The sequence below is a fragment of the Shewanella sairae genome (genome assembly GCF_023283535.1).
GTDB classification, from domain to species: domain Bacteria; phylum Pseudomonadota; class Gammaproteobacteria; order Enterobacterales; family Shewanellaceae; genus Shewanella; species Shewanella sairae.
In genome coordinates this window covers 1-56849 of sequence record NZ_JAKILT010000026.1, presented here as the reverse complement: position 1 = coordinate 56849, position 56849 = coordinate 1, and the positions used below count along the sequence as shown (strand labels likewise).

The 56849-nt window shown below is 42.8% G+C and carries 68 protein-coding genes (1 of these 68 running past the window's edge); 62 read left to right on the top strand and 6 right to left on the bottom strand.

The window, feature by feature from the left end:
• From L2748_RS12445 to L2748_RS12195, 51 genes are all read left to right on the top strand, one after another.
• Nucleotides 1-183, top strand: partial view of a hypothetical protein gene (locus tag L2748_RS12445; protein ID WP_220780161.1) — the 3' end only. Its footprint begins 222 nt before the window's first position; 183 of the gene's 405 nt are visible here — the last part of the coding sequence; the start codon falls outside the window, past its left edge; it ends in the stop codon at nt 181-183.
• A gap of 49 nt (nt 184-232) precedes the next feature.
• Nucleotides 233-751, top strand: a complete 519-nt coding sequence (gene ssb / locus L2748_RS12440; RefSeq protein WP_220780160.1) for a single-stranded DNA-binding protein — start codon at nt 233-235, stop codon at nt 749-751.
• A 48-nt stretch (nt 752-799) separates the two neighbouring features.
• A complete protein-coding gene (locus tag L2748_RS12435; RefSeq protein WP_220780159.1) occupies nt 800-1012 on the top strand; it encodes a hypothetical protein in 213 nt (70 codons plus the stop codon).
• The gene (locus L2748_RS12430; RefSeq protein WP_220780158.1) at nt 999-1484 is read left to right on the top strand and encodes a hypothetical protein; all 486 of its coding nucleotides are present in this window, start codon (nt 999-1001) and stop codon (nt 1482-1484) included. Before L2748_RS12435 ends, L2748_RS12430 begins: the two co-directional genes overlap by 14 nt.
• Entirely contained in the window at nt 1485-3608 is a 2124-nt protein-coding gene (locus tag L2748_RS12425; RefSeq protein WP_220780157.1) for a DNA topoisomerase III, read from the top strand.
• 16 nt (nt 3609-3624) lie between these two features.
• A complete protein-coding gene (locus tag L2748_RS12420) occupies nt 3625-4359 on the top strand; it encodes a hypothetical protein (protein WP_220780156.1) in 735 nt (244 codons plus the stop codon).
• The gene (locus tag L2748_RS12415; RefSeq protein ID WP_220780155.1) at nt 4359-5018 is read left to right on the top strand and encodes a hypothetical protein; all 660 of its coding nucleotides are present in this window, start codon (nt 4359-4361) and stop codon (nt 5016-5018) included. Before L2748_RS12420 ends, L2748_RS12415 begins: the two co-directional genes overlap by 1 nt.
• A gap of 138 nt (nt 5019-5156) precedes the next feature.
• Nucleotides 5157-5816, top strand: coding sequence for a hypothetical protein (locus L2748_RS12410; protein WP_220780154.1), 660 nt, complete (start codon nt 5157-5159; stop codon nt 5814-5816).
• A gap of 75 nt (nt 5817-5891) precedes the next feature.
• Entirely contained in the window at nt 5892-6149 is a 258-nt protein-coding gene (locus L2748_RS12405) for an AbrB/MazE/SpoVT family DNA-binding domain-containing protein (protein WP_220780153.1), read from the top strand.
• Nucleotides 6149-6478, top strand: coding sequence for a type II toxin-antitoxin system PemK/MazF family toxin (locus tag L2748_RS12400; RefSeq protein ID WP_220780152.1), 330 nt, complete (start codon nt 6149-6151; stop codon nt 6476-6478). The genes L2748_RS12405 and L2748_RS12400 overlap by 1 nt, the downstream gene beginning before the upstream one ends.
• 318 nt (nt 6479-6796) lie before the next feature.
• On the top strand, nt 6797-7228 hold the full coding sequence (locus L2748_RS12395) for a DUF3577 domain-containing protein (protein ID WP_220780151.1): 432 nt from the start codon (nt 6797-6799) through the stop codon (nt 7226-7228).
• Nucleotides 7229-7328: 100 nt separating this feature from the next.
• A complete protein-coding gene (locus tag L2748_RS12390) occupies nt 7329-7655 on the top strand; it encodes a hypothetical protein (RefSeq protein ID WP_220780150.1) in 327 nt (108 codons plus the stop codon).
• A gap of 89 nt (nt 7656-7744) precedes the next feature.
• On the top strand, nt 7745-8149 hold the full coding sequence (locus L2748_RS12385) for a hypothetical protein (RefSeq protein WP_220780149.1): 405 nt from the start codon (nt 7745-7747) through the stop codon (nt 8147-8149).
• A 136-nt stretch (nt 8150-8285) separates the two neighbouring features.
• A complete protein-coding gene (locus L2748_RS12380; protein WP_220780148.1) occupies nt 8286-9212 on the top strand; it encodes a DUF1281 domain-containing protein in 927 nt (308 codons plus the stop codon).
• Nucleotides 9213-9289: 77 nt separating this feature from the next.
• Entirely contained in the window at nt 9290-9583 is a 294-nt protein-coding gene (locus L2748_RS12375) for a hypothetical protein (protein ID WP_220780147.1), read from the top strand.
• Nucleotides 9584-9662: 79 nt separating this feature from the next.
• Nucleotides 9663-10223, top strand: a complete 561-nt coding sequence (locus tag L2748_RS12370; protein ID WP_220780146.1) for a hypothetical protein — start codon at nt 9663-9665, stop codon at nt 10221-10223.
• 210 nt (nt 10224-10433) lie between these two features.
• Nucleotides 10434-11612 (top strand): PFGI-1 class ICE element type IV pilus protein PilL2, encoded by a 1179-nt coding sequence (gene pilL2 / locus L2748_RS12365; protein ID WP_220780145.1) that lies wholly within the window; start codon nt 10434-10436, stop codon nt 11610-11612.
• Nucleotides 11612-13084, top strand: coding sequence for a type II secretion system protein GspD (locus tag L2748_RS12360; protein WP_220780144.1), 1473 nt, complete (start codon nt 11612-11614; stop codon nt 13082-13084). Before pilL2 ends, L2748_RS12360 begins: the two co-directional genes overlap by 1 nt.
• Entirely contained in the window at nt 13081-14259 is a 1179-nt protein-coding gene (locus L2748_RS12355) for a hypothetical protein (protein WP_220780143.1), read from the top strand. The genes L2748_RS12360 and L2748_RS12355 overlap by 4 nt, the downstream gene beginning before the upstream one ends.
• Nucleotide 14260: 1 nt before the next feature.
• Nucleotides 14261-14950, top strand: coding sequence for a hypothetical protein (locus tag L2748_RS12350; RefSeq protein WP_246616106.1), 690 nt, complete (start codon nt 14261-14263; stop codon nt 14948-14950).
• Nucleotides 14943-16577, top strand: a complete 1635-nt coding sequence (locus L2748_RS12345; RefSeq protein WP_220780142.1) for a GspE/PulE family protein — start codon at nt 14943-14945, stop codon at nt 16575-16577. The genes L2748_RS12350 and L2748_RS12345 overlap by 8 nt, the downstream gene beginning before the upstream one ends.
• The gene (locus L2748_RS12340) at nt 16574-17575 is read left to right on the top strand and encodes a hypothetical protein (RefSeq protein ID WP_220780141.1); all 1002 of its coding nucleotides are present in this window, start codon (nt 16574-16576) and stop codon (nt 17573-17575) included. The genes L2748_RS12345 and L2748_RS12340 overlap by 4 nt, the downstream gene beginning before the upstream one ends.
• 61 nt (nt 17576-17636) lie before the next feature.
• The gene (locus L2748_RS12335) at nt 17637-18224 is read left to right on the top strand and encodes a hypothetical protein (protein WP_220780140.1); all 588 of its coding nucleotides are present in this window, start codon (nt 17637-17639) and stop codon (nt 18222-18224) included.
• The gene (locus L2748_RS12330; protein ID WP_220780139.1) at nt 18224-18718 is read left to right on the top strand and encodes a PulJ/GspJ family protein; all 495 of its coding nucleotides are present in this window, start codon (nt 18224-18226) and stop codon (nt 18716-18718) included. Before L2748_RS12335 ends, L2748_RS12330 begins: the two co-directional genes overlap by 1 nt.
• A gap of 5 nt (nt 18719-18723) precedes the next feature.
• Nucleotides 18724-19644 (top strand): type II secretion system protein, encoded by a 921-nt coding sequence (locus tag L2748_RS12325; RefSeq protein WP_220780138.1) that lies wholly within the window; start codon nt 18724-18726, stop codon nt 19642-19644.
• A 102-nt stretch (nt 19645-19746) separates the two neighbouring features.
• Nucleotides 19747-20370, top strand: coding sequence for a hypothetical protein (locus tag L2748_RS12320; RefSeq protein WP_220780137.1), 624 nt, complete (start codon nt 19747-19749; stop codon nt 20368-20370).
• Nucleotides 20371-20661: 291 nt separating this feature from the next.
• Complete coding sequence (locus L2748_RS12315) at nt 20662-21654, top strand: trypsin-like serine protease (protein ID WP_220780136.1); 993 nt, start codon at nt 20662-20664, stop codon at nt 21652-21654.
• Between the two features lie 347 nt (nt 21655-22001).
• Nucleotides 22002-22691, top strand: a complete 690-nt coding sequence (locus L2748_RS12310; protein ID WP_220780135.1) for a hypothetical protein — start codon at nt 22002-22004, stop codon at nt 22689-22691.
• Nucleotides 22688-23425: a TIGR03759 family integrating conjugative element protein gene (locus tag L2748_RS12305; protein WP_246616105.1), complete on the top strand. Its 738-nt coding sequence runs from the start codon at nt 22688-22690 to the stop codon at nt 23423-23425. Before L2748_RS12310 ends, L2748_RS12305 begins: the two co-directional genes overlap by 4 nt.
• 23 nt (nt 23426-23448) lie before the next feature.
• Nucleotides 23449-23970 (top strand): hypothetical protein, encoded by a 522-nt coding sequence (locus L2748_RS12300; protein ID WP_220780134.1) that lies wholly within the window; start codon nt 23449-23451, stop codon nt 23968-23970.
• A complete protein-coding gene (locus L2748_RS12295) occupies nt 23963-24373 on the top strand; it encodes an integrating conjugative element protein (protein ID WP_220780133.1) in 411 nt (136 codons plus the stop codon). Before L2748_RS12300 ends, L2748_RS12295 begins: the two co-directional genes overlap by 8 nt.
• A gap of 437 nt (nt 24374-24810) precedes the next feature.
• On the top strand, nt 24811-24993 hold the full coding sequence (locus tag L2748_RS12290; RefSeq protein ID WP_220780132.1) for a hypothetical protein: 183 nt from the start codon (nt 24811-24813) through the stop codon (nt 24991-24993).
• A 43-nt stretch (nt 24994-25036) separates the two neighbouring features.
• Complete coding sequence (locus L2748_RS12285) at nt 25037-27424, top strand: ATP-binding protein (RefSeq protein WP_220780131.1); 2388 nt, start codon at nt 25037-25039, stop codon at nt 27422-27424.
• Nucleotides 27421-27942 (top strand): restriction endonuclease, encoded by a 522-nt coding sequence (locus tag L2748_RS12280; protein WP_220780130.1) that lies wholly within the window; start codon nt 27421-27423, stop codon nt 27940-27942. The genes L2748_RS12285 and L2748_RS12280 overlap by 4 nt, the downstream gene beginning before the upstream one ends.
• Nucleotides 27939-30083, top strand: coding sequence for a type IV conjugative transfer system coupling protein TraD (gene traD, locus L2748_RS12275; RefSeq protein ID WP_220780129.1), 2145 nt, complete (start codon nt 27939-27941; stop codon nt 30081-30083). The genes L2748_RS12280 and traD overlap by 4 nt, the downstream gene beginning before the upstream one ends.
• Nucleotides 30073-30732, top strand: coding sequence for an IncC plasmid conjugative DNA transfer DtrJ family protein (locus tag L2748_RS12270; RefSeq protein ID WP_220780128.1), 660 nt, complete (start codon nt 30073-30075; stop codon nt 30730-30732). Before traD ends, L2748_RS12270 begins: the two co-directional genes overlap by 11 nt.
• A 148-nt stretch (nt 30733-30880) precedes the next feature.
• Nucleotides 30881-31189, top strand: a complete 309-nt coding sequence (locus tag L2748_RS12265; RefSeq protein WP_220780127.1) for an integrative conjugative element protein, RAQPRD family — start codon at nt 30881-30883, stop codon at nt 31187-31189.
• An 8-nt stretch (nt 31190-31197) separates the two neighbouring features.
• The gene (locus tag L2748_RS12260; protein WP_246616104.1) at nt 31198-31425 is read left to right on the top strand and encodes a TIGR03758 family integrating conjugative element protein; all 228 of its coding nucleotides are present in this window, start codon (nt 31198-31200) and stop codon (nt 31423-31425) included.
• Between the two features lies 1 nt (nt 31426).
• On the top strand, nt 31427-31816 hold the full coding sequence (locus L2748_RS12255; RefSeq protein ID WP_220780125.1) for a TIGR03745 family integrating conjugative element membrane protein: 390 nt from the start codon (nt 31427-31429) through the stop codon (nt 31814-31816).
• The gene (locus L2748_RS12250) at nt 31816-32157 is read left to right on the top strand and encodes a DUF3487 family protein (protein ID WP_220780124.1); all 342 of its coding nucleotides are present in this window, start codon (nt 31816-31818) and stop codon (nt 32155-32157) included. Before L2748_RS12255 ends, L2748_RS12250 begins: the two co-directional genes overlap by 1 nt.
• Complete coding sequence (locus L2748_RS12245) at nt 32150-32569, top strand: hypothetical protein (protein ID WP_220780123.1); 420 nt, start codon at nt 32150-32152, stop codon at nt 32567-32569. Before L2748_RS12250 ends, L2748_RS12245 begins: the two co-directional genes overlap by 8 nt.
• Nucleotides 32569-32895, top strand: a complete 327-nt coding sequence (locus L2748_RS12240; protein ID WP_220780122.1) for a hypothetical protein — start codon at nt 32569-32571, stop codon at nt 32893-32895. The genes L2748_RS12245 and L2748_RS12240 overlap by 1 nt, the downstream gene beginning before the upstream one ends.
• Nucleotides 32892-33530, top strand: a complete 639-nt coding sequence (locus tag L2748_RS12235) for a PFL_4703 family integrating conjugative element protein (RefSeq protein ID WP_220780121.1) — start codon at nt 32892-32894, stop codon at nt 33528-33530. The genes L2748_RS12240 and L2748_RS12235 overlap by 4 nt, the downstream gene beginning before the upstream one ends.
• Nucleotides 33527-34378, top strand: coding sequence for a TIGR03749 family integrating conjugative element protein (locus tag L2748_RS12230; protein WP_220780120.1), 852 nt, complete (start codon nt 33527-33529; stop codon nt 34376-34378). The genes L2748_RS12235 and L2748_RS12230 overlap by 4 nt, the downstream gene beginning before the upstream one ends.
• The gene (locus L2748_RS12225) at nt 34368-35777 is read left to right on the top strand and encodes a TIGR03752 family integrating conjugative element protein (protein ID WP_220780119.1); all 1410 of its coding nucleotides are present in this window, start codon (nt 34368-34370) and stop codon (nt 35775-35777) included. Before L2748_RS12230 ends, L2748_RS12225 begins: the two co-directional genes overlap by 11 nt.
• The gene (locus L2748_RS12220; RefSeq protein WP_220780118.1) at nt 35764-36177 is read left to right on the top strand and encodes a TIGR03751 family conjugal transfer lipoprotein; all 414 of its coding nucleotides are present in this window, start codon (nt 35764-35766) and stop codon (nt 36175-36177) included. Before L2748_RS12225 ends, L2748_RS12220 begins: the two co-directional genes overlap by 14 nt.
• Complete coding sequence (locus tag L2748_RS12215; RefSeq protein ID WP_220780117.1) at nt 36177-38915, top strand: conjugative transfer ATPase; 2739 nt, start codon at nt 36177-36179, stop codon at nt 38913-38915. Before L2748_RS12220 ends, L2748_RS12215 begins: the two co-directional genes overlap by 1 nt.
• Nucleotides 38915-39880: a TIGR03756 family integrating conjugative element protein gene (locus tag L2748_RS12210; RefSeq protein ID WP_220780116.1), complete on the top strand. Its 966-nt coding sequence runs from the start codon at nt 38915-38917 to the stop codon at nt 39878-39880. The genes L2748_RS12215 and L2748_RS12210 overlap by 1 nt, the downstream gene beginning before the upstream one ends.
• A 13-nt stretch (nt 39881-39893) precedes the next feature.
• Entirely contained in the window at nt 39894-41150 is a 1257-nt protein-coding gene (locus tag L2748_RS12205; RefSeq protein WP_246616102.1) for an integrating conjugative element protein, read from the top strand.
• The gene (locus tag L2748_RS12200; protein ID WP_246616101.1) at nt 41143-41445 is read left to right on the top strand and encodes a hypothetical protein; all 303 of its coding nucleotides are present in this window, start codon (nt 41143-41145) and stop codon (nt 41443-41445) included. The genes L2748_RS12205 and L2748_RS12200 overlap by 8 nt, the downstream gene beginning before the upstream one ends.
• The gene (locus L2748_RS12195) at nt 41439-43103 is read left to right on the top strand and encodes a conjugal transfer protein TraG N-terminal domain-containing protein (RefSeq protein ID WP_220780115.1); all 1665 of its coding nucleotides are present in this window, start codon (nt 41439-41441) and stop codon (nt 43101-43103) included. The genes L2748_RS12200 and L2748_RS12195 overlap by 7 nt, the downstream gene beginning before the upstream one ends.
• Nucleotides 43104-43168: 65 nt before the next feature.
• Here L2748_RS12195 and L2748_RS12190 read toward each other — a convergent pair whose 3' ends face one another.
• The 3 genes from L2748_RS12190 to parM form a co-directional block, all read right to left on the bottom strand.
• The gene (locus tag L2748_RS12190) at nt 43169-43330 is read right to left on the bottom strand and encodes a hypothetical protein (protein WP_220780114.1); all 162 of its coding nucleotides are present in this window, start codon (nt 43328-43330) and stop codon (nt 43169-43171) included.
• A 110-nt stretch (nt 43331-43440) separates the two neighbouring features.
• Nucleotides 43441-43671, bottom strand: a complete 231-nt coding sequence (locus L2748_RS12185; protein WP_220780113.1) for a hypothetical protein — start codon at nt 43669-43671, stop codon at nt 43441-43443.
• Entirely contained in the window at nt 43668-44615 is a 948-nt protein-coding gene (parM, locus tag L2748_RS12180; RefSeq protein ID WP_220780112.1) for a ParM/StbA family protein, read from the bottom strand. The genes L2748_RS12185 and parM overlap by 4 nt, the downstream gene beginning before the upstream one ends.
• Nucleotides 44616-45122: 507 nt before the next feature.
• Here parM and L2748_RS12175 point away from each other — a divergent pair.
• The 9 genes from L2748_RS12175 to L2748_RS12135 all read left to right on the top strand — a co-directional run bounded on the left by L2748_RS12175 (nt 45123) and on the right by L2748_RS12135 (nt 51784).
• Nucleotides 45123-45692: a DUF3275 family protein gene (locus L2748_RS12175; protein WP_220780111.1), complete on the top strand. Its 570-nt coding sequence runs from the start codon at nt 45123-45125 to the stop codon at nt 45690-45692.
• 54 nt (nt 45693-45746) lie between these two features.
• The gene (locus L2748_RS12170) at nt 45747-46835 is read left to right on the top strand and encodes a DUF6094 domain-containing protein (RefSeq protein ID WP_220780110.1); all 1089 of its coding nucleotides are present in this window, start codon (nt 45747-45749) and stop codon (nt 46833-46835) included.
• Between the two features lie 69 nt (nt 46836-46904).
• Nucleotides 46905-47525, top strand: a complete 621-nt coding sequence (locus L2748_RS12165; protein WP_220780109.1) for a hypothetical protein — start codon at nt 46905-46907, stop codon at nt 47523-47525.
• The gene (locus tag L2748_RS12160) at nt 47522-49825 is read left to right on the top strand and encodes an SNF2-related protein (RefSeq protein ID WP_220780108.1); all 2304 of its coding nucleotides are present in this window, start codon (nt 47522-47524) and stop codon (nt 49823-49825) included. Before L2748_RS12165 ends, L2748_RS12160 begins: the two co-directional genes overlap by 4 nt.
• A gap of 71 nt (nt 49826-49896) precedes the next feature.
• Nucleotides 49897-50370, top strand: coding sequence for a hypothetical protein (locus tag L2748_RS12155; RefSeq protein ID WP_220780107.1), 474 nt, complete (start codon nt 49897-49899; stop codon nt 50368-50370).
• The gene (locus tag L2748_RS12150; RefSeq protein ID WP_220780106.1) at nt 50367-50711 is read left to right on the top strand and encodes a hypothetical protein; all 345 of its coding nucleotides are present in this window, start codon (nt 50367-50369) and stop codon (nt 50709-50711) included. Before L2748_RS12155 ends, L2748_RS12150 begins: the two co-directional genes overlap by 4 nt.
• 75 nt (nt 50712-50786) lie before the next feature.
• The gene (locus L2748_RS12145; protein WP_220780105.1) at nt 50787-51170 is read left to right on the top strand and encodes a hypothetical protein; all 384 of its coding nucleotides are present in this window, start codon (nt 50787-50789) and stop codon (nt 51168-51170) included.
• A gap of 72 nt (nt 51171-51242) precedes the next feature.
• A complete protein-coding gene (locus tag L2748_RS12140; RefSeq protein WP_220780104.1) occupies nt 51243-51566 on the top strand; it encodes a hypothetical protein in 324 nt (107 codons plus the stop codon).
• 14 nt (nt 51567-51580) lie between these two features.
• Entirely contained in the window at nt 51581-51784 is a 204-nt protein-coding gene (locus L2748_RS12135; protein WP_220780103.1) for a hypothetical protein, read from the top strand.
• Nucleotides 51785-51857: 73 nt separating this feature from the next.
• On the opposite strand, the gene L2748_RS12130 is transcribed toward L2748_RS12135, so the two are convergent.
• The 3 genes from L2748_RS12130 to L2748_RS12120 all read right to left on the bottom strand — a co-directional run bounded on the left by L2748_RS12130 (nt 51858) and on the right by L2748_RS12120 (nt 54503).
• A complete protein-coding gene (locus L2748_RS12130) occupies nt 51858-52859 on the bottom strand; it encodes a replication initiation protein (RefSeq protein ID WP_220780102.1) in 1002 nt (333 codons plus the stop codon).
• A gap of 553 nt (nt 52860-53412) precedes the next feature.
• Entirely contained in the window at nt 53413-53712 is a 300-nt protein-coding gene (locus L2748_RS12125; protein WP_220780101.1) for a helix-turn-helix domain-containing protein, read from the bottom strand.
• A gap of 467 nt (nt 53713-54179) precedes the next feature.
• The gene (locus L2748_RS12120) at nt 54180-54503 is read right to left on the bottom strand and encodes a helix-turn-helix domain-containing protein (RefSeq protein ID WP_220780100.1); all 324 of its coding nucleotides are present in this window, start codon (nt 54501-54503) and stop codon (nt 54180-54182) included.
• Between the two features lie 102 nt (nt 54504-54605).
• Here L2748_RS12120 and L2748_RS12115 point away from each other — a divergent pair, with 102 nt between their 5' ends.
• Nucleotides 54606-54803, top strand: coding sequence for a helix-turn-helix domain-containing protein (locus L2748_RS12115; protein ID WP_220780099.1), 198 nt, complete (start codon nt 54606-54608; stop codon nt 54801-54803).
• Between the two features lie 106 nt (nt 54804-54909).
• Nucleotides 54910-56712 (top strand): MobH family relaxase, encoded by a 1803-nt coding sequence (gene mobH / locus L2748_RS12110; RefSeq protein ID WP_220780098.1) that lies wholly within the window; start codon nt 54910-54912, stop codon nt 56710-56712.
• Nucleotides 56713-56849: the final 137 nt, after the last annotated feature.

Sequence of the window (56849 nt, the reverse complement as noted above, 5' to 3'; positions counted from 1 at the left end):
GTGGCGCTACTCGTTGACCACTTCAATACCAATCCATGTGATGACTCTTTGCTGAATGATTTCATTTGTGTGTGGCACGAACTCGATGCGGCCTATCGTGAGCGATTAGCGGTAGATGGGGCGCCGCTTATTGAAGAGTTACTGGACTTTCGCCGCGCTGAAGACATCGAGCAGGTGCATTAATCAAACTTAATTTGTAAACCCAATTTACTCACATAAAAAGGAGCCTTTCATGGCCAAATCTAGCTTCACATTTACGGGCAATATCGGTCAGCAACCAAAATTAACGTTTCAGCCGGCTAATGAACGCAGTAACGGTCAACAACGTCCGTTGTTGTCATTTAATGTCAAATACGATCGCCTAGTTAAAAGTAATGAACCAGGTAAAAACTACGAAGATAAAGGTGGTTTTTGGGTGCGTGTTGATTACTGGCGCAATAATGCAGAGTTGTTGAACAAGCTGTTATGTAAAGGGATGCAAGTTCAAATTACAGGCGAACTACGAATGGACTCGTGGCCAGATGCAGAAAACCCAGGACAAACACTAACAGGAATGGCGATTACTGCAGACAATATTGCCATCATGCCGACAAGGTTGCAGTCCATCACTATGGCTCCGCGTCAGGGCGGACAAGCACAGCAGCATCAATCGTCTCAACAGTCAGGGCAGCAGTATCAACCTCAGCAGCAAAATGCTCAGTCAGCGCCAGCTGATGAGTTTGATAATTGGGATGAAGATTTTCCTTGTTAACGGGGTGATTCTCAGTGCCGTTTACAGCGGCTAAGGCAGGTGGTCATTGTGAGTACACGAAAATGGTTGGCGAATATTAAGCAACTCTTACGTCAAGAGGGGATTTGTAATCCTACTATTTCGTTAACCGGTAAGGGACACCGAAAAATCAGCGCAGACAATTTGGCTTGCGATGTGTTTACGGCCTCTACTCCCAGTGACTACCGCGCTATTCGTAATTTAAGGCGGCAATTAAGGTTGTCTAAAAATGATGTTATTTGAGCAAACACCTTCCTTGAGTGTATCAGCATCTTCGTTGGTGAGTGCTGAACTGGAAATTCCTGTTTTTGTGCTCGTTCATGCAAGTGAAAGTGCCTCGTCCAGAGTTGGATTATTGCCGAGAGAAGGTGGTTCGCAGTTCGAGCGTGGTGATATTTCGCCGGAACAAGCGGCGTTGTATTGCTTGCTCTTTGCTGAAACGCATTTCAGCTTGCCGCTTTCTATGCATGAGCTCACCGAGCTGTTAATCCGCTTTTATGATTACGAGCCGGTGGTATTGGATGAGTATGAGGCTTGCCTTGATAAATCACTCAATGTCAGTGATGGAAAGCGCTTAATCGAAGTGGATATGTACCAGGCGAGGGAAGAGGGTTGCGCGCATTTACAAGCCTTATTGAATACCCCTTTTTTATATCGTGAGTCTTTATATAGCGCGGTGTTCGCGTTATCAAATACAAGGCTGGAGATAATATAAATGCAAGTCTATCTGTGTGAAAAACCGTCACAGGCGAAAGATATCGCAACCGTATTAGGTTGCACCCGAAAGGATGGTGTTTTTTCCAAAGAAGGGGTGATGGTCGTGAATGCGATTGGGCACCTTCTGCAGCAAGCTGACCCACAGGATTATAATCCTGACTTTGAAAAGTGGAATATGGCAGATTTGCCGATTATTCCTGGAACTTGGAAAATGGTCGTCACCCCTAAAACTAAGGCGCAGTTTGCAGTCGTAAAAAAGGCGCTCGCTAAAGCAACGGAAGTGATTATTGCTACTGATGCGGACCGTGAAGGTGAGGTGATTGCGCGAGAAATACTCGAATTTGTTAATTATAAGGGTGCTATTCGCCGGTTGTGGCTCAGTGCGCTTGATGAGGCGAGTATCAGAAAGGCGTTAGGCGCCTTACGTGCAAATGCTGAAACCGAGAAGTTGTATGACGCAGGGCTTGGCCGTAGTCGCGGTGACTGGCTTATCGGTATGAACATGACGCGACTATGTACATTGCTGAGTCGTGCGGACGGTTACAGTGGTGCGCTGTCAGTTGGTCGAGTTCAGACGCCAACATTACGGTTAGTTGTTGATAGAGACCGTCAGATTGAACAATTCTCGCCAGCGGCCTATTACGACGTGACCGGCTTATTTAGTGCAGCAATCCCGTTTAAAGCTAAATGGCAAGCACCTGAAAATGTTTGTGATGAACATGGACGATGTTTGCAAACGCAAATTGCGGACGGGGTTATCGCTCAATGCCAAGGGCAGAGCGGTATCGTGACAACATTTGATACCAAGCGGCAAAAGGCGAAACACCCCGCACTTTATTTTCTAGGTTCATTACAAAAGACGATGTCTGCCAAATACGGTTATGGCGCGAAAGACGTGCTGGATATTGCGCAGTCACTATATGAAAAGCACAAGGTGACGACCTATCCAAGAACAGACTGTCCTTACTTGCCGTTATCTCAACATGGTGAAGTGGCTGCAATTATCGGTAAGTTAAGTGCCGTTCCTGCTTTTGCTGGGTGGTGTTCAGGCGCCAATCCTCAAGAAAAAAGCGCGTGTTGGAATGATAAGAAAATTACGGCGCACCACGGCATCATCCCTTTGCCTATTACCCCTAATCTCGAAGCAATGAGCGAGAAAGAGCGCAATCTGTATTTAGCGATTGTGCAGCGATACCTTGCACAGTTTTATCCGGTAGCGGAAGACGATGCGACCACTGTTGAGTTAACCGTAGGCGCACATCGGTTTAAGGCAAACGGAAAAGTCGAGCGAGTAAAAGGTTGGCGAATCGTTACGGGGAAAGAAGAGGACGACACAGTAGAGAGTAATAGTTTGCCTCAACTGTCTATTGGCCAGTCTTTACCAGGGCAATATCAGCGCGACGACAAGAAGACAAAGCCACCCTCAAGGTTCACCGAAGGTACGCTTATTGATGCGATGTCTAATATTGCCAAGTTTGAAACTGACCCAAAGCTCAAATCGATTTTGAAAGAGACGGCGGGTATAGGTACAGAAGCCACGCGAGCAAACATCATTGATACGTTAAAAGCGCGAGGCTTTCTTACTGTTAGCGGTAAACAATTGATAAGCGATGCTACCGGTCGTTCACTCATCGATGCGTTACCTGATGTGTTAACGAGACCGTCAATGACAGCCCTTTGGGAGCAAGCCCTTGATGATATCGCGCTAGGGAATGGCTCACTTACTGATTTTATGGCGAAACAGCAAGGGTTTGTGACGCAATTAGTGGCGCTGTTCAAACAAGGTCAGTACTCGCTCAAACTCCCTAAAATCGAACAAGTCACAGCACCTTGTCCTGCATGTAAAAAGCCAATGAAATTATTAGACGGTAAGAAAGGTAAATTCTGGGCTTGTGAAGATAAAGACCATTGCGGCTTATTGCTTAATGATGACCGTGGAAAGTTACCTAAAACGGCGCCATGCACTTGTACTAAGGGCGTGTTAGTGCGCAAAAAAGCGAAAACCAAAGGGAAGTTTTGGTGGGGTTGCTCTGCCTTTAAATCGGGTTGTCAGCGCCGGCTATTTGATAATGAAGGTAAGCCTGGCAAAGAGATGGACCGCAGTAACGAACTGGTCCAGTAGGGGCCTGTTCTTAACAATGAGTAATTTAACTGGAGTCATCGATATGGAACAAAATACGTCAGAAGCTAAATGTAGATCAAAAACACCTGATGTTATTGGTATTCAGATGCATTTCTCATGCGAAAGGCTTAAATCTTTAAGAGAAATGATTGATTCGAATCGGTACTGTTATAAAGAAGCAAAGATTAATCGTTTGGAAATGGAGGCGGCAGAACTTGAGTTTATGCTTTCATCAACCGCAACAGATGTCTTCCTGAAAAATTGCCCAGATCCTTTTTTCGATATGGGGATATCTGTGGTTTCCAAGGAAGCGTTACCTTACAGAGATGATGAATACCATTCCTATAGTAACCCGCGCTATTGCACCAATGAACAAAACTATGAAGTCATTGACCAGCTAAAAAAATCGGCGAGTCCTGAGCTTGAAGCCTTGCTTGAGTGGATGATTAAGCATGAAGAAGACGGATGGATCATTGTAGGGGTGTTTGATCTCGAAATTGCGGGACTTCCTATCACTGGTAAAGGGTTTTGTTTGTCATTTTCAGAATATATTTTTGCTCGTCAAGAGAGTGATCCAACATATATCCCACGTGAAGAAGGAAAAGTAGCGTTTGATGACAATAAGTTGAAAACTGATAATCCGTATGAGCCTTCAACAGTTTCTTTTGATGCTTGGTTAGAAGGCTGGCAACAAGGTCACCAAAATAAACAATGGGGAGACTTTCATGCTGCTCGATTGGAGGGCGAATAATGTTGAAACCACGTAAGCAATGTAAGCGCGTTCCAATAACACTTGAAGCTGGTCTATTGAAAGTGCTTAAAGGAAGAGTGCTGCTCTATGACTGTATAGGTGAAAACAGTGCCGATATGTATTACACCGATGCTGGTGAATTGATAAATCAATACCACCTTAAATTTTTAGTTTTCGAAGCACTTTTACAGCGTCTTGTTGATAGGGGAGTACTTGAGTATGGCTGTTCTGCATGGGTGATTACAGGTGATAAAGCGGCAAAGATAAAGGAGATGAAACTACCTCGTGCGATTGGCCAATCTCGACTAAAGCGAGCTAATAAGGAACATAGACTCTGCACAGAAGATGAGCGCCGTTCTTTAACCGGTTGGATGGCTGGATTGGAAGCATTTTATTGTGGTGTATCAACTACTGACAACCCTTATGAGTCGAACTCTATTGAATATCAAGGTTGGCTTGGAGGGTGGCAGGGTTCCTATGAGTTGGATGATGAGATGAGAGCCTGGCACGAAGGGCTTGAAGCGTTCAATAATGGCTGTTTAGACAAAACGAACCCCTATTTTGACACACCAGTTAAATCAAGACTCTGGCGTGATGGATGGTTTACAGGTGAGGGGGTATGTGGTGGGAATGGTAAAGTTAAAACTCAACTTTTTTGAATGGTGCCAATGTGTTACCATCAAATTATAGACAAGAAAAAGCCCAACAAATTGCTGGGCTATTCTTACTTTCGTATGTCTACAAGTGGAGGCTTACGCCCACGATTCTCGTAGCTAGTTTTTCAAGGATAAAACAATATGACGGATACGTCAATAAGCATTGATTCTGTCGTTAGGACGTTAACTGAATCGAGGGTAAGCACCTATGTTAATGCAATCGAGGGCGAGTGTGTTGAAAAAGCAATTGTTCTTTATGGTTGGAATGGGCAAATATCTGCTGCACTTCTATGGCCTTTGCATGTTTGTGAAGTAGTTACTCGAAATGCTGTTCATGAGGTGTTTACTATTGAATATGGTGATTGCTGGCCATGGAATCGAAACTTTGAGTTGAGCCTTCCAAACCCTAGTCGAGGGTATAATCCCAGAGCTGACTTGATTAATTCACGAAGAGGCAAAACGAGTGCTGGTAAAGTAATCCCTGAGCTTAAATTTGTTTTCTGGCAAAAAACTTTTACTCGAAGAAATGATGTGCGTTTGTGGGATCCTCATATTTTGGCATTATTTCCTTATCACCCTAAAGGGATTGGTGTTTCAGAGTTTAGACTTAATATTTATGACACTCTGGAGTCAATCAGGCTTCTTCGTAACCGTATAGCTCATCATGAACCTATATTTTCTCGTGACTTAGAAAGTGATTTCAAAAAAATCCAATCATTGCTTTCTTATCGTTGTGTTGATTCTAATAAATGGATGATGACGGTAGAGTCAGTGACTCAAATTCTTTCTAGACGGCCTTAACCCTGCTCACTATGAGTTATACTTTTGTAAAATCCTTTTCGGTGTTATACTTTTGTAGAACATTAAGGAGGGGTTATGACTGCTGTATCAATTCGTCAGTCGGGAGGAGCTAATATTATTAGTCTTCCGAAAACTATCGTGAAGTTATTGGGGTTACACACTGGGTCTCAGTTAGATCTAACCATTCAAGATAACAAGATTTTACTTACACCAATTGAGGAGAGTATTACGCTTGAATCCTTGTTGGCTGCAAGCCCGAAAGAATGCTTTGCTGTTACTGCAGAAGACAGAGAGTGGATTGAAGCTAGGCCAGTAGGAAAGGAAGATAATTAATGTATGTACCTGATAAGGGAGATATTGTTTCTTTAAATTTTGATCCCAGTGCGGGAAAAGAAATTATGAAGAGACGTCCGGCATTGGTTATTTCAAGATTAATGTTTAATGAACATACAGGGTTTGTCATTGTCGCGCCGATCACCAGTACGGTGCGAGGGATGGCATTGGAAGTGATACTTCCTGATGACGTTTCGACTGTCGGGGCAGTATTGATTTATCAATTAAAGTCATTAGATTTTGTTGACCGTAAGATTAAGTTCATCGAGAAAGCGCCTCAATCTATCATTGAACATGTGACAAAATTAACAAAGGCGATCATTGAATAGGTGAACAAATCTCAGTTTTTGATTAATAGTTGCTCTAAATATCTTTATTTCGTGATATCGCTCTGTTAACATAATTACGTTCAATAGTTGCTCACTGACTTATAGTGTGAAGCACACGGCAATAGCCTTAAATGGCCCCACGAAATGTGTCGCGTTCGGTGTTAACTCGCTGATTGGGGTGTCCTTAACTTAGCTTCTTTCTTAAGAATTGAAGCACCGGTGTGTATTCATCGGCCTTAACTTTTGTTATCTACCTTATGGGAAAATCATACCCCATAAGGGTTGTGATCTTTCTCGCCTATTATTTGGAGAATTATCATGACTCAGACTACACAAAATAAACATTTTGACTTACACACTAGCGGTTTCGGTTTTTTTAACCGAATTCGTGAAATCAAGCCAGCAAAAGGCAAGCCTTATTGGGCTGTTACAGTTGCGGCTTGTCGTGGTGATGAAGGTCAAAAGACTTACTTCGAATGTTCTGTGGTTGGCTCTGCTGCTAAAGCACTGTTTGATGAGCATCTTTCCTCTGTGAGTAAAGATGACACAATAACAGCTAGCTTCAAGTTAGGAGACCTGTACCCCGAAACATTTGTATACGGCCCAGGTAAAAAACAAGGGCAGACTGGTGTGATATTGCGAGCGAGATTACTTAAAATCACTTACTTAAAAGTAAATGATAAAGTACTTGTTCATTCACAACAGCAAGCAGAATCTGCACCGGCTCAAACACCGGCGCAAGCTGCTTAATACACTTAAACCTATCACTTTCGAGTGATAGGTTTTTACTTTACCCACAGGGGATACGTCCCCTAGTGGCGTTCCTCTATCTTTTTTTAGAGGAATGAGTATGAAAACGTCAACCGAGATGATGATTGCATTTACTGAAGTTGAATTGGCCCTTATCGTGGCGTTAGCGCAATATTCTTTAATATCTGATGGTTCTGAATTAGATGAAGATATTGCAAGTTTCGCCTGGATGGATTCATTCGAAGCAGGAATAAAATTTGAAGAAACCTTAAGAGATTTGCCAGGCGGCCTTACGTGCAAGCATGTAAGGCTATCAAATATGGTAGGAGACATAAAATGTCAGCTATCTAAAATGGATAAATTCTTAAGAGGTGCGTTTGAGTTTGGTATAGACGATGTTCGTTTTGCTGAGCTTGATCTAGGTTAACGATATATCAGTGGCAGGAGCTATCCTGCCATTTGGTTTGGTACTCCTATTTTGTTATACTAAATATATGGAGTAAAAAGGAAATGCCAATGAGTGATAGCGAAGCGTTAACTCAAAAAGAAGTTATGCAGCTTTTGCTGAACGTGGCTCAACATTCGGTCACGCGAGAAGAGCTTACTTCTGCTAGGCTTGAGCTTAAACAAGATATAATTGAGCTTAAAACTGAGTTAAAGCAGGATATGTCTGAGCTTAAGGCTGAATTGAAGCAAGATATTTCTGAATTAAAGCAGAGTGTTGTCGAGCTTCGAGCTGAACTTAAGCAAGATAATGTGGAACTTCGAGCTGAACTTAAGCAAGATAATGCGGAGCTTCGAGCTGAACACAAATCAGTGGTTAAAATGCTTTATAGCATACAGTGGCTAATTGTCGCTGCTGTTGTTAGCTTTTATCTAAAAGATAGTGTGTTTGAGTGGATGTCTGCTTTAACTAACTAATCCAAACCAATACTCAAAATAACGAAAGCCTTTGCCATTGCGGTAAAGGCTTTTTTTATACCTAAAATTTCAATTCTATTATCCCAAGGGGCACATTTCCCCTCGGGAGTAGTGTGTCCTTTACTAAGGAGGCACTATGCCAAACTGGTGTGCAAACCGATTAGCTATCTCAGGAACGGTTGAAAATATATCGAAGTTAAATGGAATCTTTTCAGGCGAGCAACGTTTGTTGCATGTTCAAGCGATTGCTGCAAGCCGCAAGATGTTTTTTGCGGGTGTTGGAGGTCTGTTAATGCCTACAAGCGCATGCGTGTACACGCCTTTTCCTGATTTAATCCAGGGAACAGGTGAACGAACAATCGCGAATACCGCTTTTACTCGATGGCTGGATTTGCTTAGTCATAATGTGGAATTAACGGACGACATCTCACTAGAGATTATCGAATTGTTTAGGTTGACAGGGCTGAGCAATATCGTTTGGGGAAGTATCAACAGAACTAAACGATGCAAGATGAAAGTTCTATTTAATCAGAAGCGATTCGATTGGACCGGCTTTTTCACTCAAGTGAACATTAGTGACTTTTGGACGGCTCTCGATGTTGAAGCGAGTAAATCTGACTATAGTCTATCTTCATATTTTGACATGTCATTAATTATTCCGCCGAGATTAGCGGTGGAGATTAATGGGTTTAATGGTGGCTTATTAAGTGGTGTGTCGTCGGGCTACGACGATTCTTGCTTACGTTACGATACCAAGTGGAGAGGGGCTGATATTGACTTAGTTAGCTCCTCTGCAGAGGGCATAACGATTGATTATGATACCGCATGGTCTCCAAATCTTGCGGTGTCTGAGCAAATCTCAATGCTTTTTAACTGTAGTGTTACGCATTATTTTGCTGAGTCGGGTTGTGCGTTTTGCGGGTGTTCTATTTTTAACAATGGCGTTCTAAGTAACGCTACTTGCGACGAATTAGAATACAGCGATGAAGAAAATCATGACGGTTACCACGATATAGTGGGGCCTTCCTACATACTTAATAATATGAGTCATTTCGGTGGCTAATAATTAACTCTGCGTAAGGCAAGCCATTGCCTTACGCAATCGCTTGCCTTTGCTCGAATATAAAAAAGGCAAATTAAATGAGCTTAAACACAATATCGGCGCCGCTATTCCCTTTGGGGCAAGTGGTGATGACTCAAGGCATAAATAGTAAGTTGGATGCATCTAATCATGGTGTATTCAGTACATTGTTGATCTTACATTCCCGAGGCGACTGGGGGAATGTTTGCGATGAAGATAAAGCTGCAAACGATGAAGCTGTAAATAGTGGTCGGAGATTAATGTCGGCATATATGTTTGACGGCATTATCATTTGGATCATTACCGAAGCAGACAGAAGGGTAACGACTATCTTGTTGCCATCTGAATATTAACTAATCAATTTAACTCCCCCTAGGGCAACTCATTGCCTTAGGGGAGTGGTTTGCTCTTTTAATAAAAGGTAAGTCACTTATGAACACGTATATTGTCAGATTAGTAATTCAAGCTGGAGAATATGAAAAATCAAGCATGGTACTCGTTAAAGCTGCTGATGAAGATGAAGCAAAGGGAACCGCATTGATTGAAGAGTGCCATGGTGCTATTGACAATGAAACTGCTGAATGGACCAGTACAGGAATATTGGATCTAGGTGGTGAATTTCATCATAGAGTGAGTTTTTGCTGTTTGGTTAGGCCTGAACATGTTGACATGCTAAAGGCTTATTTAAACGGCGATAACTGTTACGGTTTTGTCTGTGTAGACGATTCAGAAATTCATGAGGTTGCTAGACAGGAATTAACCATTATTGTTGACGCTACCAAAATGATGTTTCACTTCTGCCGGGGAGATTTATCTGGCTTTGGTCATGAGGCCTGGTATCCCTATGTCGAAGGCATGTTGTTTCAATATGTCGAACGTTTTTTAATTGCGGCTCAAGTTGCGGAGAACGTTGTGAAGGTTGAAGAGTTACGTCAGTGCGGCAATACCGTTGATTACCTTGTTACTTACAACCAGCGGGTGTCGAACTGTTGATGGCCTAGCGAATTTAGTTCTAGTTTGAGATATAACGCCAGTAATATGCTGGCGTTTATTTTTCTAAACCTCTAACGATAGCATAAAAAAATTATTATTTCGCCCTTTAGAAATGTTTATTTTCTGCAATTCTAATCAGTATTTTTCTGTTTTTTTTCTGTACCGTTCCTTCACGTTAAATTATTTATAGAAAACGGAAGGTTATAGTATATGAGAACCCCTCTTAAAGCGGTGTTTGTTGCTTTAGTGGCATCAGGTTGTGCAAGTGCGCCTCCTGAACCAGCTCCTGCTCCAACACCACCCCCGCTTAATATTAGGGTTGCTCCTGATATTGTCGAAACAGGTGCGACACATCGAACATCGCGGTATGTCACAGAATCCGCTGTGCCGGCTCGTCAAGTTCGTGATGTTCTTTCTAGTGAAATGAATGTCAACATTCCTCAGATGCCTAATGCTACGGTAGGACAAGGTTTGGGGTTTTTACTCAAGCAAACGGGTTATACGGTTCGTCCAGCAACGACCTACGCTGAGGAACAACTTTACCAACAAGCCTTACCGATTATGCACATGAACATGGGGTACATGTCAGTTCGTCAAGCGCTACAAGTTATTGGGGGCGATCCTTGGTCTCTCCAAGAAGACGTTGTTAAGCGCGAAGTGGGCTTTAGCCTTCGTGATGGATTCGAATGGAGTAACCCAGCAGTAAGACCTACACACACAGTTAACAATAACAGTGTTGATTATGCTGGTCGAAGTCACGCAGATTCAGAAATAGATAATTTATTTGTAAAGAATAGCGCTATCGCAACAAGTGAAGCTAAAGCGACTGCGGGTTCAACAATTATCCCTTCGAAAGATACTGATCTAAAACAAAGCGTTCGTTATTACGTTGTCCCAATGGGGCAGAGCTATTTATCTGCGTTACGTCAATGGGCACAAAATGATGGTTTAGAAAACGTTGCTTGGCATTTAGCACCGAAGACTCAACAAGCGTTAGAAAAAACATCAGAGAACGGTGAAACGCTGGTTGCCGACTCATTTCACCAGCTTGTATTCAAGTTGAGTAATCAAATCGGTGAGCCTCTTTATTTCACAAAGCATAACCAGCTTAACGCTTTGCACTCTTACCCTGGGCTTGTTGATATTACTTGGGTTTCAGGTGACTCGTTAAAGTCTGCAGTGTCGAGTGTCGTTACTCATTTCGGTTGGACCTGGACTGATGATGCTAACTGGTTAGCGCTAGATGATTATCAATTCTTAACACCTTATCCAGTTGTGACACCTAGAGGTGATATCGCCCACGCGCTAGAGCAAGTTCTGGATGGTTTTCCTGTACAGGCCCAATTGCTCTATGGCTCAAAACAAGCCTTCATTTCGGAGAAGCAATAATGCCAAAAATGAAATTTACCGCTAAGTATATCGTTGGCTCATTGCTTCTCGCTGCGAGTGTGTCCGGTTGTGTTTCTCAAGACTATACGGATACCAAAGCGGAAGTTGCTGAAACCCAGTCGAAAATTGCGGCATTAACGCCAGCACTTGAGTTAAATCATGTCAGTGTTATCACCAAGCCTCCTGTCATTGTTACGCCATTGATTAAGAAAAATGAGATTAAATGGCTTAATAAATCGGTAAAAATCCACGTTAATCGACTACCTCTATCACAAGTGTTAAGTGATGTTATGCGTGGTGTTGATGCTGATATCTGGTACGACAATGATGTTAACTCAAACCAGTTTGTATCGTTGAGTGCTAACTCGTCTCGTCAGAACGTGTTGAATTTATTAGGTAGCCAAACAGGATATGGTTTTGTCGCAACTCAAGATAAGGTTGAGGTGCGTCGCTACCTGTCTGAAACGTTCAAAATCCACATTCCAGTTGGCGTAGTGTCTGCTCAGCAAGGTTCCAAAGGGGCCGCATCGAGCGGCAATGACGCAACAAAAGTGGAAGGACAATTTATTAGTACAACGCTAAGTAATGTCGATGTTGTTGGTGAGGTGACCAAAGCTATTGAGGCAGTACTTAAGTCTAATGAAGAAGATGGAGAGTTAGTTGGCGGGGTAGAGTCTGTTTCGTCTCTATCTTCATTTATCGTGCGAACGACACCAGACCGTATGCGCCAGGTGCGTCAAATTGTTAAGCAATATCAAGCTGAGCTTGAAAAGCAGGTTGTTCTTAATATTCAAATTCTTGAGTTCCGTTCAAATCTTGGCAAAGACCGTGGTATTGACTGGAATATTCTAAAAGATATCGGCGATGGCACTCTTCAGTTTGTTATTCCTGGAACAACTACAGCTGCTGCTACAAATGGCTTTGGTATGGCGTTTCAAGGCTCTGGTAAATGGGACGGTACGACCGCTTTCATTAAAGCGCTTGAGCAACAAGGTTCAGTATCTACCGAAACGCCGATAAACATTCAAACGCTAAGTAATCAGCCTGGACGTTTATCTCAAACGCTAACAACCCCCTTCTTGTCAGATATTAAGGTGAATACCACTGATAACTCATCGGATACTGAAACCACTCGTGGCAGTGTATCGGAAGGAGTAGATGTATTTGTATCAGCCAATATTCAACAAGACCATGTATGGCTCCGCATTGCCGGCTCGCTGACTAAAATTGCCGCTGATACAACAGAGGAAGTCAAAGATACGAAGCTTCGATTTATCTCTACCCGTAATGTGGATTTAAGTTTTACAAACAAACTGCGTTATGGGCAAACCGTTGTTATTGGCTCCATTAAGCAACAAACAACCGGCGCCAATAAGAGTGCAAGCTTCGGAATTGACGGGTTAGGTTCACAAGCCACTAACAATGAAACGGTAGAAACGCTTATTTTGCTGACTCCGAGGCGAGTACGATGAGCAGCTTAACTGTACCTACATTCTATACCGGTGCATCAAAAAGCATTTCTCGGCGAGAACTGTGTAAGCGCTACCCTGCGCCGTTTAATTATACCGTTGAACGCAATGGCTGGATTTGTCATTACACGAGTGAAGTCCCAGCTTTTGCTGTTGCAGAAGCATGGGTGGCGCGGGTAGATAAAAAAGTAGAGTCAATTCTGTCTCAACCCCAATCTTGGAGCGTGCTTTCTTTGGTTGATGAGCAGATTTTGTTTGTGTCTGTTTATCAAGGTGTTGTTCAAAAGGCATATCTTTGCAGTGGGGCAGATTTACAAGCTGAAAACATCACATTGTTGCGTAGTGAGCAGGTATTTATCACTGACGACAGCTTGATGGAACTATTGCCAAGTGATTGCTCATATCAACTTGTTACACCTCTGAGTGATGATGAGTTGGCTCTATTTGCATTAAAAAAACAGGGTTCTCCTTGGCCTCTTGTTATTGCCGGAGGGGTTATTGCAAGCGCGATAGGCGGTTGGTTTTTGTATGCCCCAACACCTCCTCCACCGCCGCCACCTCAAGTAGTGGAAGTGGTGATTGACCCATATGATGCCTATCGGGATGCACTCAGTAATGCAATTGAAGCTTCTTCTGTGTTGAACAATGCTAAGCAATTGGGGGCGTATGCTGCGCTGTTACCAAGTGAGTGGCCATTAAATAACATCGAGTTTTTGCATAATAAGTTATCCCTAAATATTGCACGTAGTACAACGGCCAAGAGGAGTTTGCTCACGACATGGCTTAATTTACAGCCGCAATTGACGCAACCAGGAATGCATCAACGACTACAGGACGACCTCTTTGTCCTGTCAGCTGACTCTCCCGTTACGCTTTCGCGGTGGCAGGGAAGTATGGCTTCCACTCAATCGATTAGGACTCCGTTACAGGATGCGCTTATCGCATTGGGTTGGGAATACCAATCTAACTCGTCTTATGCACAAACAATGACTTCTGTCTTTTCTTCTACGTTATCGATGCGAAAAACAGAAGCTACGTTAACAGAGCTAGGCTATGTCGCTGAGTTAGTTGCAGAAGTTCCTGTAAGTATTGATTCGCTATCAATGAAACCTACATCAAATGGTCGGTACGCAATTGATTTATCAATCCGTGTATTTGGCACCACAAAGGATGAATGAGATGAAAGAAATGTTCAAAAAGAATGCTCGGTGGTTTGGGCTTGCCGCGGTTGCGGTGCCAGTTATTGCATTAACGGTGCCACCACTATTGCCTAGTGCTGATGTTAACTACGGTTCAAGCGGTACAAGTTCGGTTATGGAACCTGTTCAGAATGCCTCAGTTGACCCAGTACCAGATAATGCGACTGGACCGATTACTGAACCGGCTCTTAGTATTCAAGCAACGGTAAAGGCAAAACCTACAACTGTGATTGTCGCGCCGCCAGTTCAAATGCAAATTGCGTTGAACAAAGACGCACAGGCCATTATTAACAAAACTGCAGAGATCAGTTTGAAGCAACTTGATGCCGCTTTGGAGGAAGCAAAAGCGAAAGAACGCCAGGCAAAATCCACATACGTGGAGAAAAAGGATCTAGACCCATTGGGACTTGGTGATGCAGGACTAACCTACTTATCGCAACCCTCTAATGCAAATACCGCTCCTGACACATTATCTCGGGTTGTTTTGAACTCATTGATCACGACTGACGGTAAAACAAGTGCCTACTTATCTGTCGATGATTTGATGCCAGTTCGTGTAACGAAGGGGAGCGAACTAGGTGACATTAGAGTTGAAAAAATCACAGAGAAAGGCGTAACCGTTTCGTTAAATGACAAAACGCGATTTTTGTCTGGAGCGAGCTATGAGTAACGCCGTTCTTAGCAGTGAATTATTGCTCGACGCTGAAGAGTTATCCAATAAAGACATTTTAATGGACCCTCAGTTAATTCAATTGTGCCTAGATGATGGTTCAAGTTACGTCACCATTGAGGGGGAAGTTAAAACATCTGACCCAAAAATGGCGCCAAAGCTCGATGAGATTGTTCAATTTGTGAAAGCAATGCCGAACATGACCGGTAAAGAAGTCAGGATCTCAAAAACGACTCAAGAGCAGGTCGATATCGTCATTGAAATCATGACCAAATCAACGCCCCAGGAACGTGATGAAAGCGCAAACTCTGAGCTAGCTGTATTTTTTGCTGCGATTTGTCAAACCGCAGTGAATGAATCCGCTAGTGATGTGCACATCGAAGTTTATAAAGAGCAAACTCGTTTTTTAATGCGCGTAGATGGCCGACGTGAAGTAATGAAGCGCTTATGTAACGAACATAGCGTATTACATCAACCCCGTTCAGTTGGTGTGTCGTTAGCAAGTTATATGTTTTCAACGCTGGGTGGACAAGACATTAAGCTTCGCGACCCCGCAAATGATCGCTTTTCTATTTTACTTAAGCACCCCACGAAAGGAGAAAGTTTATTTGAGTGGCGTGTTGCGCTTATTCCGTTGAACCATGGTGTGAAACTGACTCTACGTTGTGTTACGTCTGACGAATTGTCACTTGAACAAATGGATTTGCCGTCAAGTTATGTCGCCATTCTAAAAGAAATCGTGGCAAAGCGCGGTGGTGCAATAGTAGTTTGCGGACCGATGGGAAGTGGTAAATCTTCACTAGTGACGGCTTTGATAGCCACTATTGACCGTATTGCGCGTAGTGTTCATTCCCTTGAAGATCCCGTTGAATTTGAACAAGAGGGAGTCTGTAAAACTACCGTAGAACCTAACAAAGAGATCAAGGTTGGAGAAGGGCGTTATCGCGATTACGCATTCTACGCAAAGGAAACTCTTCGCCATGATGTTGATGTATCCGTGTTAGGTGAAGTGCGAGATCACGCTGCTGCAAAAGAGTTTTGCCGAAAGGCAGAAACAGGCGGACTCGCTATCACAACGTTGCATACCAACTCCGCATTAGGTGTTCCTCAGACGTTTACTGAACATTTAGGGATCCCCGCGGCAGTTGTTGCAGCACCAGGATTGATGCTGATGTTTGTGCATCAGAAGCTGGTTCGCAAGTTGTGCCAGTGTGCGTTGCCATTAAATGGTGCTCAATCAGTTTACGAGGAATGTGGCTTAACACTTGAGTTTGCGTCAAAGCAACAAGCGTTAACGACATTGCTTAAAGAAGGGGCATCCCATTCAAAAGTCAGAAACCCAAAAGGTTGTGATTGCTGTAAAGGGAAAGGGGAGAAAGGGCGCCTAGTCGTCATGGAAATTATTGTGATTGATGATGCTGACCGCCAATTTATCGCGTCGAATAAACCGCTGGACTGGAAAGAGTACTTAAACACGCTTAATTGGCCTGACATACGAGTTCATACCTTATCGCGCATTAAAAATGGTCAAGTTGATATTGCCTCTGCTTCTGAACAAGTCGATGGGTTGTTGCCAAAAGACGCCAAAACGATTTACCGATCGATGAGAGGAGAATTAGCACAATGACAATCCTTGGAAAGACACTGGCTCAATGGGCTTTTTCAACCGCAGATCAGATTGCGCTATTAGAGCAATGGCAAAGTTGTGACGAATACGGATTAACAACACGTCAGTTCTGTGAATCGTTAATAGAAAACGGCACGAGTGCCACTAAACAAATTGGCTTATTAGGTTTAGACGCACCGGCTCGGGGAGAGGTATTTACGGACGTATTGATGGGATGGCTTCCAGAGTTAATCGTATCAGCTATCGCTGTAGCTACTGAAGCTGGCGACCGTCAACAGGGCATTCAAGCTGCAATTAGGCAACTTGAAGGTGGTCAAAACGTAGTAATGAAAATTGCTGGGGCACTCGCGATGCCTTTTGTTATTACCTTATCAGTAGGGGGGTTAGGCACATATATCTCAAGTGAAGTGCTTAAGGGGTTGCCGCTCAATCCTAACGGGGTGGGGCAACAAGTGTTAGACGTCACGATTAAATGGGGACCAGGTACTGCCATTTCCTGTGTTCTCTTTTTGGTTGTACTTGCAATTGCTCTACCGAGGGTAACTGGCGGTTTACGTGCTCTATTGGATGGGCTTCCAATTTTTTCATTATACAAAACGGCTACAGCTGCTTCGTTAATGGAAAGTATTTCGAACCTCTTATCGTGTGGGATGAAGCTTGATGACGCATTAGCCTCAATAGAAAAGCATAGTCCACCGTTCATAAAGTCTCATGTTACTCAAATGCGCAACCAAGGCGTAGGACAAGACAACTTAGGAGAGATTGTTAATACCGGCTTATTAATGCCATTCGAGCTATCGGCTTTAAAAGTGTTAGGTGCTCATGCAGACAACAGTATTTTACTGGCGAAGAGTGCAAAGGCACACCAAAAGGTTGTGAAGAAACGATTCGCTCTGATGACAGCTGTCTTACCAAAGATTGGCCTTGTCGTAGCGATTATCGTTCTAGCTGCATTAGTTGGTACATCTGTATCTCAGCTACTCGAAGCAACAATGTAATCAATATTCAACGTAATTATAAATTAACCATTAGCTCAACTGTGTAAAAAAGGACAATTCTATGAAAAACATCAACTTAGTTAAATTAAATCAGGAAACAGAAATGAATAAAGCATCAACGACTCAAACTGAAATCTTGAATGAAGCCACTCCTACGTCAGAAAAGCATTTGATGCGAAAAGGGCAAGGTGGCTTCACTCTATATGACTTCATTTTCTGGCTTGGTATTGCATCGTTAGCATTGCTTGCCCTTATTAGCCTATATAACACCGCAACCGGTATGTATAAGACCAATGCCGTAACGACCGATGTCACTCAAATTAAAGCAGCTGTTAGCGACTGGAAAGGAGCGCGAACAAACGTATCAGGCGTCAGCATCAATGAATTATGTAAAGACGGCAACGGTAATAACGGTGCTTCTTGGTGTGGTGAGAATAAGGACGGACGCAATGCCAACCCGTATGGTGGTGACTACAGCGTTACTGTAGCGGCGAACGTATCTAACATCGATGTAACTATCACTCAAGTTGATACCGATAACGTCAATCGTCAAGCAACTAAATTGGCGCCAATGAGTGTAGAGCGCTGCGCATCAATGCCTTGTTCTTCTGTTACTGCCGCTGGTGAAACAATTAAGGTAACCATGTAATGAAACAGCAGGGATTTTCATTGGTTGACGCATTACTGGCATTAACTATTGGTGCATTTGCTCTTGCTTTGATTATCCCTACTGCCATGCGTTGGGGTGAGCAAATAGAGGCTAAAAACCGATTGATTTACGCTGTTGATAGCGCGATGTATAGCATGGAAATTGCATTGCGTGAGGAGTGGTCCATCAGCGGATGTAAGAACACATTACCCTCCATCTCGCTGACTAAACTGATCCAGCAGTATGAACTCACCCCTGATGTGGTTGAGTTGCCCTGGCAAGTCATTCCTAGTTATCGCAGCAACCGTCAAATGGTGGTCAGTATTAATGTAACAGCAGCTGACAGCTCAAAAATTGTTAATTGGTTCTCTATGAGTCGGTATATCACAGAGGTAAGAGGAAACACGGTTGACCTTATATTGAGACTCCCACTTATTGAATCTCAGTACCAGAATGTCAATTTCAATCCTCAATCTGAATGTTTCGAAGGATAAATAAGATGTACAAAAAACAACAAGGTATGAGCTTGATAGGAGTTCTACTCTCCCTATCTCTCATTGGCGTCGCAATGATCCCAATTACTCAAGCGATAGGAAAATGGTCAGAGCAGCGTATTGCTAGACATTTTTCTGAGCAAGTCGAAAACGTGATTGATGCCGTTCAGCAATACCATTATCACAAGGCCTCAAATCGGCTATCAGTTGATCCTATAGGGATGTGGCCAGCATCTTTAGATGCGTTGATCTCAGATTTCGGTGGTCAGTTTTGGGCGCAGTGTTCAATGGCAGAAGCCAACGCGGGGCGATGTAAGCGACCGAATCATACACCTTTCAATGGTCAACTCAGTTATCAAGTCGTTGATGGATTAAGTTCACTACTAACCGTCCCTACCGGGATGACCGGTGATGATAAAAGGGTATGGTCTACAGCGCTGTTAAAGATCCCTTTCTCAAAAGTTAAGGCTAATGGTGATGTTGAAATCAAAATTGCACCGCCATTACAAAGCCACGCTTATGCGGAGTTTCTTAGAAAAGACGGTTCTACGCCATTAACAGGTGATTGGGATGTTGGGGGGGAGAACGCTATTTTAAATACCAAAGGCTTGACGGTCCGTAATGCCGATGGAACTCAAATGAGTATGGGGGGGACGGTATTTACAAAAGTCTATGAACATAACAGTCGAGTCGATAAACCAATCTGTCCTTCACATCTATCGCCTCAAATTTCGGCAGTTCCAATGGGGATGTTTCACCCAACAAAGCCACTACCTCTTATCGGGAACGGTGGGGTATTTGTTGAAGATAAAGGTGCTTATTGGTTAGTAACTCTTAGTTATGCCGCTCAAATAGATGGCGGGACCAATTGGGAACGCCGTCATGATGGAAATATCAATGTTACTGTTCACTGCTTAGCGCAGTAGGGGAATAAAATGAAACAAATCGCAATGGCTAGCCTTTGTCTATTGATGTTAGGGATTAACTCTTCCGCCCATGCGGAGGAAAAATGGACATTTGAACGAGCAATGGAATCACATAAACAAAATGTCGGCAGTAGCTATATTGATCACAACGCATATCTTGCTGAGTGGAACAGTGTAAACCGAATTCCTATTGGCAATGAAGGCCTTGGCGGTGCTGAATCAAATTGGGAGTTGATCAGCACATTAAACAACAGTTGCAATTCAGCTACGGGCTGTACATTGGCAAAGCCTATTACTGATTATGATGAAGTCCTGGTGTTTGGCCGAAATAACGGGGAACGTAGTCGCGGCAGTGTTCTAATACCTGTAAATGAGATCGATTTCGGAACTCGTGATAACGCCGACCGTTACCACATTTCTCTATCAAGACGTAGTGATGGTAACGACTATGTGAACTTTTACTTTGAAAACCCGAAAAAGCTATTTCACTACACTTCAATGGATTTCTATCAATTCGCTGAAGTTTATGGCCGTGGTAAAAGTAAGCGTCCGAAAGAATGTGATGCTGGAGTTGTTGAAGATCTCGTTACCTATTGTACTGAAATCGGGCAACGCACTTGCGAAGCTGGGTTAGTGAAGAGAACGTGTGCAAGTTATGGCGATTGGCTTCCATGGGAAACAATCCGACTACCGAGTTGTGTATGGGGTAGTCAGGATTGTAAATAAATTGATTTAAATCAATCAAAAATCAATTAGCGTTACAAAAGTCAACGAGGCGATCCAAACGGATCGCCTTTTTTACGAGAGAAATTTGCAATGCGAAGTTAATGTCCTCAATGATGGACTTTCTAGTCATACAATTGATTTAAGAGTGCTACATTGCAGCTAGAAACGGTTACCCCCTTTGTCGAATCAGGCTTAATATTTCAATTTAAAACATACTCTTATAATTGTTGACGAATAAAAAGAAGGGGATCACTATATAGCTAATTCCTTTGCTATTTGGTACTTACCATCATGAAAAAATCAATTATCGCTTTGAGCTTGCTGTCCGTTTCGCAAACAGGCTATGCCGTTGAAAATGGAAAACCAGAATTAGCAAGTGAATTTCCTTCCTTAGTCACAATGAATTGTACAGGCACTATTATTGCTGGTAAATGGGTCATGACTGCGGCCCACTGTAACGAAAACTTCGTAGATTTGGTTGGTTCTGAAAGTCACAATGGTTCAAAATCGATTAGCGTAAAAAGGCGAATTAAGCATGACGAAGCCGATTTCGCTCTTTGGGAATTAACTGAGCCATCATTATTTAATAAAGCCTTATTCTTATCTCGAATTCACGTATCAAATGATAAATATCAACGATTCAATCTTTATGGATTTGGGCAAACAGGCATTCAGCTTAATAGCGCTGAATACAAAGTATTCGGTGATTTTACTTCCCCTGAAATATTAGATCTTGAAGCTACGTCGTTGAGCAATAGTATTCCTGGTGATTCCGGCTCCCCAATTATCAACAGTAATGGTAAAATTATTGCCACTCATAAGGGCGCAAATGCTGAAAATATCTCTACATCTCGCATTTCCTACGTAGCTGACTTCATTCTTTCTACGATTGACGGCTGGCATCACCAAACTATCGGCACTGTAGCTGCTGGCAAAAGCACAACGATTGAAGTGCAATCATTACATGTCAACCCAGTGATAGATTCTGCATCGCGTACTGGCGATATCGACATCGATGTCGCTAACAGTTCGTGCATCGCAAACGGTGAGCAAATCCAGCCATTCCAGACCTGTACTTATACCGTAACGAGTACCAACGGGTACGAAGGCACGCTACTTTTAGGTGAGGGGCACACAGTTATCTTTAACAAGGGAAAATCAGAGCCAGTCATTCCACCGACTCCAACACCAGACGAGGGCGGAAGTAGCGGTGGCTCATTAGGCTTCTTGAGCTTACTAGGTTTGGGGATTTTCTCTTTCGTCAGAAGAAGAACGACTGTCTAATGTCAAGGTTATAACCTAACGCGCTAACGCTTGTTGGCTTGATTACTCAATCGCAGCAAGCAGCTCAATCATAACCAAGCATAATTTTATTGATTTATATTTGGTTAGTTTTGCCAAAGGAATTTCAAAGCACAAAAGAATGGTTAAACCATTAAACCCAACCTTTTGGAGCCATTTGGCTCCATTTTTTTATGGATTCACACCGCCGCGCGGAAAACCTTTAAGTATAACAGTATTAGAGATTTATTTCGCCATTTAGAAATGTTTATTTTCTGCAATTCTAATCAGTATTTTTCCGACTTTTTTGTGTACCGTCATTTTCATTTGCCAAAATAAAGACGGACACCATGGAAGTAAAACACCGACTCGTTCAAATCGTTAAAGTTATTGGGAAACTGACAGTTATTATTGTCATATCCGGCACTATTTGTGCCGCTGCGCTATACACAACAATTATCCCTCTGCAAAACGAATTATCAGCTATAAAGCAAGAAAATCTCCAATTTAAAACAAAGCTTAGCCAACATGATGTTGATATAGGTAATTTGCAAACCAGCGTTAATTCATTAACTGGCGCCGCAGAGAGGCTTCAGTCTGCCGTTGATTTATTAAAAGAAAGCAGAACAAATACTCAACTCAAACTAGACACTCTTGACAAGCAAAATCAGTCGTCGAATGAAATGGCTTTGTTTTATAAAAAGCAAATTGCTGATTTAAACGCAAAAATCGTTCGTTTGTCAGAGCGAGCAAAACAAGTTAAACGCCTTGCTACAACCCAACCTAAACAACTCTCAAAAAAAAATAAGTCATTAAGCCCGACGGTGCCTGTTAAAACCCCATTTACGCTGCATAGCATTCAAATGAGAGGGGCTGCTTTGGTCGCAGTAGTTTCACCTCTTAATGCTAATTCATTAGCCGATGTGACCTTAATAAAGACAAATGACAACTACCTCGGTTGGCATGTCACATCCATCAGCAATAACACTGTTAAATTCCATAAAGCAAACCAGACTATTGCATTGCAGGTGAGCGCATGAATTATCTGAAATTGACTACGCAAATCCTTCCTAACCTAAAAACCAGTAGCTTTTTTTTATTGGTTATGTGCTCAGGGATCAACTTCTCAGTAGCCTGTGGAACGTTGACCACGAAGACAGTGCAACAACCGGCTACAGAGGTGTCCGCAGAATCAATTAAACGCAACCAAGAAGAACAAGCTAAGCGCTTTGGCCTGTCGCATTCTGAGTGGCAGCGTTATGAAACTATCATGAAGAGTAGCCTTGGTTGGGAAATGCAAAAGAGTCACCCAATCGCAGTTCTTGGGCGCACAGCAACCACCGCAGAGGAACGGGCTAAATACGCGCAGTTATTAGTGAAGCATGAATATCAGTTAGCAGAGGGGTTGTTGGCATTTAATAATGCTCGTACTCAAGCGTGGAAACAACTCTACCCAACACTTCCTATTATCAAAAGCAGCACCCCTGAACGTGTAGCATTGTATGCATCGCCAAGCTGCAAGGACTGCGGTTCTGTCATACAAAAATGGCGTAGTAAAGGCAGTAAAGTAGATGTTTATTTTGTTGGTAACAATAGTGATGCGGCTCTACGTGAATGGGCTATGCGCATGGGTATACGTAAGCGCGATGTTGATGAAAAACACATCACATTAAATCATGACAATGGTTCCTGGCTAACAGTTGCTCAAGCAAAACAACCACCGGTATCGATGGCTAAAAATAAGGGTGGCGTATGGTCATTTGTCACCCCTTAAATCAGTTAAATATAGGTTTTTTAATGCGCCACGCTTGCAAAATGTTAGCTGCGATCTGGTTGTCTATTCTTCCCTATACCGCAAGCGCTATTCCTTCACTCTATGTCGATATAGCGAATGAACATAACATTCCTGCAAAAGTGCTTTATGGATTGGCTTTAACCGAAAGTCAAAAAAAACTCACCAATGGCAGTGTTAGACCTTGGCCTTGGACGCTAAACGTCAAAGGGAAAGCCTATTTTTACCCCAATAGTCATCAGGCTTGCCAAGCGCTCACTGGTTTCTTACGACAAACACAGATAGTCGATATTGGATTAACCCAGCAAAACTGGCGGTATCAGGGGGGTCACTTTGACAGCCCTTGCGAGGTGCTCGAACCAAAAGCAAACCTCACTCATGCAGCGAGGTTACTCAATCAAGGCTATCGCGTTCATGGCACATGGCTAGGTGCAGCGGGATGGTTTCATCGCCCTGCTGGGGGGGATATTGCAGAAAGATATAAAACTAATTTTGTTAATAATTACAGAGCAATTCGCTATGAATAAAAATATTCACACATTGTTATTTATCACGTCATTGTTTTTCGGTTCTAGCACCTACGCGAGTACTAATCCTTACGCTCAGATGTTACCTGTGAAAACGCCTCAATTAACACCAGGGAAAATCGAGTTTACAAACGTAAACCAAAGCACAAGTGCGCAATTGCCTCGGCCATTATTTATTGTCGGCGATGATGCGTTATCCCACAGATGGCTCACTCATTATGAGGACAAACTTAAGTCAATCAATGCGATTGGGATCATTGTTAACGTGACCACAGAGCAAGGGCTTAATCGTTTCAAACAGTATTCATTACAGATTTACCCCGTCCAAGGCCACGATTTTGCCAAGACATTTTCTCTTAAGCATTACCCGGTCCTAATCCACGACGGGCGCCTAACTCAATGAAGAAAACTACGATAACGTCCAAGATTATTAAAAGTGAGTATGAAATGAAAGAGAACACAAAATTATTCCATGAACTAAAAAGTTGTCTAACTATGAGTAAATATACTCTTTTTATGGTTTCAAGATCTTTATGGTATGCAGGATGTTTGGCACCAAAAATATATATCGTCTTGATCATATCACCCATTTTCTTCGCTCCCGCTTCTGTAGTTCAACTTATAGATTCGCAAGGTATTTATTTAATTGAACACCCAACATTTACTTCTTGGTCTTTGTTTTCATTGTTTATTACCGTTTGCATAGCGTATGTAGCTATGTGGATGAAACTACCCACACTCAGACTCAAATAACAAAAATGCGTTGCCCTGCTGAAATTCTTTCAGCGCAGCAAGGTATTTGAACAACCAACTTGTTGGGCGTTAGCAAAGGACATACTCATGGAACAACTAGAAGAGCGTCACGATTTTAATCAGCAGTTCAGATATCCAAAACCGAAGAAGCCCGAATTTACAGCAAGCCCGAAGCCTTCAGATGAAAATCAGCGGAGGATTCAAATTAGACGCGAAATTGAATGGCGCCTTGAGTGTAAAGCGGCGGGAATTGATTTCAACCAACGATAGACACATTAGCAAGTTCATGATGGGTCGAGATAAAGAGATAAAAATGAACAAATTCATTACTGGAATAAAAAATATGTTTAGCAATTTAGCGCATAACAATGCCGAACAAACTGTAGAGAATAACGAGTTTCACGAGTTTGAAGTTGATAAAGCCATTATCAATGATCTCATTCATGCTCAGAACGGCACGATTGCAACAGCGTTACGTGAATTAATTATGAATGCCATCGATGCCGGTTCAACAACCTGCATCATCGCCCTCAATAAACAGGGGTTCTCCATCGCTGATACCGGCGCAGGGTTTGCAGATAAAGCCAGTATTGAGCAGGTGTTTAAACGTTTTGGCGAACCTCACCAAGAAGGTGACGCGGTTTTTGGTCGGTTTCGAATTGGCCGAGGACAAATTATGGGGTTTGGTGTGATCACCTGGCACTCCAACTCTTTTAAGATGCACACTGATGTTCGACACCGTGGTAATGGCTTTCAGCTCGTCGAAGATGATAATGACACCTACCAAGGCTGTACGGTTAGCGGCACATTCTATGATCCTATCGATGATTGGGATCTGCGCAGTATCAAAGAAGAACTGTCTAAACTTGTTAAATTTGCTGATCTTGATATTTCATTAAATGGCATAAGTCTCACCACGGATGAACAAATTGAATGGGATATAGAAGATGACGAACTCAAAATCAAATGGTGCCCACAACGCCGAGATGGGATCATGCTTTACAGTCAAGGGGTGTTTGTAAAGGAGATCCCACGATACAGCTATGGTCTGGATGCCGATATCATCACCAAGCGGCAGTTGAAGCTTAACATGGCAAGAAATGAGATCAGTGAAGTTGACCCGTTATGGAAAAAAATTGATCAACATCTGAAGGCACAATCTTTAACTATCGCAAAGAAAAGCCAACGCATGAGCGAAGAAACGCGCAAAAGTGTGATCTATCAACTTGTTGGTCGTCAAGTTCACTTATATGACGTCATGCACTTACCCCTGCTTAAAGATTGTCGTGGCCGTTGCATTTCGCTTAAAACACTGGCCAAGAACCTCACGCCCCTCACGGTCGCCCCAAAAGGGTCTCGCCTCGCAGAAAAGTTGGCAGCAAGAAAAACCATTTTCGTGTTTGCCCATGATGAACTACGTCTTTGGGATGTATCCACCCTTGAGCAATGGGTAGAAAATTTACTGGAACAAGCATTAGAGAATCGTTATACGCTCATGCGGTATGATCAATGGGCCAGCTTAACACTGCTAGATTTCGATTCAATTAATACTGAGTTCGATGAATCCATGGTGTTGTTATCGCCATCAAAGTTACCTGTTAGAGTTGCAGCAGCGCGTTCTGCTATTGCTTACGCCAGTGGGGTTATGAGCAAAAGGATCACCAAGCACAGTGATTATGAGGTCAACAAGCGCAAAATATTCATCGGAGAGAGTGATGTTGCCGATGGCTGGACTGATGGCATGACCTACATTGCAGTTAATATGGCAATGACCACGTTGCTTGATAGTGGCTATTACGGTGCTGTACAACTGTCATTATTGCTTCTTCATGAGTATTGCCATGACTCGCAAGATCATGGTTCACATGAACATGACTTTGATTTTTTTGAGCGATACCATGACTTAAGCTCAACCTATCGCGATGAAATTGTTGGGCATACTGCGACTTCATTATTCAATCGTTACCTTTCTGAGCTGGGACAACGAAAAGAAATGCTACCCAAGGAAGTGGTTAAAAACTTCAAGTGGCCTGTGGTGAATGAAAGCATTGAAGTCACCGGTGTTCTAAAAGGAAAATTATCACCCTTAGCTAAAGCCGTTCTCGATCTCAGTCCGTTGCGTTATCGCGCTAATGGCGCACGCTTTACAGCAGTATCTTCTCGCTGTAATGATGGGTATGGGCGTGTGAGCGCCTATATGGAGAAACAGTTTATTGAAGCTGGTCTGGCTATCCCTGATGAGAGATTTATTCACCGAATGGCGGATAATTATCAAGCTGCGAATACTATCTCAAAGAAAGAATGGGCAACCATTTATGCTCAATATGCACAACTTCACTCCCTCGATGTTGAAATAGTCACTAGGTTGCACCGCAATTGCTCCAACGCAAACACCTTTCTACAAACGCTTTGCATGGACAGTACTGGACTGACGTCATTTGAATACCTAACACTAACATCAATGACAACATTAAACGGGGCGGACTTTTCTCACACTCTCCCCCTGTACAGTCATAGAAATTATCAGTATCAAGGTTTCAACACCGAGGATATGGCGAGTTCATCGACCAAGCGAGCGGAGTTTGCACTTAAACGGATCAATAGCGTTATTAATGGGATTAATAATCCAATTGAAAAGCAGGCATTTTTGAGTCAGTTTCTGTCAACCGATGGCATTAACGCCTTGGAACTAATGCCATGACAACGCTGATTTATACATTAATAACCGCTATCGTCATTTTATTGTGTTTACCCGTTAAGCGATTTTGTCGGCATAAGCACAATATTTCACGCGCTAATCATGCCCTTGATACCTTGTCTCGTATTCCACACCCGGGACAGCAGTTTGCGTACCTGCGCAAACTCGATCCGTTTGTGTTTGAAGAGTTATTGCTCTGTGCGTACGAGCGTCAAGGCCATACTGCCATTCGCAATAAGCGTTATACCGGTGATGGAGGAATTGATGGACAGGTGCAAATCAACAAGCAAACCTTTCTTGTGCAAGCTAAGCGTTACCATGGCTATATTCAAGCCGCTCACGTGACTGAATTCGCACTGGTGTGCCGCCAACATAAAAAACAAGGATTATTTATTCACACAGGTAAAACTGGGAAAACGGCTTATATTGCGCGTTGTTATGGTGGTATTGAAATAATCAGTGGCCAAAAACTCCTCTCGTTATTGGTTCCAGCTGAGAATAAACTTAAGGTGGTCGCATGAAACATGCTGAGGGGTTACTTCGTCCAGCCGAAGAATTAGCTAGTGCTGCGATGTTTACGCTTTGTGCGTTCTTACTTTACTTACGACCTGATATTTTTCTCATTCCCCAAGGCCTGAGAGTGTACGTTATTCTGGCATTGCTGGTTCCAGCCTTCATTCGGCTATGGCAAGGGTTGGAAGTATTAGCTTATCGCCGTAACTTGATGCGCTTACCTTCATGGGTCGCGGCGAGTGTTGATATTTCGGTTTACCAGGACAAGTTATTTTTAGGGAAAGGGTTCCTCTTCCTACCGCGTCATGCTCAACGACTTTATGACTCTCGACAACAATGGGCAGAGCAGTATGTCGCATTGTCAAAATGCTATAAATTTATTCGCTTAATTGAGTCATATAATGAAAAAAATATTGTCGGACGATGGTTGTCTGGAAAAATGCCATTCAAACCTGATCATCCTATGGCGATTTTCAATACGGCCCTCGCGTTGTTAAACCCTGCTCCACCTCTGCCCCCAGTTGGCGGTGATACTCGTATGCATGGTGTTGGGGTCAGTGAAGAAACGGACTGCTTATTGCCCATGTCAGCAAGAGCCGGTCACACACTCGTGTTGGGGACGACGGGCGTAGGAAAAACCCGCTTGGCAGAAATTCTTGTAACACAAGATATCAGACGGGGTGATGTGGTCTTGATGTTTGACCCTAAAGGTGACAGCGACATGCTTAAACGCATGTATGCAGAATGTGAGCGTAGCGGGCGCTTAGACAACTTCTACGTTATTCACTTAGGTTATCCAGACAAAAGTGCTCGTTATAGTCCTGTTGCACGTTTTGGTCGTATTACTGAGGTAGCAACACGAGTATCAGGACAGTTAGAAGGCGGGGGAAACAGTGCTGCCTTTAAGCAGTTTGCTTGGCGATTCGTCAACATCATTGCCCGGGCGCAAAACGCCTTGAATATGCGACCGGATATGCGGTCTATCCAGCAGTTCGTGACAGCCATTGATAATCTGTATATTCAGTATTGTGAAAAAACGCTGCCGAATATCGATCCTGATGCGATGGATAAGTTGTTAGAGATTGAAATCAACATCAACCCTAAAAATATTCCTCGGCATTTACAAGGCCGCCCTAATCGCGTCATAGCACTTGAGGAATACTTTAACGACCACCCAACTAATGATGATGTGTTACTCGGTCTCCGCAGTGCCATCCAGTACGACAAAACCTACTTTGATAAAATCGTTGCTTCACTTCTTCCACTCTTGGAAAAACTGGGAACGGGTAAAACCGCTGACATTATCAGCCCTGAATATGTCCCTGCAGATGACCGCCCCGTTATTGACTGGCGAGAAATCATTATGAATGGCGGCGTGGTGTACGTTGGGCTTGATGCCCTATCTGATACTACTGTCGCGGCTGCATTCGGTAATAGCATGTTTGCTGACCTTTGTTCTTTAGCCGGTGAAATTTACAAATTTGGTAACTCACCAGGCATGAAGAAAATCAAAGGTCAACGCCCACGCAATATTATGATCCACGCAGATGAATTTAATGAACTCATTGGAGATGAATTTATTCCAATTCTCAACAAAGCGCGTGGAGCCAAATTTGTTGTTACGGCATATACGCAAACTGAGGCCGATATTGAAGCAAGGCTCGGCTCAACATCAAAAGCCGCTCAAACGAAGGGTAACTTCAATAGTTTGATCTGTATGCGCGTAAGAGATTTAGCAACGGCGAAAATCATGACTGACCGCATGGCTAAAGTGAATGTCTTTGATATCACCCCTGATTCTGGCGTAACCGATTCACCGGGTTCAGAAAGTGGTTACAGTTCGACAAATAAAGACTCAAAGACGACAAAAGAGATCTTACTCGTCAATGATAACGACATTACTAACCTGCCTATAGGTCAGGCGTTTGCTGAGTTAGAAGGCTCCAAAGTCTGGAAGCTCAGGTTTCCCTTACCTAGTAGTGTTGGGGATGAAATGATCCCCGATGATGTACAGCAAATTGTGGACTATATGGACGATACAAACAAAACCATTATTGACCACGATAAGTGGTTACAAGAAAGCGTTGCTTTTAATGAGTGGATCACTCATTCGTCATTGGAACTGGAGGAGCCGGAACATGCCGCCTAAATCAACGAAAAAGGACGAGCCGGCGCAAAGCAAAAAATCGCAACCTACGCCATGGTATTTATGGCCTTTCCAATGCGTAGAGTACTTTTTCTATGCTTGGCTGCTATTAATAATTGTCGAGTGGACGGGACATTTATGGGGCTGGACAGTCGGAGAACATGCTAGGAGCGTTTTCTTTGCACAGTTAGCGCTATTACAAGATGACTTTCCGGGATTGACTCAGGAAGTGATAAATTATGTGCTTTTGATTTTCGAAAAAGCTCAAATGATAACGAACATTGAATTTGTAGGATTCTTTGCCCCGTTAGCCCCCTTCTGGGAAGGCGCCGTTTTTGCAACCATAGCGCTAATAGCAAGATTGATTATATTGGCAAGTTTCTATCAAATATTTCTACTGGCGTTATTTGTTGGGTTCTTTGACGGACTGGTCGTAAGGCAGCGCCGCATCGCGCATTTAGATAGGGAACATGTGACTATCTATTACCATAGCAAACGATTGTTGTCCGTTTCGATGTTGCTTTCAGGATTGGCTTGGTTGGTGTTACCTGGTCTATGGGTGATCCATCCAATCTGGATCTTGCTACCAAGCGCTATAGGCGTAGGTATTTTAAGTAGAGTCGTGGTTTCGCACTACAAGAAGTACCTGTAGCTGCAACCTCAAAAAAACCAATTATGATATCACACTGAATTTTTAATTTCGCCCTTTAGAAATGTTTATTTTCTGCAATTCTAATCAGTATTTTTCCGTTTTTTTTCTGTACCGTTTTCCTCTCGTTATTTAACTTGAGGAAAACGCCATGCGTTCCCGTTTTTATCTGGTTCCCCTTTTACTCAGTTTGTCCGTAAGCAGTGCTCAAGCCGCTTCTGTGATGGATGAAAAAAAAGAGCTAGCTGCCATCAGTGATCATTTGACTAAGCTCGAATTTCTTATCCAACGAGCAGAGCAACGGGCGGATTACCGCTCTCCCCGTCAATTGGATTACCAAGCGCTGCGTAGTGACTTACGTGATATTCAATCAGGTATTGATGCCTATTTATATCCGTCTCGCCCTATGCCCCTGCCCATCAAACCGCTCTCTGGCGACTACACAGTTCAAACCCCATGAATGAGGTCATGGAAGCGTTTAAACATGGGGCGGGATTCAGCCCTAACGACTTAGCCAAGCTTATAGCGACCATCGGCGTAATCATGGTTACCGCTTGGATGCTGTGGGTGCAGTGGAGTGTATTTCGCGGCTTCAAATCAGGAAAAACCGATAAGGCTAAGTTCCTAAAAGTCTCGCAGCGCACATTATTAATTTGGCTAATCATTAATTTTATCTTGGTATCAGGAATTTACTGACATGCAAATCATAAACAAAAAAACAGTCAATAAAGTAAAAAGTCGATTGTACGTACTCTTTACGACATCAATAGCCACCCTCTTTTTAACGACGCAAGCGGTTCAAGCTGCTATTCCAACGAACCAAGAACCCTCAAAAGGCAGTGATGACGACAATATCCTCAAAACATGGTTCGCCTACAGCTATGACATTGTGCTCTATGGCGGCGCTGCTGGCATTGCGGCTGCATCATTATATTACTTGATCCACATGTGGGGCATATTCCAAGAAGTTCGTGCACAAAAGAAAGAGAAATCTGACTTAATCACTGATGGCGTGATTGGAGCGTCGTTACTTCTACTGACCATTTGGGGCGTCACCTTTGCGCTTGCACGCTTGGAAAACGCGTAATGAAAAATGCACGACTACTCAACGAACCTCCGCCATTCCTTAAAGGTTTAAGCGTCCCTGAAGTCATGGTGTTTACGGGTGTCATGACCGTTGTCGGCTTAATTGCAGGTTGTGTGCTGACAGTGACGTTCGAAACATTCACGCCATTGGCCTTGTGTGCACTTGCAGGTGCCTCCGTCATTTTATGGTTACCAAAAACCATTGCAAATCGCATCATCAAGTGGCGAACCGGTAAGCCTACAGGTTGGTTGTATCAACGGTTTGATATTTTTTACAACCAAAATCGTTATATCTCAAGCCCTGGTATTTACCACAATAAAAAGGAGAAATTCCATGTCTAATCCTGATGTGAAGAATGTTGCACACTCGGTCCCAGCAACCGTATTTGATATTTTTCCCACAAAAGGTGATCCCATTAAGTTAATGGGGTGGCTACGCACCTATGCAGACTACCCCGTTTCGTCTGATTTAAGTTTACGTGATAAAGAAAGGGGCGATTTTGAACAACGTAAAATCGCTTACACCGATGTGATCCAAGAAATTTACGAAGTGCAAGGCACCGGCGAATGGCTTGGGGTTGAAACGTGGAAATCACGAAACGTAGCCAACATTTCAGATTATCGCTGCCGAATAAAGCTGACTAAAGACAAGCACGATTTAGTGTATTTCTTCCGCTCACCTGACTATACCCGTCAATTGTTAGCGGCTGTAGGTGTGGAATACGCAACATATCTTGGTACAGAGGAGGCATGATGAAACACCATCATTTTATTCAATCCAATCCTCGATTACGCAACCTGCAATTCACCGGTGAATTAATCTCGCAGTGTGAAGTTCGCTTTGAGGAACTGCCTTATGTTGCCTCTCTTTATCGCGTTAACAGTGAAAAGGCGAGCTATGTGGGAGTCATGGAAGTTAAGGCACTTAAACAACTCGAAGCTGATTACTTCTCTGAGGTCGCGACCGATGAAATGGAGATGTTCTTTGGACCAGAAGCATCGTTCATGTTGTTTAAGGCTGCACAAATGGAAGGTTATCGCTTTCTCGGTGAAGCCGTATCAAATGAGGCTAATCAATGAAAAGTGCATTTCGTAATGCCTTACAAAACAGGGACGCCCACATTGGTTCGCTTCGATTTGCAGTCGGTGTATTAGGAGGCGTTTGTCTCTTTATAGCGGTGGGCTGGTACAACTCGGCGCAAGAAATCACGGTACATACACCGCCAGATCTTCGCGCCGGTTCAACCAGACTTTGGTGGGAAATCCCTGCACCTAATGTCTACTCGTTTGGTGTTCGCATGTTCTCACAAATTAACCGCTGGCCTACCAATGGTGTCGAGGACTATCGCAACAACTTACATACCTATAAATGGTACATCACGCCACAGTGTCGTGAAATTCTGGCCGATGATTATCAGGCAAAAAGCAGCAAGGGCGAGTTAGCCGGTCGTGAACGTGCGCTATTTGAAGTGCCTGGTCGTGGTTTTGATGATTCAAGAGTGATCGCACATAGCCAAGATAGCTGGACGATCAACGCTGACTTGCAATTGAAAGAGTATGTCAAAGGCACTGAGGTCAAAGCATCTCTTGCACGTTGGCCGCTTCGCGTGGTGCGTTATGACGTAGATGTCAATAACAATCCGTGGGGGTTAGCCCTTGATTGCTTTGATGGCGTGGCGCGTGAAATTAACGTAACTACAGGACAAAAACAATGAAGCGCTTAATTCTTCTTATGACGTTGATTACAGCGTTACCTTCCGCATGGGCTGATAATGCAGTTCAACAATCCAATTCCAGAGCCGTTGTTTGGGATGGCAATCCGATCAACGTTACGGTTGCGGTCGGTCAAGAGACATTATTGTCATTTGATGGTGATGTACGGGTGGGTGTTCCGCCTTTGCTTTACCAGTCTGCAGCCGTAGATTCGCTTAGCGGTACAATTTATATCACCGCAGACAAACCTTTTGAGGCTCAGAGGTTACAGGTAGAGCGATTACGTGATGGCATGGTCATGCTTATTGACGTTAGCGCAAGAGCTGGAATTATGGCGCAAACACAAGTCGATATCTTAACCCTTGATGAAAAAAAAGCATTAGAAGAAGACGTTGCAATTAATAATGCGTTTGAGCAGCATGTTCAGCGGTTATCAATGCCCGTTCCTACACTTCTTGTACGCTACGCTTACCAAAATCTGTATAGCCCCTCTCACGCAATTGAACCCCTTCCAGGCGTGGTTCGATCAACAATGCAAATCGAGAAAGATATTCAACCACAAGCGTTTTCATTATGGCCTGTCACAGCCACACCTGTAGCGGCGTGGTCATTGGATGGCTATACCGTCACCGCTGTAACGCTGACGCACCAAAACAACGACTCATTGTTCCTTGACCCTCGTCAGGTAACGGCTGACCTCTATGGTTTGAGTTTTGCTTTTCCAGACCTTGGACCGTTAGGTACAGATAGCAGTACCAGCACTGCATTTATGGTAAGTAAAGGACCGTTGGCGGATTCGCTGCCTCCTAAGCCGGTCATCGCAGTTGAAGGTGATTCCCATGACCAATAAAAACAAACTTATCTTAGTGCTACTAGGCGTTCTGGTCTTTGCCGTTGTGATAAGCCTCATCGGTCCAAGTGAAAAGAAGGCTAGCGCCACTGATAACAATACACCTGAACAGGTTACGTTATCGGCGGCAGATGCCCAAGCGTTGCAAGAAACGCTTGGTTTGACGGCTGACACGCCAGATAACACGCTGCGCACATTAGCTATCAGTCTCAATGCACAGAAAGAGGAAAATGCCGCGCTGAAAGCCAGACTTGACGCGCAAGAAGCAGCGCAGCAACTGCAAGCTAAATCTACGGCCAATGCCTTGCAAGAAAAAATGAGCGCAGGATTGACGGAATTACAAGACAAAGTGAACCAACAACTTGTTGAGTTGGATGCACGAACTCACGCAATCGGTATTACTCCCCCTGTAGTTAACCACGACGCCTCATTGGATGAGCAATTAGGTATAGGTGGTGGTTCATACACTAAACCCGCAGTACCGGTAGGCACAGACGGTTTAATTTGGGTTGACCCTATCGATGCAAGTGTTGATAAAAAAGGAGTGTTCAGCACCCCAAGGATGAAGGTTGAAGTTCAAACCAATTTAGCGCGTCAAGCAAGGCTTGAAGCGCTTAAGAAAGAAAAATTATTCGAAGAAACAGCAACGCCTATTTACACATTAGTGCGAGGTTCAGTACTAAGTGATGCGACCTCATTAACTGCGTTAATTGGCCGTATCCCGGTCAATGGAAAAGTAACCTCACCTTACCCATTTTCATTGGTTATAGGTAAAGAAAACCTGATGGCCAATGGTTTCATGCTGCCTGATGTTAAAGGGGCAATTGCCACTGGCACCGTGACTGGTGATTGGAATCTGTCTTGTGTTCGTGGTGCTGTTGAAACTTTGGATTTAATCATGGATGACGGCAGTGTTATCTCCATTCCTGACACTGATGAAACAACACAGAGTGATTACGATGGCGACTCAGTTATCACCTCTATGCAGTTAGGTTTCTTAGCCGATCCCAATGGTAATCCTTGTCTAAACGGCGTCAAAATCACTAACGCCCCAAGCTACTTAACCATGATGGGGGTACTTGATGGCGTCAGCGCTGCTGCAAGTGCTGCTGCAGCGGCACAAACCACAACCTCAGTATCAGATACAGGCAGTGGCACTTCGTCAGTCACTGGGGATGCCAGTAAATACGCGCTTGCGAACGCTGCTGCTGGCAGTGTTGAAAATGTGAACTCATGGATAAAAGAACGCATGGCAAGCACATTCGATGCGATTTATACACCGCCTGGTACAGCAATCTCCGTTCATTTAAGCCGAACATTGAAAATCGACAAACCTGTCGATGCCCGTCAAGTTCGTTACCCAACTCATACTCAAGGGGGCACTTATGCGCTTGACTAAAATCTCCTTAATCGCTGTGTCATATTTATTTCTTTATGGTTGCTCCACGAGTCAGCAATCGACCCTGCCACAACCAGATACTGACGTAAAAGAGGTGTGGGAAACCAAAATGGGCACTGGCAGTAACGATGAATTATTGCAGCAACGCTCAACGTTGAGACGTGAGCTTTCTCCTGCTTTGCTGGCAGAACGCCAAGCGGATTATACCCGTAACAGCTATCGAGAAATTTTCAACCAGTTCCCTCGTTTGCCTAATCCGGACGTGGTGTTCTACGTCTACCCGCATCGAAATGGCTCAATGCCAGTACCAGGTTACAGCACTGTATTTCCGCTCTATGAGCGTGTTCATTACGCGACTCCGAGTGATGCAAAAGCGCGTATGCCTGTAGGAGAACGCTAATGTTGACGCAATTAAGTCAAAAAATAGTGAAGTTCTTCAACCCTAATCATGGGTTAACCGCGCCGGCGATTGATTACAGTGTCCCTCCTTCTTTTGCGGCAAAGCTCCCCTGGGCGGATATTGATAAAAACGGGGTTACGCAACTTGATGATGGGCGTTCTGTTGGTGCGTTTTTCTCAATCAATCCCGTATCGACTGAGGATAAACATCAAGCAGGGCTTGAAAGCATTCTAGGTAATATTACCAATGCTTTTGTTACAGCCGGTAAGATGGGAAGTGATATTGAAAACGAAAATCCGTGGATATTTCAGCTCATGGCTCGTGATATTGACGATTTAGCCAATGTCGTCCCAAAATTAAAAGCCAAAGTGCGTGTGGATGATGCGTTCAGCCAAGCCGTACTTGCTGAGGACGAGAAACACTTTGCATTGATTGGACGAGAGCAAGGCATTTTTAGCACCAAAAACCGTCCCTTCCGAGGCCGTTCTCGTCAAGTTTTCTTGGCGGTTTATCGTTGGTTGCCCGAAGACAGCAGTCAAGCAACTATCGTAAAGAACCGAAAGCAACTGACATCTTTACAACGCTATTTGTTGAACCCTTCATCTTTATCAGATCACGGTGTAAAAATTTCACGTGCAAGTGGTGCAGCAGTATTCGATTTACTCGCCCCTTTCCTCAACCCAGGCACTAAACGGGATCAACTGTCACACCGCGAACGATTTTCGTCTATCGACCGTGATTACACAGAGCGCTTATTACAAAGCAACGTCACTGCCGATGTTGAAAATGGTCTGTGGTGGTTTAAAAGCAATAATAGTAAATCAATTGCTACTCGTGTGGTTGAACTTGACAACTGGTCTAGCGAAACCATCTTAACCGGTCGTCTATTTGGTGAGGTTGGAAACGATAGTGATCAAGATATTGAGAAACGAGTGTTATTCGATGATTTGCCGCCTGGTAGCATGTTAATGATGACATTAGTTCCGCAAACCTCGAAGGCGGGACAAGAGCGGATCAAAAAGATAAAAGATTCGGCAGTTGGCGGTGAACCTGAAATCGTCGAATGTCGAGATCAATGTGAAGAAATGAGCTTCCTCATCAATAAACATGCGCTATGGCGTGGGCAAGTTGCTATTTACCTGCAAGGTGAAAGCCTTGATGTAATCGAGAGTCACACAGAAACCATCCGCTCAGTCTTTGATGTTAAAGGGCTTGGCGCCAAATTTGTCGATAACACCGCTCAAGTCGCACCTCTTGACGCTTACTTTCGTTGGTTACCGATGAGTTACCAACCTAAAAACGATCCTAAATACTGGTACTGCGGCTTCATTTGGCTTGAAGATATGCTAAGACTATCGCCACTTTTTGGTCGTAGCATAGGCTCTGGCTCTGAGGCGTTAACGTTTTTTAATCGTGGCGGTGAACCGTTAAATTTTGACCCCTTGAGCGATTTTAGTTCTAACGCGCATTTGAATTTATTTGGTCCTTCCGGCTCAGGGAAATCAGCCACCTTAGTCGGCATATGTTTACGTTTTTTAGCTATTCATAGACCTCGCATGTTTATTATTGAAGCCGGCGATTCATTTGGTTTATTAGCAGATTATTGCCTTGCTCATGGCTTAACGGTTAACAAAGTCTCCCTCAAGCCCGGCTGTAGCACTTCTCTAGCGCCTTTTGCAGATGCAAAGCACTTAGTCGGTAGTGACGCACCTCAAATCACAAGCGATGACGCATTGCTACCTGAGCGTTTAAACGACAACGATAATCCAGATGATGAAGTTCGCGATATTTTAGGCGAACTTGAAATCATGGCTCGAATGATGATCACCGGCGGCGAAAAACGGGAATTAGAAGATTATCGCCGCGCAGACAGCTCCATGGTGAGACAGGCTCTCGTTAATGCCGCGAACACATGCCACGCCAATAATGTGATGGTAAGGCCTACTCACGTTAGGGAGGCGTTACTTGCGTTTTCAACTGATTCAAGCATTCCACCCGAACGCCAACAGCGTGCAAGGGTAATGTGCGACTCGATGGCATTTTTCTGTGAGGGTCTTGAAGGTAAGATTTTCAACGGAGAAGGCGCACCATGGCCAGAGGCCGACGTCACAATCATTGATTTGGGTATTTATGCCAAAAATGGCTATGAAGCTCAGATGGCGACAGCCTACATTTCGCTTATCAACGCCATTAATGGCATCGCAGAGCGCGATCAATTTAGCGGTGTTCCTATCGTATGCTTAACAGATGAAGCGCATCTTATTTCAACCAATGTCTTGCTTGCGCCCTATGCAACAAAAATTGTCAAAATGTGGCGAAAGCTCTCAGCATGGTTCTGGCTAGCAACTCAGGATTTAAAAGATTTCCCCGCTGAATCTCGCAAAATGCTCAACAACGCTGAATGGTGGATCTTGCTCAACATGAGTGAAGACGAACTATCAACCTTGCAACAATTCAAAAAACTCAGCGAGAACAAACTCGACCTCATACGCTCGATGACTTCTGAAAAGCATAAGTTTAAAGAAGGCGTTGTAATGGGTATGGATGACAAGTTCCTGTCTCGTTTCACTATTGTTCCACCGGCTCTTTACCTCGCGTTAGGCGAAACAGACGGTGATGCAAAAAAGAAACGTGAAGACTTCATGAACAAGCATAACTGTACTGCATTAGAAGCGGCAATGCTTAAAGCGGCAAGTATCGAAGAGGGGCGAGTTAATTACCAAGGGGAAGAATGGTGATGACATCAAATCTTAAAAAATGGTCTCGCTCAATCCCGCTAGCACTGTGTTTAACAGGTGCATTAAGCGTGAATACGAGTACAGCAGGCAGTATCACTACCCCCGAAATTCTTGCAAGTAGCCTTTGCCTTGATTGCATTGACTACCAAGTGATTGGAATGTGTCTGTGGATGACCTGTACACCATTAGGTTGCGATACCGATACATCAATTAAGGTCAAACACCGTTTACCCGATATGGTGGCGATGAGTTACTTAAATACTGGCGAAGCGCCTTGGCAAGCAACCCAATGGATGTCACCAACGACTCCTGGTGCCAAAGGTGGTGGGAGTAGCCATAAACGCAGCCCGACATTACTTGATAACGCCACGGTTACGTTTCAAAACACGGACATTATCGGTCACCCTGCAGAGGGCACATTTTTTGAAATGCTCTCAAGCTTCGGGTACACGTTAGAAGGTCCTTCAACGCCCTTTATGCCCTACTACCTCTCCAGCCTAGATACGCTCGGTTGGCGTTTTAACATTCCTGACGTGTTTAATGTGTCGAGTTGGAACCCATTAACCAATCGATTAGGCAATTGGGGCAGTGTATACCCGCGAGGGGGCTTCTCAATTCAAAAACAGCCTTACAAATCTGCTGCTATGGCCGCTTACAAAGCCTCACACGTCGTTACAAGGCCAATGCAGAGTCGGGTATATCAATCTCTCATCGCTGACAAAAAACAAGGCTACTGGCCTCCTGAGGCTATTGGTGAGAAAGATGACGAAACGTTTTGGCAACCACTCTACCCCAAACAAGAAATGAAAGCGGTAGCTTGGCCTGATATCGATGACAGCACAACAACTGGTGATCCCTACGCAGAACGCATTAGTGAGACTGGCGAGTATGTCTGGGGGGTATGGCGTACCTATCGAGGTTGTGAACAAAAAGGGGCGATGTTAGTCGCGCATTTTGGCAATTAATAAGGAATGAACCGTGAAGCATAAACAATTAACAAGAATGATGATGTTAGCGTTAATCGGTACTAGTGCCCCTGCTACTGCACAAACCGACTTAATCTATTACACCTTAGGTGGCGGTAACGTCATTTCCGCGCCAGCTCGTGAGGGTCACTTAACTCAGAAGACTCTTGGTATTGGTTGGGATATGAACCTGCAGTGTGGAAATTTAGATCCTGGTTTAACGGTTAAAAACCAATTAAACGGCATTACTGACGGCTTTCAGGACATGATGGGAAGCATGTTAGAGAACGCCACATCTGCAGTTATGTCACTTCCTGGTTACTTTATCCAAAAAGAAGATCCAGGTTTGTATGACTTACTGACGAATGGTGTTTTACAAGGGAAATTTGACTTTGATAACGGCAAAAACTCTTGCGAGGACATGACTGACTGGATGGGTGACAAACTAGCCTCAACGGATTGGACTGAACTAAGTAAAGCTCAGTCATGGACTAGCGAGGCTAAAAATGGCGATGCAGTACAGGCTAAGAAAAATGTTGAACAGAACAGTGGCAACGATGGTGTTGTTTGGAAAGGCGGACAAAAAGCCGGTGGGCAAGGCCAACCTGCAATTCAAATAACAAAAGACACTGCTGGTGCAGGGTTTGAGCTGTTAACTGACGGTCAATCAGCTCAGAAAAAAGAAGGGTTATATCGCTACTGGGATACGAGTGAAGAGCTTACTACGTGGTTAACAGGGGCAGTTGGTGACGTTACGACCCAAACGGGCATCGATAAGAGCAAGGAAGGTGCCGTTGCTGGCATTGGATTAAGTGCCGAAGTTAGTCATCAAACCGCTCGTATGCAACAAGAACTACAAGACGCAATGGAGAGCGATATTGGCTCAGCATCATTTCCATTAGCATTCATTCAAGCGCTTAAACAAGATCCAGCACGAGATATTATCGAGCCACGAGTTGTCTCTGAGGTAGCATTAATTCAAACCATTGATAAGGCTTTACTAGCAAGAAGGGCGTTAATTGCAGGAAAAAATGAGCGCTATATCGCACTGAATAAAGTCGCTCAGATTGATATTGATAAAGCGATTGCTCAACTTGAAAACGAAATAAATATTTTGCAGTTCGAAGCTAATGCTCGTAAGCAGTTTTCTAGCAATGTCATTAATGAAGTTATTCATAGAAAACAAAGCGATGATTCGCAAATGCGCCCTGATGCTCCGAAAGTGAACTCCTCCTTTGAAAATGGTCAGTTTGGAGGTGGAAATGGATAAGCAAAAATGGATTAAGTGGGCTAAAAAAAGCGTCATCTTACTTCTTTCAGTATTTTTAACCCTACTTGCAATCGTTTTGCTTTGCATGGGGGCAGCTGCAATCCCTGAAAATGCGCTAACTCCCCTTCCTTATGCCTGGTACATGGTTGGATTTCGCGTGTGCGGGTACATAGGTTTTTATTATTACTACCGTTCTAATCGCTACATGGCGCTCTTAGTCGCTGCCTTTGCGAGTTGTTACGAAGGTTACTTATTTATGCTGTATCAGACAGCTCAGGATGGATTGTTATGGTAGTTAATGACTATTTAACGCTATTTTTAACCCTACAAGCGTGGGTTATTTCAAACAAGATTTTTTACCTTCTTTCAAGTGCGAACCTATTGGTTTTGCCTATGGTAATCATCGTATTTAACACGATGACAGAGGCTATGCAAGAAGGTGAAGATGAGGGTAACAAGGGGTTACTATCGCTCAACCGAAGCGCAGTGGGCTTAGTGCTAGCCATTGCTGCCTATGTGTTTGCAATGCACCCAAGCCAAGAGTTACGACTCAGTACCATGGTTTACAACGATGTTCGTAGTGAACAATGCGGCGTATCCTCCACAAAGCCAGGTGACAATACGGGTACAAGTTGGGACAGTTCATTCGAATCTTTAGGCGGTGAAACCGCTAAGGTTCCGGCTTGGTGGAAACTCATTCATGGCATTTCAGTTGGCACAACCAATGCGTCCGTGGCGGCAATCCCATGCTCATATGACATTACACGTTCACAGCTCAAACTAAGCGAAGTCAGTATTGATTCCCCGGCACTGCAGCAAGAGACTCAACAGTTCTATGAGCAATGTTTTGCTAATGCAAAATCAGCAATGGTGCGCTCGTCATATCAAAACCAAGGTTCAATTTCAGATAGCGACTTTGATAAAGCGCTTTGGCTTGGTGACGAGTATTTCTTATCTACGAATAATGCTGTACCCCATACTACGTATCGCGGGATTAAATCGTTAGAACCGGTTCCTACATTTCCGTATAACGCGACACGAGATAGTCGCTATAACAAGATATGGGCTGAACGATTAGGCAAAAGCGAAGCTGACACCAAAGCTTACCCTACTTGCTACGAGTGGTGGAAAGACACGACCTACGGCCTTAGAGAGCGTTTAGCAAAAGAAATCAAAGAAAACTCACCAGAGATTTACGTTGATATCATGATGCCGAACGGCTGGTTCGATAAAATGTTTAAGGGCGAAGTTTCTGCAGAAGAGCGTAAAGATATGCTTATTCAGCGAGCATTGAGCACAGAAAATATTAATGCTACAGGGCGCACGACGAGAGGATATGGTGCAGTAATCAACAGTAGTGGTTCTGATAGAGCGACTGCTGAAATGTGGGGCAGTACAGTAGGTGGTGCTGGATTGCTTGCTGGCAGAACGTTTATGGAACCGACCTTTTTCATTGTGAGAGAGGCGTTGCCCATTTTCCAAGCATTGATTTTAAGTATGTTAATTATTGCGATCCCATTGATCTTACCGATGGCCTTGTATCAATGGCGTGTACTAATCACGGTCACTATCGCGTATTTTGGGGTGCAATACTTTACGTTTTGGTGGGAATGGTGTCGGTCGTTGGAATCAAAATTATTATCCGCCATGCACAGTGGCCACGATTTTAACTTTACTAATCCAATATCCTCCTTCGGAGCAGGAACCATGAACGCACTCGACTCAGAAATTTTAAGAGTTGTATTGCTAATCTTGTATATTGTTGTCCCAGTACTCTGGCTATCTATTGTTGGGTTTGCTGGGTATCAAGTATCTAGCTTATCAAGTGCATTTAATACCGGCCTTAACCATTTAAAACAAGGAGTGAATAAGGGCACTGAAATGATGACAAGTATGGCCACAGGTAAAGCTCAAGAAAACATTAAACATCAGTATAAAAATTTAAATAGTTAATGCAATTAGCTCGTAAAATGTAGTTCAACCAATCAGTGTCATCAATTGGTTGAACTACATTTTTCCTAATATAAAGTATCAGACCCAGGGTCACCTGCATGATAAAGCTCTTCATTTTCTAATGACTCTTGTTCTGACCATTTACGAGCTTGCTCGCAACTTTTAGTCCAGAGATCAACTTCATCCGATTCCACTTCTAAGCATTCAGTTTCCTCCTCAAGAGCCATTCTCCGTTGTCTATCTTTCTCGATCTCGGAATGCCACCGCCTTAAAAACGCTATCATAATAGAATCCTAATAATTAATAATGAGACTAGCTAGGTGCTAATAACTCGTCATCATCCTTTTGCGACGAATGAGCTCATTGCATGTGGTTTTTTCTCAGGCTCACACTTACTTTCAGTCTTAGTACTACCTGTATTTCCATTAACAGAATTTTCATAACCTGCAATTAACCACTGTTTCGGCAGCCCGGATCTTGTTCCATATTTATCAAGATATTCTAAAATATCTCGTTCATGCGGAACATCTTCCCTTAGTCTAATTTGTATATTTCTTGTTTTTGTCATTCAATAGTATCCATAATAGCCAACGCACCTAATGCGTTATCAAATTGAGGCTCTTTGGATTTTAAAACATCTACATATGTAGATGACAACAAATTAGCTCCACCACCAGAATAAATAACTGCATCAAACAATCTTAGCTCGCCTAATCTAGCTATTTCATCATTGACCGTAGATTGAAAGTCTTTCAAAACCATGGTTACGATATCTGACACATCATCACCAGCAACCATTCCACTAAGTAAGCCATTAACAGCCAATTCATCGGTTAGCCCACTTAAATTTAGCTTTTCAGAGACTAGTGTCGAGAATTTAGAAAGCATTTTTAACGCTCCTAAGTTTAAGCTTTGAAACTGTTCAATTTGATCTTGATCATTAATAACAACAAGATCTGTAGTTGTTCCACCAATATCTGCCAATAAATATCTACTGCCTGTCAAACGTAATTCATTTTTTACATGAGTAAATGCAGGGACGCCTTCTGGCATTACGTAACAGCTTTCTATTTTCACTGTTTTATTACCCCCCAAATTTTTTACATGACCTTTTACGTTTTGAATCTTTTTCTCGATGAGTTGCTCATTCTTGGTTCCATCAGGATTAAAAAACTGCCCCACTGGAAGAGTAACCATTACGTTAACGAATTCCTCATCAGTTCCAAGTTGGTCCAGTACATATCTAATACCATGCTGAATTAATACTCTGTTATGGAAAGAGGTTTGATAGGTTCTATTATCTGTAGGGATTGTATCAACTGCAGTTTTAGACACAGTGTACCGATCTCCATCAATCTCATAACTTGCAGCAGATAGACCAGTTAATGTCGTACTTGGAACGGCCTTTCTTATTACTCGACTAGCAAATGCGTGAGTTGTAATACTGTTATCTTTGTTACGATATGCGATTTTTATAAAATTAGAACCATCATCTAACACTAAGTTAATCATTCCTAACTTCCTTTTACTAACCATTGGGGTTTAATGTTTATCAATGATAAGCATTAAAATAATAAAAGTAAAGCTATTCTCATCACTCTTTATCAATGATGAGGAATGCTTAACAATGAGATGAAACACCTCTTATCAATACTAATCATTTATTAGCATTGATAAGAGTGTTTCCACTTTAAAATGGACACGATACTCTTTAAAAGGAAATCTTCATCTGGTAGTATTAAGTTTGTTAAAAGTACGCGCTAACTTTAATAGCGTGAAGCACACGGCAACAGCCTTAAATGGCCCCACGAAATGTGTCGCGTTCAGTTATAAAACTGATTGGGGTATCCTTAACTTAAATCATCTATTTATAGGTGTCTCGTCGTTCACGACAAATACTCATTATTGCTCATGATCATTTAACATAGCCGATTTAGCATCGACTGCGTTTTGTTGTCTGCAATATCCACTCACCGGAAGGTCTTTCCGGTGGAAAGATCTTCTTTTTGGAGATCTATCATGATCCAAGTTCCTGGAACATTAACAGTAAAAACCATTCATGGTCGTTTTGGTGCTTTCAACGTAGCTCAACTTGATTTGGATGTTGGTAGGTTTACCGTGAAGGATGCACTTCTTGAAGAGTATTCAGAAGGAGTTTACCAAGGTACATTTGCTGTTAAGCGAATATTTGCAGGGAGCTATCAATCTGGTAATCGATTTACGATTGAAACCAGAGCTGAGCTGTCTCAAATATGGCTAGACTATGATGTGTCATATGTTGAAGTAGACGAGTCAACTAACATAGAGTCTTTTACTCCTGAGCCAGAAACAGACTTGGAAGTCGCGACCATTAGAACTGAAGAGGTTCTGCAATCGCCCCCCCCAATAGCAGTTTCTGGTGATGATGACATAGGACCTACCCTCTTTGGCGAATTATGGCCATTAGGTAAAGCCATTAGATTGGACTGCACTAACCGTCAACAAATGCGCGCTCAAATTACTTATCTCAAAGAAAAACGCCATAACGGTCAACCGCTATGGGAGTTTAAATCTCAAGATAAGACTTGGGTTAAGCTATTTGACGTTTAATTTTAACTAACCCACGGGCTTCCCGTGGGGAGCGCCGTGTTTGGAGGTTGGCTTATGGCCATCATGCATCCTCGCGTTGCTCACAATTACTTAAAAGATGGTTATTACCCAACAGATAACGCCACCCTTACAGGGATAAGTTATTTGTTAACAGTACCGTCCGGAAATATTCGTGCGATAGATCCTTGCTGTGGTGAAGGTGCCGCTTTGCAATTTTTACGCAATCGTTATGTTAATCCCATGGTTTGTTATGGCGTGGAGTTAGATAAAGAGCGCGCAGCCACTGCGAACGTGCAACTTAACCATGTTCTGAACGCTAATACGTTTGATTGTGTTATTGCCAGCAATAGTATGAGTTTTCTGTTCCTCAATCCTCCTTATGGAGATGTGGTAACCGATCACTTAGGCACTGCAGATAAAGGCATGAATCGTTTAGAGGTTCAATTTACACGCCGTTGTTTAGGCATGTTAAGAAAAGAAGGGGTAATCGCATTAGTGATCCCTTTCCCAAGCTTAACCCCTGCTTTTTGCAGCTACCTAGTCAGGAATATTGGCGACATTGCAGTGTATTCCGCTGCCACCGACCGCTTTAAACAAGTGGTCATTATGGGTGTCAGACGAGATATGAGTGGCGAAAGCAACCGGCTTAAACGAGATGAACATAAAACCAGATTAGTGAGTGTGGGTAGCGGGGCCATGATTGCGCCTCCCCTACCTAATTCTCCTGCTGAGCTTGGTTACACAGCCCCTGTAGTCCCACCCTCTGCATTTCGTTTTGAGGTGGTCACACCAGATAAAATATTGCTTGCTGATGTTTTTTCTGAGCATAAAGGATTGTGGCATCGATTCAACAGTGTATTTTCGCAAGCTGGACACCATGCGGTTCCAAATCCTTTGCGTAAACTATCACCTTGGCATTTGTCTCTTGCATTAGCAGCTGGACAAATATCAGGGCATGTAGTCAGTAATGATGGTTCAAGGCAATTACTGGTTAAAGGCGGCACAAAAAAAGTGCAACGCACGACAACCACGATGGACGAACACAATACGATTACTACGAAAATAGACCAATTTATTCCGACAATACGAGCCATTGACATCACCGCTGGTGAAACCTTTGGGGATATCATTGTCATTCAATAATTAACCTTCCCTTACGGGGCAACAGCCCCGTTCCATGGGGCTTCTTGTCTTTAAATAAATGAGAACTCCATGAATATACATAACCAACAACTCATCGCGTTAAGTGATGGGCTATACCTCGACGCTTTTGTGGTCGATGACCGTGATGAGGTAATTTTTATCTCGCTTTGGGCGCGGGACGGCGAAATGCAACATTTATTTGCTGCACTGACGCTTCCTATCACTCAGGGGGGATATAGAGAAAAGCGAGTGCGTTTACCTGATGGTAATTTGCAAACGCTTAACCTTAATCGCGTCAAAGACATGAAAAAAATAACCACTCGTTTACCGCGATTTACCCCTGTGGGCGAATGGGTACATACCTGGTTAATTTTACCTGAACTCATGAAAACGCCTTATGGCAGTCATGAAGGCTGGATATTGAGCCAAAACCTGCTTAATTGGGACGCACTGTGGCCCGTAGTAAAAACGCTGTGTCATTTACCATTGCTTGATGAATGGAAAAATGAATTAGCAGTGCTGCTACACCATAGCGTTAAACACCTTGATGCTTTTGGGGTGTTTGCGTACCAACTCACGTTGGAGCCTGAGTTGATTGAGCCGATTATTGCGGATGCCGTTAAAAGTGGTTCTTTGCCTATTCAGACACAGCGCCGTACTTCTTATGTTTATAAAGGAGACGCGCTATGACTGAGCAAGCATTGGATACGCACATACCAGAGCTAAATAGTTCTGAAATGACGACAGCAGACAACATGATTTCATTGACAGATTTTGTTAATGATTTTGGCGATGGCCTCTTAGCTAATGTGGAGCGGTCTTATCCAGCTCGATATCAACAACCGGTTCCTAACCGAGATATGGTCTTGCAGTGCTTAAAGCGTGTGCCCTTTGAGGCGCAAGCGGAAGCCGTACAAGCAGTCTGCACTTCACTCATCGATGACAATAGCTTAGCAGCGATTATTAACGGTGAGATGGGGTGTGGCAAAACCATGATGGGGATTGCAGTGACAGCTGTGATGTACGCTGAACGTAAGGCGCAACGCATTCTCGTGTTGTCACCGCCTCACCTTGTGTACAAATGGCGCCGAGAAATTTACGACACTGTCGATAATGCGAAGGTGTGGGTATTGAACGGTCCTGATACGTTACTGTCTTTGCTTAAAGTTAGAGCGATGGCCGTAGCACATGATGGACCGGAGTATTTCATCTTAGGCCGTGTGCGAATGCGCATGGGTTATAACTGGAAACCCACGTTCAAAGTGAAACGAAAGCGTCATAGCGTGTTATCGGAAGCCACTTTTGAACAGGAACAAGCGCAACATCAATGGACTCATCATGTTATTTGTCCTGATTGTTTTACTGAGATCAAAGATGAAGACGGCAATGTTTACACACCGGCTAACTTTCCAACGGAGAATCAGCTTACGTGCCAACATTGCAGTAGTCCGCTTTGGTCACTGCACCGTAAACGCGCTGATGGTTCGCTTGAAGGTACGGTAAAGCGTTCGCTGATGACATTGCCCACTATTGGTAATGTGACAGCAGAGCGCCTCATCCAATCGTTTGGGGTGAATGATATGGCTCAGGCTTTAACCGATAACATCTACGAACTGGTGAATTTACTCGATCATGAAGGCGAGTTTGTTTTCAGTGATAGACAATCTGAACGCATAGAGCGCAAATTGGCGAAAAGTCAGTTTGCATTTGGTCAAGGAGATTACCAGGCAAGCGAGTTTATTAAGCGTTACTTACCGAAAGGCTTCTTTGACCTCATGATGATTGATGAAGCTCATGAGTATAAAAATGGGGGTTCTGCGCAAGGCCAAGCGATGCAAGTCCTGGCTTCTTGTTCAAAACAAACATTATTACTCACAGGCACATTAATGGGCGGCTATGCAGAAGACTTGTTTTACCTTTTGTGGCGCTGTATGCCTAACATCATGATGGCTGATGGGTACACTTACCACAATGGACGTTTAGGCAGTGCGGCAATGGCATTTTCACAAGAACACGGCATTATCAAAGAGATAATGAAGGTTTCTAGTGAAGATAACCATAAAACAGCCAAAGGCAAAAACATTCGTGTGAGTCAAACTCGGGCACCTGGCTTTGGACCATTAGGGGTCTCGCGCTACGTGTTACCGTACACGGTTTTCGTCAAACTGAAAGACATGGGTGACGGTATTTTACCTGCTTACGATGAGTACTTTGAAGGGGTTGACCTTGATGACGAGATGAACGAGCGATACCGTTCGCTTGAAATCGAATTACTTGGTCGCTTACGTAAAGCACTCAGAGCGGGTGATATGACCTTACTTGGTGTTGTAATGAGTGTGTTGTTAGCTTGGCCTGATTGTTGTTTCAGAGCTGAGAATGTACTTCATCCTCGCACAAGAGAGACATTAGCCTTTGTACCATCACTATTTGACGATGACACCCTTACCCCGAAAGAGGAAAGGCTCATTGACTTGGTGAGCAGTAATAAACGCAATGGCAGACGTACCTTGGTATATACCGCTTACACTGGTAAACGAGATACGGCATCACGGCTAAAATTACTGTTGGGCATAAATGGCATAAAATCAGCCGTCATGCGCGCCACGGTAAAAACCGAAGACCGTGAAGATTGGATATTGGAACAGGTAGATAGAGGTGTAGATTGCATTATCTGTAACCCTGAACTAGTCAAAACGGGGCTCGATTTACTGGAGTTTCCGTCGATAATCTTCATGCAAACGGGATACAACGTGTACACGCTCATGCAAGCCGCTAGACGAAGTTGGCGAATAGGACAAACTGAACCCGTTGATGTGACCTTTTTAGGCTACAACAACACGGCACAGATGACTTGTTTGGAGCTGATGGCCAAGAAGATTGCAGTGACGCAATCAACCAGCGGCGACATGCCCGATAACGGTTTGGACGCCCTTAACTCAGACGGTGACAGTATCGAAGTCGCATTAGCGAAGAAGTTGCTGAACGCTTAATTAATATTACTAACCCCAATGGGACGCGCTCCCATTGGGGGTGTTGTCCCTTTTTTTTACGGAGAGACAACATGACAGTACAACATGATATTTATGCAGTAGATCAATTACTGCTATGGCTTGAAGATAATGTGGAGACCGGTTATGGCGTTCATTTTGACAATGAATTAGAAATCCATTCTGCGATTGCATTAGCCGCTTTAAAGCGGTTATTGCCACACAAAGTCAATATGCCATTCATTGAGCGCTACTTAACCGTGGCCGTGAGTGCTGACCACTTAACAACACTTGACGAACATGTGTTTTCAGAGGAGGTAGAAAGCGCCTATAGTTGCGTTGCAAAACGTGATATGGGGTACTTTCTAAAGCTGTGGGAAACACTAGACAGTGCAAAGGAAAGTGAAGATTTTTACTTAAAATTGTCACCAAAAACACAAGCCATCATAGCTGAGGCGATCAAGCAAGGGGCACAATGCCTTGAATTTGACCGTGATGCCGAAGACAGTTTTGTGTACAAGCGCCCACGAGTGGTCATCATGAAATGAAGAACATTTCAATTAGCATGGTGTATCGCTGTGGCGCCAATTGGAAGACAAATAGCGAAGTGATCATCAAAGGTCGCAGTGGTTTTAATGAAATACAATCATTGATAGAGCTGCAAGGGCTTGATGACTGGGCCATACCTGAATTATTAGGCTTACCCAGTTGTTATAGCTTTGACCCATTAACTGGTGATTCATTTGATGCAGAATTTGACCATCCTTACGTCAGTATTGAGGTTGAGTTAACTAATAAACGAGAAACCAGTGCGTTAACACCTCAAGCGTTTATCGAGAGGTGTAAAGCGCACAATCATGACGCTTATTTATTACCGTTCCAACGGTAGTCAATAAGTTACCACCCTAAGGGAATAACATTCCCCTAGGAGTGTTATTCCCATTTTTATTTATGGAGTAACACAATGAACAATCAACCAATTAACAGCCAAGACCATGTAGAAATTGCGCAATATCACTTTTACTTAACTCAAGCGATCCTTGAAGGTATCCCTGAGGAATTTGAAGGTGTAGGAGATGTATTTGGATGTGGTGAAGACTCACTTGTTTATGAATTATACCCATTAACAGTGCAATGGCATCAGTTTGATGAGCTGTTATATCGAGAAGATAGACGACCAAGCAGCATTACTGTCATATACGAAGTGCCTGACGTGATCGCTAAACTTTTTTGGTTACACATTTCAACTCAAATTAACGACGAACATGAGTTAATGAGCGCGGTTCTGCCAAACCATGATGCGTTCAATGAGATCCTCATTGACGCAATGAAAGTGTTTAGCAACTAACAATTAACTTATCACCCTTGGGGAATACCATTCCTCAAGGGTGTTATTCCCTAATCATTTAAGGAATAACACATGTCATTAAAAACTGAGCGACAAATCATTGCAGAAACGATCTTGCAGCAACTTGGCGGGCAACGTTTCATCGCCTTTACAGGGGCAAAACAGTTTGTCGCAATAGAGAACGGCTTAATGTTTGCTTTACCGGCTCGTTTAGCGAGGGAGGGGGTCAACAAGATACGAGTATTACTCGATCCAAATGATACCTACACGCTGGAAGCGCTTAAGGTGAATGCCAGGGCAGGAAGTGTAAAAACGATTGGCACTGAATCAGACATTTACTGTGATAGCTTAACTGCGTCATTTGAGCGCCTCACAGGGCTGTACACACACTTTTAGCGAGAAATGACACCATGGGCAGATATTTATTGTGGAACCCCGCAAAAGTGGCCTCACACAGCGGTAGCGCAGAAACTTATGATGAATTGCTACAAACAGAAGAGGAACAAAACTGCAGTTGGTCGTCAATGATCACTACAGACGACATTGAAGCAATTGTTATCGCCATTCAAAACGAGTGCGATGTCGATATTTGCTACAAAGAAATCCCTCTTTAAACGCTTAACAAAAAAGGTCCTATATAACTATAGGACCTTTTTATTAGTGTAAGATATGTGAACCAGAAATTGACTAAGTCATGTTTTTGTTGGCCTCTTGAGCTTCCTTGAAAAGTTTTATGAAATCAGGTCCTGTATCAAATCCTGCTAAAACTACATCCGCTAGATGATTTTTTAAATTGTTTAATTCTACTTCACTGGGCAACAACTTCAAATCCATTAATTCACAGTAAGTATTTACCGCGGAATCGTAGTTAAGCTCAACTTTTCCAATGGAATTGTTTGATTTCCATTCAAACAAAAATTCTATACCGGATATTTTCCTACCTTGCTTTTGGTAACTAAAACCGTAGTTATCAGTCGTCGCATCGACGAAAAATTTAATTTCAGGATCTAGTCTATCAATCTCTTCAATGGCAGGTTTAATTATTCTTGAAATAAAATTCCCTGTTACTGAATACGTTTTCTTTTTTAACTTACCAGACTCATCAACAAGTCCAAATAGGGAATACAATTGCGAAAGAGATTGAGGGTGAAGCTTACCATGTGTCTTAAATCTACATAAGATTGTATACAATCTCTTAGACGACTCAAGTTTAAGATCCCTAAATTCTTTATGTGGAATTAAACTATGACCTTTTGATGCACCAATAAATGCATCAAGAAGTTTGTAGTTGGGAACAAGGCTCAACATGCCTTTTTTATATTTAATATCTGAAAATAAAGGAATAAATCTAAAATCTCCATCTTCTGATGGAATCCCTACTATTGAACTTGCTAAGCCTTGGCACGGTTTCTTCAATAATGTAGATAGATGCCCCTTTGATGCTTTAAACCAACTTGATAGTAAATCAGAATGAAATTCATACTCAGGAATATCTTTTAAATCTCCAGTTTGAAGATACTCATCCCAATTTTCCTTCTCAAAACGCGATAAAAAAAGTGCAAACACATCATGTTGAATAGGACTTAATGAAAGCTGACTAAAGACTAGTTCATGGCTTTTTTTAAAAAAATCCTTTTTTATATCGCGGACATTACGACTTGAAACTATATGATTCGATTCAATATTCATACAGTAGACCGCCTTCAAGCTGATAAAATTCAGAATAATCCTTCATAGAAGTCAAACTATTACTGTTTATTGTTGGTTTAAACAGTAAACAGTAATAGTTGACTAAAATCAATAGCGTTCATCAAGTCGCTGAACAGCAATGCGTAATACTTAAAGCCTATGTCACAATACAAAGTAATGGAACATCCAAAACCGCCGACTACGCACACTAACTGATTGATAAGTTGGAAGTAAACTCCACGGAAACACTTTGAATAAGCATAAAATTGATAAAATTAGTTATTAACATGAAACGCAATAAAAAACAGTAGATAGTAATATTTAAAACAGAGAATAGTTCTACTAAGAACAGTAAATAGTAGTAGTTAAAACAATGAAACGATCTACAAACAACAGTAAACAGTAATAGGAATAACAGAAGGAAGTAATGTTTAGCACTGTTAGTATTTGAAAAATAAGGTAAAATGACAACCTTATAGATCTTTATAGATCTTTATAGATCCATATATAAAATATATAGATCTATTATATTACTTGTGGATATGTGTATAACTTAACCATCTTTAAGCTTTTCTAATTTTTCCAAAAGGAGCAATTGAGTTGAAATAATATCCTCTAATTCATTTTTAAAAACATTTGAGTAAAGAGCTGTATTTTCATCTTCATACATAAAATATTTAGGATCTATGTTCAAAACGGAACACAAATTGGCAAGATTTTCTACAGAAAGTCTACCTGTTTGAATCCACTTACCAATAGAAGTTCTTTCTACATTAACTCTTTTTGCTAACTCGGTATTACTTAGTCCACATGCCTTAATTGCATCTGAAATTCGCTTTTCAGTAGGTGTCATTTGAATCTCGGAACTTATAAAAAACTATATATAAGTTTAAAAGGTATTGACAAGACAAGGAATGGGAACATAATCACGATACAAGGGAAGTTATTCCCACCATTTGAATTTCCAGACAGAAAGCAACGCATTACAAGTAAATAGTTGTTGGCGTTTTTTGAAACAACTGATAATCTCACTCAACAGTTGCTCACTGACTCTACAGTGTGAAGCACACGGCAATAGCCTTAAATGGCCTCATGAAATTGTGTCGCGTTCAAATCTGGTACTAACTAGATTTGATTGAGGTGTCCTAAACTTAGCTTCTTTCTTAAGAATTGAAGCACTGATGCTTTTCATCAGCCTAAACTACAACCTCATTTAATGAGCGTTGAATCATAGACTTTGGTCAATGATCACTTATAGACCTCGCTGCATAGCAGCAAGGTTTAGCGTTGCTTTCTGTCTGGAAGTTGATGCGTTCTAAACTATCGCAAGATTTTTTTTGATATTGCTACTAGCAATGACAAGGAATGTAATTGTGACGATTCTGCTGACTCTATGATTTTGTGAAGTTCGAGTTTTAGCCTACTCAATTCTTCATAGGTTGACTTTGGTTCTATAGGACTAAATAGCTCGACCAATGTCATATCCAGCGCAGTTGTCATTTTTATTAAGCTATTTAGGCTTGGATTTTTCCTACCTGAAAGGAATGCTGACACCGCACTTTGCGACAGGTCTGCATCTATAGCCAATTCTTCTTGAGTCATTTCTTTGCTTTTTAGCACTGCTTGAATTTTGTCTTGCCACACAACAACACCCTTAGGTCACATAATTTATAGCGATTATGAGTATGTATTACTTGTGCTCAATCTCTATAGGTAGTTAAATAATATCACCGGAGGTAATCAGACATGAATGTATTTACTGAATACAGGAAAAAGAACCAACTTACACAGATAGAACTGGCAGAAATGTTGGATTTAAATCAATCCATGGTTTCATTTTTAGAAAACGGGCATCGAAAACTAGATCCCAGAAAAGTAAAAGCAGTATCAAAAATCACAGGTATACCAAAGCATGAGTTAAGGCCTGATTTGTATGAAGAATAAGCCTTTTGAGCAATATTTGATCTAAATCAATATACAACTTAATGAGTACGAGTGTATATTTAGCACAGTACTGTATGCGTATACAGTTTTTTAAAGAGTTAAAAATATGAGCATCATCAAAAAATTAAAATCATTGGTAAGACAAGAACCTACTGCAACAGTCTCTTTCACGAAGGACATTGCTCCAGAGGGTTATTTTTTGCCATGGACGGAAAAACAAATCCGTGAAGATGATGCTATCAAAGAAAAATTGCGTGTACTTAAGCGTAGCGGCCTGGCATTGCCCTATGAAATTTGGGATGACTTTGTCGTCAATACCGTGATCAATTTTGCTCTGTGGGCGCAAGACTTCCCTGCATCTGCAAGTTATCACCATCATGGTAAGAAAGGATTAATCTTTCATTCGCTCGATGTCGCCATATACGCCATGCGCATTAGACGTAACTACATCATGCCCCCGAACGTGCCACCAGAGGATGTTATCCACCGTGAAATCATGTGGGCGTACGGTGTGTTCTTAGCTGCTCTTTTTCACGACAGCGGTAAAATCATGGACTTTGATGTTGAGTTACGTAAGGACAAAGAAAATACGACATGGACTCCACCACTGGGACCCATTGGCAAATTAGCTACCCCATACAGATTTAAATATAAAGATGACCGGGCTTACTTATTATCTAATCGTTCAGGTTTAAGTTTCTTAATGCAAGTCGTTCAAGACGACCCAATGGTTGCTATCACGAGTGACAGCATGCTGTTTGGCATGTTGAGTCAATTTCTTACTGGGCATAGCAATCCAGACAATGTGATTGAGCAAATCATCAAGCAAGCCGATGCTGCCAGCATTTCGCAGGATTTAGGGGGAACTAAGGAAGATATTAATTTAGCTGCAAAGAAAGTACGTTTTGGTCAAAATGCACTCGCTGAACAACTTCATACATGCCTGACATATCTGTTAACTGAGCAGAAGATTTTACTCAATACTAAGGGAGCCACAGGCTTCGTTAATGCCGATAAATTATATTTAGTCTGCGATCCCATTGCTGATTTAATTAGAGAAACGTTGGTTGACCGTGGAGTCACTGACGTGCCAACCACTAATCCAGAACTGTTTGCTGTGCTGTTGCAACATAAAATGGTTTGCTCAACCCCTTTGGATTCAGCGGTTTGGAAGATTAAAGTCACACTTACTGATATAGATTGGTATCAACATTTAGGTTGTTTATGTATTCATCTACCAAGCTTTATTCCTGACCTTTCATTCAAATCACTAAGTGGAAGTATAGATATTTTATTGGATGAAACGGCTCCAGTTGTTGAAGAATCATCAACAGTGGATGTTACTGAGCAGGTTGCACATAACGAAACAGCAGCTATGGCGACAGTTGATACTCCAATCGCTATTTCAGCAAATAGTCCTGTTAATGATGATTTATTAATGAGTTTGATCCCAGGTATGGGAACGACAGAGGTATTACCTAGCATTAAACCCATAGAGACCAACAGTGCAGTCAGTGCAGTCGCAATAAATTTTGATGACTTGACTGAAGAAGCTGTTGGGGAATTATTCTGGTCTTGGGTTGAATCAGGGATTACAAGTGGTGAACTTACAGTTAATCAGGGTGATAGTGTCGTGCATGTTGTTCAGGGGCACTTATTGATCACCTCTCCCTCCGCAATGAAGCTGTTTTGTGTATCAATGGATCAGTTAAATAAAGAGAGCTACATGATGGTGCAAGCCGGCTTTATTGCCCTGGGCCTACACATTAAAACCAAGGAGGGACGCACTATACATACTATTAACGTGTCGAATTCAGCACCAATAAGTTGTTTTGTGGTTGAGCTTAATGATGCGCTTAAGGCATTGGAATTGGCTGATTATGCTGGGTTAGAGGTGAACTTCTTATGATCGCACCTATTAATTTTAACTATCTGTTTTTAAATCAACTCTGCTTATATGCCAAGTATGGACAGTTGCATGAATTACAACAGCTAGGCATGACAATGGATCAAGTGGCCATGTTAAATACGTTGACCATTGGTGAG

Coding starts and splice junctions, on each gene's coding strand:
- ssb (WP_220780160.1), top strand. CDS start 233: ATGGCCAAATCTAGCTTCACATTTACGGGCAATATCGGTCAGCAACCA.
- L2748_RS12430 (WP_220780158.1), top strand. CDS start 999: ATGATGTTATTTGAGCAAACACCTTCCTTGAGTGTATCAGCATCTTCG.
- L2748_RS12425 (WP_220780157.1), top strand. CDS start 1,485: ATGCAAGTCTATCTGTGTGAAAAACCGTCACAGGCGAAAGATATCGCA.
- L2748_RS12420 (WP_220780156.1), top strand. CDS start 3,625: ATGAGTAATTTAACTGGAGTCATCGATATGGAACAAAATACGTCAGAA.
- L2748_RS12415 (WP_220780155.1), top strand. CDS start 4,359: ATGTTGAAACCACGTAAGCAATGTAAGCGCGTTCCAATAACACTTGAA.
- L2748_RS12410 (WP_220780154.1), top strand. CDS start 5,157: ATGACGGATACGTCAATAAGCATTGATTCTGTCGTTAGGACGTTAACT.
- L2748_RS12405 (WP_220780153.1), top strand. CDS start 5,892: ATGACTGCTGTATCAATTCGTCAGTCGGGAGGAGCTAATATTATTAGT.
- L2748_RS12400 (WP_220780152.1), top strand. CDS start 6,149: ATGTATGTACCTGATAAGGGAGATATTGTTTCTTTAAATTTTGATCCC.
- L2748_RS12395 (WP_220780151.1), top strand. CDS start 6,797: ATGACTCAGACTACACAAAATAAACATTTTGACTTACACACTAGCGGT.
- L2748_RS12390 (WP_220780150.1), top strand. CDS start 7,329: ATGAAAACGTCAACCGAGATGATGATTGCATTTACTGAAGTTGAATTG.
- L2748_RS12385 (WP_220780149.1), top strand. CDS start 7,745: ATGAGTGATAGCGAAGCGTTAACTCAAAAAGAAGTTATGCAGCTTTTG.
- L2748_RS12380 (WP_220780148.1), top strand. CDS start 8,286: ATGCCAAACTGGTGTGCAAACCGATTAGCTATCTCAGGAACGGTTGAA.
- L2748_RS12375 (WP_220780147.1), top strand. CDS start 9,290: ATGAGCTTAAACACAATATCGGCGCCGCTATTCCCTTTGGGGCAAGTG.
- L2748_RS12370 (WP_220780146.1), top strand. CDS start 9,663: ATGAACACGTATATTGTCAGATTAGTAATTCAAGCTGGAGAATATGAA.
- pilL2 (WP_220780145.1), top strand. CDS start 10,434: ATGAGAACCCCTCTTAAAGCGGTGTTTGTTGCTTTAGTGGCATCAGGT.
- L2748_RS12360 (WP_220780144.1), top strand. CDS start 11,612: ATGCCAAAAATGAAATTTACCGCTAAGTATATCGTTGGCTCATTGCTT.
- L2748_RS12355 (WP_220780143.1), top strand. CDS start 13,081: ATGAGCAGCTTAACTGTACCTACATTCTATACCGGTGCATCAAAAAGC.
- L2748_RS12350 (WP_246616106.1), top strand. CDS start 14,261: ATGAAAGAAATGTTCAAAAAGAATGCTCGGTGGTTTGGGCTTGCCGCG.
- L2748_RS12345 (WP_220780142.1), top strand. CDS start 14,943: ATGAGTAACGCCGTTCTTAGCAGTGAATTATTGCTCGACGCTGAAGAG.
- L2748_RS12340 (WP_220780141.1), top strand. CDS start 16,574: ATGACAATCCTTGGAAAGACACTGGCTCAATGGGCTTTTTCAACCGCA.
- L2748_RS12335 (WP_220780140.1), top strand. CDS start 17,637: ATGAAAAACATCAACTTAGTTAAATTAAATCAGGAAACAGAAATGAAT.
- L2748_RS12330 (WP_220780139.1), top strand. CDS start 18,224: ATGAAACAGCAGGGATTTTCATTGGTTGACGCATTACTGGCATTAACT.
- L2748_RS12325 (WP_220780138.1), top strand. CDS start 18,724: ATGTACAAAAAACAACAAGGTATGAGCTTGATAGGAGTTCTACTCTCC.
- L2748_RS12320 (WP_220780137.1), top strand. CDS start 19,747: ATGGAATCACATAAACAAAATGTCGGCAGTAGCTATATTGATCACAAC.
- L2748_RS12315 (WP_220780136.1), top strand. CDS start 20,662: ATGAAAAAATCAATTATCGCTTTGAGCTTGCTGTCCGTTTCGCAAACA.
- L2748_RS12310 (WP_220780135.1), top strand. CDS start 22,002: ATGGAAGTAAAACACCGACTCGTTCAAATCGTTAAAGTTATTGGGAAA.
- L2748_RS12305 (WP_246616105.1), top strand. CDS start 22,688: ATGAATTATCTGAAATTGACTACGCAAATCCTTCCTAACCTAAAAACC.
- L2748_RS12300 (WP_220780134.1), top strand. CDS start 23,449: ATGCGCCACGCTTGCAAAATGTTAGCTGCGATCTGGTTGTCTATTCTT.
- L2748_RS12295 (WP_220780133.1), top strand. CDS start 23,963: ATGAATAAAAATATTCACACATTGTTATTTATCACGTCATTGTTTTTC.
- L2748_RS12290 (WP_220780132.1), top strand. CDS start 24,811: ATGGAACAACTAGAAGAGCGTCACGATTTTAATCAGCAGTTCAGATAT.
- L2748_RS12285 (WP_220780131.1), top strand. CDS start 25,037: ATGAACAAATTCATTACTGGAATAAAAAATATGTTTAGCAATTTAGCG.
- L2748_RS12280 (WP_220780130.1), top strand. CDS start 27,421: ATGACAACGCTGATTTATACATTAATAACCGCTATCGTCATTTTATTG.
- traD (WP_220780129.1), top strand. CDS start 27,939: ATGAAACATGCTGAGGGGTTACTTCGTCCAGCCGAAGAATTAGCTAGT.
- L2748_RS12270 (WP_220780128.1), top strand. CDS start 30,073: ATGCCGCCTAAATCAACGAAAAAGGACGAGCCGGCGCAAAGCAAAAAA.
- L2748_RS12265 (WP_220780127.1), top strand. CDS start 30,881: ATGCGTTCCCGTTTTTATCTGGTTCCCCTTTTACTCAGTTTGTCCGTA.
- L2748_RS12260 (WP_246616104.1), top strand. CDS start 31,198: ATGGAAGCGTTTAAACATGGGGCGGGATTCAGCCCTAACGACTTAGCC.
- L2748_RS12255 (WP_220780125.1), top strand. CDS start 31,427: ATGCAAATCATAAACAAAAAAACAGTCAATAAAGTAAAAAGTCGATTG.
- L2748_RS12250 (WP_220780124.1), top strand. CDS start 31,816: ATGAAAAATGCACGACTACTCAACGAACCTCCGCCATTCCTTAAAGGT.
- L2748_RS12245 (WP_220780123.1), top strand. CDS start 32,150: ATGTCTAATCCTGATGTGAAGAATGTTGCACACTCGGTCCCAGCAACC.
- L2748_RS12240 (WP_220780122.1), top strand. CDS start 32,569: ATGAAACACCATCATTTTATTCAATCCAATCCTCGATTACGCAACCTG.
- L2748_RS12235 (WP_220780121.1), top strand. CDS start 32,892: ATGAAAAGTGCATTTCGTAATGCCTTACAAAACAGGGACGCCCACATT.
- L2748_RS12230 (WP_220780120.1), top strand. CDS start 33,527: ATGAAGCGCTTAATTCTTCTTATGACGTTGATTACAGCGTTACCTTCC.
- L2748_RS12225 (WP_220780119.1), top strand. CDS start 34,368: ATGACCAATAAAAACAAACTTATCTTAGTGCTACTAGGCGTTCTGGTC.
- L2748_RS12220 (WP_220780118.1), top strand. CDS start 35,764: ATGCGCTTGACTAAAATCTCCTTAATCGCTGTGTCATATTTATTTCTT.
- L2748_RS12215 (WP_220780117.1), top strand. CDS start 36,177: ATGTTGACGCAATTAAGTCAAAAAATAGTGAAGTTCTTCAACCCTAAT.
- L2748_RS12210 (WP_220780116.1), top strand. CDS start 38,915: ATGACATCAAATCTTAAAAAATGGTCTCGCTCAATCCCGCTAGCACTG.
- L2748_RS12200 (WP_246616101.1), top strand. CDS start 41,143: ATGGATAAGCAAAAATGGATTAAGTGGGCTAAAAAAAGCGTCATCTTA.
- L2748_RS12195 (WP_220780115.1), top strand. CDS start 41,439: ATGGTAGTTAATGACTATTTAACGCTATTTTTAACCCTACAAGCGTGG.
- L2748_RS12190 (WP_220780114.1), bottom strand. CDS start 43,330: ATGGCTCTTGAGGAGGAAACTGAATGCTTAGAAGTGGAATCGGATGAA.
- L2748_RS12185 (WP_220780113.1), bottom strand. CDS start 43,671: ATGACAAAAACAAGAAATATACAAATTAGACTAAGGGAAGATGTTCCG.
- parM (WP_220780112.1), bottom strand. CDS start 44,615: ATGATTAACTTAGTGTTAGATGATGGTTCTAATTTTATAAAAATCGCA.
- L2748_RS12175 (WP_220780111.1), top strand. CDS start 45,123: ATGATCCAAGTTCCTGGAACATTAACAGTAAAAACCATTCATGGTCGT.
- L2748_RS12170 (WP_220780110.1), top strand. CDS start 45,747: ATGGCCATCATGCATCCTCGCGTTGCTCACAATTACTTAAAAGATGGT.
- L2748_RS12165 (WP_220780109.1), top strand. CDS start 46,905: ATGAATATACATAACCAACAACTCATCGCGTTAAGTGATGGGCTATAC.
- L2748_RS12160 (WP_220780108.1), top strand. CDS start 47,522: ATGACTGAGCAAGCATTGGATACGCACATACCAGAGCTAAATAGTTCT.
- L2748_RS12155 (WP_220780107.1), top strand. CDS start 49,897: ATGACAGTACAACATGATATTTATGCAGTAGATCAATTACTGCTATGG.
- L2748_RS12150 (WP_220780106.1), top strand. CDS start 50,367: ATGAAGAACATTTCAATTAGCATGGTGTATCGCTGTGGCGCCAATTGG.
- L2748_RS12145 (WP_220780105.1), top strand. CDS start 50,787: ATGAACAATCAACCAATTAACAGCCAAGACCATGTAGAAATTGCGCAA.
- L2748_RS12140 (WP_220780104.1), top strand. CDS start 51,243: ATGTCATTAAAAACTGAGCGACAAATCATTGCAGAAACGATCTTGCAG.
- L2748_RS12135 (WP_220780103.1), top strand. CDS start 51,581: ATGGGCAGATATTTATTGTGGAACCCCGCAAAAGTGGCCTCACACAGC.
- L2748_RS12130 (WP_220780102.1), bottom strand. CDS start 52,859: ATGAATATTGAATCGAATCATATAGTTTCAAGTCGTAATGTCCGCGAT.
- L2748_RS12125 (WP_220780101.1), bottom strand. CDS start 53,712: ATGACACCTACTGAAAAGCGAATTTCAGATGCAATTAAGGCATGTGGA.
- L2748_RS12115 (WP_220780099.1), top strand. CDS start 54,606: ATGAATGTATTTACTGAATACAGGAAAAAGAACCAACTTACACAGATA.
- mobH (WP_220780098.1), top strand. CDS start 54,910: ATGAGCATCATCAAAAAATTAAAATCATTGGTAAGACAAGAACCTACT.